At 66.2% G+C, this 57,671-nt stretch carries 47 protein-coding genes (2 of these 47 only partly in view); 22 read left to right on the forward strand and 25 right to left on the reverse strand.

The features are described 5' to 3' along the window. The 3 genes from mbfA to ACQR1D_RS22935 all read left to right on the forward strand — a co-directional run. On the forward strand, positions 1-534 hold the 3' portion of the coding sequence (gene mbfA / locus ACQR1D_RS22925; RefSeq protein WP_315805200.1) for an iron exporter MbfA. It extends 438 nt beyond the left edge of the window; only the last 534 of its 972 coding nucleotides appear in the window; its start codon lies beyond the left edge, outside the window; its stop codon occupies positions 532-534. 77 nt (positions 535-611) lie between these two features. Then, the gene (locus tag ACQR1D_RS22930; protein ID WP_315805201.1) at positions 612-1,142 is read left to right on the forward strand and encodes a cytochrome b; all 531 of its coding nucleotides are present in this window, start codon (positions 612-614) and stop codon (positions 1,140-1,142) included. A gap of 82 nt (positions 1,143-1,224) precedes the next feature. Further along, positions 1,225-2,694, forward strand: coding sequence for an amidase (locus tag ACQR1D_RS22935; protein ID WP_434838540.1), 1,470 nt, complete (start codon positions 1,225-1,227; stop codon positions 2,692-2,694). Between the two features lie 183 nt (positions 2,695-2,877). Here ACQR1D_RS22935 and ACQR1D_RS22940 read toward each other — a convergent pair whose 3' ends face one another. Together ACQR1D_RS22940 and ACQR1D_RS22945 are read right to left on the reverse strand one after the other, a co-directional pair. Beyond that, the gene (locus ACQR1D_RS22940) at positions 2,878-3,966 is read right to left on the reverse strand and encodes a Zn-dependent alcohol dehydrogenase (protein WP_434838539.1); all 1,089 of its coding nucleotides are present in this window, start codon (positions 3,964-3,966) and stop codon (positions 2,878-2,880) included. 220 nt (positions 3,967-4,186) lie between these two features. Then, complete coding sequence (locus tag ACQR1D_RS22945; protein ID WP_434838538.1) at positions 4,187-5,971, reverse strand: acyl-CoA dehydrogenase family protein; 1,785 nt, start codon at positions 5,969-5,971, stop codon at positions 4,187-4,189. A 110-nt stretch (positions 5,972-6,081) separates the two neighbouring features. Between ACQR1D_RS22945 and ACQR1D_RS22950 the strand changes: the two genes are divergently transcribed. Together ACQR1D_RS22950 and ACQR1D_RS22955 are read left to right on the forward strand one after the other, a co-directional pair. Further along, positions 6,082-7,101 (forward strand): glutathione S-transferase family protein, encoded by a 1,020-nt coding sequence (locus ACQR1D_RS22950; RefSeq protein ID WP_434838537.1) that lies wholly within the window; start codon positions 6,082-6,084, stop codon positions 7,099-7,101. Positions 7,102-7,196: 95 nt separating this feature from the next. Continuing rightward, positions 7,197-7,898 carry an SDR family NAD(P)-dependent oxidoreductase gene (locus ACQR1D_RS22955; RefSeq protein ID WP_315805206.1) on the forward strand — a complete coding sequence of 234 codons (702 nt, stop codon included), beginning with the start codon at positions 7,197-7,199 and terminating at the stop codon, positions 7,896-7,898. 260 nt (positions 7,899-8,158) lie between these two features. Here ACQR1D_RS22955 and ACQR1D_RS22960 read toward each other — a convergent pair whose 3' ends face one another. Further along, a complete protein-coding gene (locus ACQR1D_RS22960; protein ID WP_315805207.1) occupies positions 8,159-8,779 on the reverse strand; it encodes a GNAT family N-acetyltransferase in 621 nt (206 codons plus the stop codon). Positions 8,780-8,856: 77 nt separating this feature from the next. Then, the gene (locus tag ACQR1D_RS22965; RefSeq protein WP_315805208.1) at positions 8,857-9,060 is read right to left on the reverse strand and encodes a DUF1127 domain-containing protein; all 204 of its coding nucleotides are present in this window, start codon (positions 9,058-9,060) and stop codon (positions 8,857-8,859) included. A 113-nt stretch (positions 9,061-9,173) separates the two neighbouring features. Between ACQR1D_RS22965 and ACQR1D_RS22970 the strand changes: the two genes are divergently transcribed. From ACQR1D_RS22970 to ACQR1D_RS22980, 3 genes are all read left to right on the forward strand, one after another. Further along, entirely contained in the window at positions 9,174-10,094 is a 921-nt protein-coding gene (locus ACQR1D_RS22970) for a transcriptional regulator GcvA (RefSeq protein WP_315805209.1), read from the forward strand. A 120-nt stretch (positions 10,095-10,214) separates the two neighbouring features. Further along, positions 10,215-11,525 carry an MFS transporter gene (locus ACQR1D_RS22975; RefSeq protein WP_315805210.1) on the forward strand — a complete coding sequence of 437 codons (1,311 nt, stop codon included), beginning with the start codon at positions 10,215-10,217 and terminating at the stop codon, positions 11,523-11,525. Positions 11,526-11,612: 87 nt separating this feature from the next. Next, entirely contained in the window at positions 11,613-12,095 is a 483-nt protein-coding gene (locus ACQR1D_RS22980) for a CinA family protein (protein WP_434838536.1), read from the forward strand. A 211-nt stretch (positions 12,096-12,306) separates the two neighbouring features. On the opposite strand, the gene ACQR1D_RS22985 is transcribed toward ACQR1D_RS22980, so the two are convergent. The 10 genes from ACQR1D_RS22985 to ACQR1D_RS23030 all read right to left on the reverse strand — a co-directional run bounded on the left by ACQR1D_RS22985 (position 12,307) and on the right by ACQR1D_RS23030 (position 23,751). Further along, entirely contained in the window at positions 12,307-13,647 is a 1,341-nt protein-coding gene (locus tag ACQR1D_RS22985) for an HlyD family type I secretion periplasmic adaptor subunit (protein ID WP_315805212.1), read from the reverse strand. Further along, on the reverse strand, positions 13,644-15,386 hold the full coding sequence (locus ACQR1D_RS22990; RefSeq protein ID WP_434838535.1) for a type I secretion system permease/ATPase: 1,743 nt from the start codon (positions 15,384-15,386) through the stop codon (positions 13,644-13,646). The genes ACQR1D_RS22985 and ACQR1D_RS22990 overlap by 4 nt, the downstream gene beginning before the upstream one ends. A gap of 194 nt (positions 15,387-15,580) precedes the next feature. Then, complete coding sequence (locus ACQR1D_RS22995; protein WP_316182845.1) at positions 15,581-15,850, reverse strand: GlsB/YeaQ/YmgE family stress response membrane protein; 270 nt, start codon at positions 15,848-15,850, stop codon at positions 15,581-15,583. A gap of 124 nt (positions 15,851-15,974) precedes the next feature. Next, positions 15,975-16,958, reverse strand: coding sequence for an ABC transporter ATP-binding protein (locus ACQR1D_RS23000; protein ID WP_434838534.1), 984 nt, complete (start codon positions 16,956-16,958; stop codon positions 15,975-15,977). A 235-nt stretch (positions 16,959-17,193) separates the two neighbouring features. After that, positions 17,194-18,606, reverse strand: coding sequence for an amidase (locus tag ACQR1D_RS23005; protein WP_316216677.1), 1,413 nt, complete (start codon positions 18,604-18,606; stop codon positions 17,194-17,196). Continuing rightward, on the reverse strand, positions 18,603-18,800 hold the full coding sequence (locus tag ACQR1D_RS23010; protein ID WP_315805217.1) for a hypothetical protein: 198 nt from the start codon (positions 18,798-18,800) through the stop codon (positions 18,603-18,605). The genes ACQR1D_RS23005 and ACQR1D_RS23010 overlap by 4 nt, the downstream gene beginning before the upstream one ends. Positions 18,801-18,829: 29 nt before the next feature. Further along, complete coding sequence (locus ACQR1D_RS23015) at positions 18,830-19,879, reverse strand: ABC transporter ATP-binding protein (RefSeq protein ID WP_315805218.1); 1,050 nt, start codon at positions 19,877-19,879, stop codon at positions 18,830-18,832. Between the two features lie 223 nt (positions 19,880-20,102). Next, positions 20,103-21,005 carry an ABC transporter permease gene (locus ACQR1D_RS23020; RefSeq protein WP_316216678.1) on the reverse strand — a complete coding sequence of 301 codons (903 nt, stop codon included), beginning with the start codon at positions 21,003-21,005 and terminating at the stop codon, positions 20,103-20,105. Between the two features lie 2 nt (positions 21,006-21,007). Then, the gene (locus ACQR1D_RS23025; protein ID WP_315805220.1) at positions 21,008-21,961 is read right to left on the reverse strand and encodes an ABC transporter permease; all 954 of its coding nucleotides are present in this window, start codon (positions 21,959-21,961) and stop codon (positions 21,008-21,010) included. Between the two features lie 170 nt (positions 21,962-22,131). Then, positions 22,132-23,751: an ABC transporter substrate-binding protein gene (locus ACQR1D_RS23030; RefSeq protein WP_316216679.1), complete on the reverse strand. Its 1,620-nt coding sequence runs from the start codon at positions 23,749-23,751 to the stop codon at positions 22,132-22,134. A 246-nt stretch (positions 23,752-23,997) separates the two neighbouring features. Here ACQR1D_RS23030 and ACQR1D_RS23035 point away from each other — a divergent pair, with 246 nt between their 5' ends. Next, positions 23,998-25,593, forward strand: a complete 1,596-nt coding sequence (locus ACQR1D_RS23035) for an ABC transporter substrate-binding protein (protein WP_316216680.1) — start codon at positions 23,998-24,000, stop codon at positions 25,591-25,593. An 82-nt stretch (positions 25,594-25,675) separates the two neighbouring features. Here ACQR1D_RS23035 and ACQR1D_RS23040 read toward each other — a convergent pair whose 3' ends face one another. After that, entirely contained in the window at positions 25,676-26,695 is a 1,020-nt protein-coding gene (locus ACQR1D_RS23040) for a hypothetical protein (RefSeq protein WP_316216681.1), read from the reverse strand. 81 nt (positions 26,696-26,776) lie between these two features. On the opposite strand from ACQR1D_RS23040, the gene ACQR1D_RS23045 reads away from it, so the two are divergent. Then, a complete protein-coding gene (locus tag ACQR1D_RS23045) occupies positions 26,777-27,172 on the forward strand; it encodes a hypothetical protein (protein ID WP_315805224.1) in 396 nt (131 codons plus the stop codon). Between the two features lie 59 nt (positions 27,173-27,231). Here the strand turns inward: ACQR1D_RS23045 and ACQR1D_RS23050 are convergent, their stop codons facing one another. Together ACQR1D_RS23050 and ACQR1D_RS23055 are read right to left on the reverse strand one after the other, a co-directional pair. After that, a complete protein-coding gene (locus ACQR1D_RS23050) occupies positions 27,232-29,457 on the reverse strand; it encodes a CHASE2 domain-containing protein (RefSeq protein ID WP_315805225.1) in 2,226 nt (741 codons plus the stop codon). 47 nt (positions 29,458-29,504) lie between these two features. Beyond that, positions 29,505-35,816 (reverse strand): Npun_F0296 family exosortase-dependent surface protein, encoded by a 6,312-nt coding sequence (locus ACQR1D_RS23055; RefSeq protein WP_434894064.1) that lies wholly within the window; start codon positions 35,814-35,816, stop codon positions 29,505-29,507. Positions 35,817-36,422: 606 nt separating this feature from the next. On the opposite strand from ACQR1D_RS23055, the gene ACQR1D_RS23060 reads away from it, so the two are divergent. From ACQR1D_RS23060 to ACQR1D_RS23070, 3 genes are all read left to right on the forward strand, one after another. Beyond that, entirely contained in the window at positions 36,423-37,178 is a 756-nt protein-coding gene (locus ACQR1D_RS23060; protein WP_434838532.1) for a transglutaminase-like cysteine peptidase, read from the forward strand. A gap of 145 nt (positions 37,179-37,323) precedes the next feature. Then, complete coding sequence (locus ACQR1D_RS23065; protein ID WP_316182836.1) at positions 37,324-38,073, forward strand: ABC transporter ATP-binding protein; 750 nt, start codon at positions 37,324-37,326, stop codon at positions 38,071-38,073. Next, positions 38,070-39,596: a permease gene (locus ACQR1D_RS23070; RefSeq protein WP_315805228.1), complete on the forward strand. Its 1,527-nt coding sequence runs from the start codon at positions 38,070-38,072 to the stop codon at positions 39,594-39,596. Before ACQR1D_RS23065 ends, ACQR1D_RS23070 begins: the two co-directional genes overlap by 4 nt. A 5-nt stretch (positions 39,597-39,601) precedes the next feature. Here the strand turns inward: ACQR1D_RS23070 and ACQR1D_RS23075 are convergent, their stop codons facing one another. After that, on the reverse strand, positions 39,602-40,507 hold the full coding sequence (locus tag ACQR1D_RS23075; RefSeq protein ID WP_315805229.1) for an alpha/beta fold hydrolase: 906 nt from the start codon (positions 40,505-40,507) through the stop codon (positions 39,602-39,604). Between the two features lie 107 nt (positions 40,508-40,614). On the opposite strand from ACQR1D_RS23075, the gene ACQR1D_RS23080 reads away from it, so the two are divergent. Then, the gene (locus ACQR1D_RS23080) at positions 40,615-41,433 is read left to right on the forward strand and encodes an MBL fold metallo-hydrolase (protein WP_434838531.1); all 819 of its coding nucleotides are present in this window, start codon (positions 40,615-40,617) and stop codon (positions 41,431-41,433) included. Here ACQR1D_RS23080 and ACQR1D_RS23085 read toward each other — a convergent pair. Next, positions 41,430-41,882 carry a cupin domain-containing protein gene (locus ACQR1D_RS23085; RefSeq protein ID WP_434838530.1) on the reverse strand — a complete coding sequence of 151 codons (453 nt, stop codon included), beginning with the start codon at positions 41,880-41,882 and terminating at the stop codon, positions 41,430-41,432. The genes ACQR1D_RS23080 and ACQR1D_RS23085 overlap by 4 nt on opposite strands. Before the next feature lie 327 nt (positions 41,883-42,209). Here ACQR1D_RS23085 and ACQR1D_RS23090 point away from each other — a divergent pair, with 327 nt between their 5' ends. Beyond that, on the forward strand, positions 42,210-42,674 hold the full coding sequence (locus tag ACQR1D_RS23090) for a DUF4399 domain-containing protein (protein WP_315805232.1): 465 nt from the start codon (positions 42,210-42,212) through the stop codon (positions 42,672-42,674). A gap of 104 nt (positions 42,675-42,778) precedes the next feature. Here the strand turns inward: ACQR1D_RS23090 and ACQR1D_RS23095 are convergent, their stop codons facing one another. Both ACQR1D_RS23095 and ACQR1D_RS23100 read right to left on the reverse strand, forming a co-directional pair. Further along, positions 42,779-44,035 (reverse strand): aminopeptidase, encoded by a 1,257-nt coding sequence (locus ACQR1D_RS23095; protein ID WP_434838529.1) that lies wholly within the window; start codon positions 44,033-44,035, stop codon positions 42,779-42,781. 1,102 nt (positions 44,036-45,137) lie between these two features. Beyond that, on the reverse strand, positions 45,138-45,533 hold the full coding sequence (locus ACQR1D_RS23100) for a GFA family protein (RefSeq protein ID WP_316239429.1): 396 nt from the start codon (positions 45,531-45,533) through the stop codon (positions 45,138-45,140). A 342-nt stretch (positions 45,534-45,875) separates the two neighbouring features. Between ACQR1D_RS23100 and ACQR1D_RS23105 the strand changes: the two genes are divergently transcribed. Next, on the forward strand, positions 45,876-46,442 hold the full coding sequence (locus ACQR1D_RS23105; protein ID WP_434838528.1) for a hypothetical protein: 567 nt from the start codon (positions 45,876-45,878) through the stop codon (positions 46,440-46,442). 61 nt (positions 46,443-46,503) lie between these two features. Here ACQR1D_RS23105 and ACQR1D_RS23110 read toward each other — a convergent pair whose 3' ends face one another. From ACQR1D_RS23110 to ACQR1D_RS23125, 4 genes are read right to left on the reverse strand one after another with little or no spacing between them, the layout of a single operon-like run. After that, positions 46,504-49,671: an efflux RND transporter permease subunit gene (locus ACQR1D_RS23110; protein WP_434894063.1), complete on the reverse strand. Its 3,168-nt coding sequence runs from the start codon at positions 49,669-49,671 to the stop codon at positions 46,504-46,506. Then, positions 49,664-50,650, reverse strand: a complete 987-nt coding sequence (ihpB, locus tag ACQR1D_RS23115; RefSeq protein ID WP_316216688.1) for a divalent metal ion exporter adaptor subunit IhpB — start codon at positions 50,648-50,650, stop codon at positions 49,664-49,666. Before ihpB ends, ACQR1D_RS23110 begins: the two co-directional genes overlap by 8 nt. Then, complete coding sequence (gene ihpA / locus ACQR1D_RS23120; RefSeq protein WP_434894062.1) at positions 50,647-51,915, reverse strand: divalent metal ion exporter subunit IhpA; 1,269 nt, start codon at positions 51,913-51,915, stop codon at positions 50,647-50,649. Before ihpA ends, ihpB begins: the two co-directional genes overlap by 4 nt. 58 nt (positions 51,916-51,973) lie before the next feature. After that, positions 51,974-52,396: a hypothetical protein gene (locus ACQR1D_RS23125; RefSeq protein WP_434892730.1), complete on the reverse strand. Its 423-nt coding sequence runs from the start codon at positions 52,394-52,396 to the stop codon at positions 51,974-51,976. A 252-nt stretch (positions 52,397-52,648) separates the two neighbouring features. Between ACQR1D_RS23125 and ACQR1D_RS23130 the strand changes: the two genes are divergently transcribed. The 6 genes from ACQR1D_RS23130 to ACQR1D_RS23155 all read left to right on the forward strand — a co-directional run. Then, a complete protein-coding gene (locus ACQR1D_RS23130; RefSeq protein WP_316239432.1) occupies positions 52,649-54,124 on the forward strand; it encodes an amidase in 1,476 nt (491 codons plus the stop codon). 194 nt (positions 54,125-54,318) lie between these two features. Next, positions 54,319-54,498, forward strand: a complete 180-nt coding sequence (locus tag ACQR1D_RS23135; protein WP_434894061.1) for a DUF2256 domain-containing protein — start codon at positions 54,319-54,321, stop codon at positions 54,496-54,498. Between the two features lie 4 nt (positions 54,499-54,502). After that, the gene (locus ACQR1D_RS23140) at positions 54,503-54,955 is read left to right on the forward strand and encodes a DUF3429 domain-containing protein (RefSeq protein WP_434894060.1); all 453 of its coding nucleotides are present in this window, start codon (positions 54,503-54,505) and stop codon (positions 54,953-54,955) included. Positions 54,956-55,020: 65 nt separating this feature from the next. After that, positions 55,021-55,770, forward strand: coding sequence for an aspartate/glutamate racemase family protein (locus tag ACQR1D_RS23145; RefSeq protein ID WP_434847838.1), 750 nt, complete (start codon positions 55,021-55,023; stop codon positions 55,768-55,770). A 148-nt stretch (positions 55,771-55,918) separates the two neighbouring features. Further along, the gene (locus tag ACQR1D_RS23150) at positions 55,919-57,004 is read left to right on the forward strand and encodes an ABC transporter ATP-binding protein (RefSeq protein WP_316216696.1); all 1,086 of its coding nucleotides are present in this window, start codon (positions 55,919-55,921) and stop codon (positions 57,002-57,004) included. 25 nt (positions 57,005-57,029) lie between these two features. Next, positions 57,030-57,671: the 5' portion of an ABC transporter substrate-binding protein gene (locus ACQR1D_RS23155; RefSeq protein ID WP_434894059.1), read on the forward strand. Its footprint extends 405 nt past the window's final position; the window shows 642 of its 1,047 coding nt (coding positions 1-642); the start codon lies at positions 57,030-57,032; its stop codon lies beyond the right edge, outside the window.

Here is a 57,671-nt window from a genome sequence, read left to right on the forward strand (position 1 = left end):
CTGACCGACAAGATCCTCAGTCCGGACGTCCGGCACAAGGAGGATGAGACGCGGCGGCGCGTGTTCGTGCTGCAATATGTCCAGCCCGGTCTCGCCGGCCTGATGGACGGCTCGGTGTCGACCTTGGCGCCGCTGTTCGCCGCCGCCTTCGCCACGCATCAGAACTTCCAGACCTTCCTGGTCGGTCTGGCCGCCTCGATCGGCGCCGGCATCAGCATGGGCTTTGCCGAGGCGCTGTCCGACGACGGCTCACTGACGGGACGCGGCTCGCCGTGGCTGCGCGGCGCCGTCTGCGGCGCGATGACGACGCTCGGCGGACTGGGGCACACGATGCCCTATCTCGTCCCGGACTCCTGGACCAACGCGTTCTGGATCGCGACCGCGATCGCGAGCCTCGTGGTGTTCTTCGAGCTGTGGGCGATCGCCTATATCCGCGCGCGCTACATGGACACGCCGTTCCTGCAGGCGGTGTTCCAGATCGTGCTCGGCGGCATCATCGTGCTCGGCGTCGGAATTCTCATAGGAGCGGCCTAGCCTCCGCACCCCGGCGTCTTGCAAAACGTCCAGCCGCGAGGCTGATGGCGCCGGACCGATCACAACGGAAAATCGTCATGACGCCACGCTTGCATTACGGCACGCCCGCGAAGATCCTGCACTGGCTGGTGGTGGCGCTGCTCGCCATCCAGTATCCGATCGGCTGGCTGATGCCGGACCTGCATGCCAACACGCCCCCCGGCGCGCCGATGATCCTGCACATTTCGTTCGGCCTCACCATTCTGGCATTGATCGCCGTGCGCTTCGTCTGGCGGCTCACCCATCCGGTCGCGCCGGAGAGTTCGCTGCCGCCCTGGCAGCGGCTGAGCTCGGAGGTCGTGCACTGGATGCTCTATGTGATGGTGATGGCGAGCACCATCACCGGCTGGCTGTTCGCCTCCTTCCGCGGCTGGAGCGTGTCGTTCTTCTACCTGCTTCCGTTGCCGATGCTGGCGGCGCGCAACCCGGCCGGTAACCGCGCCATCGACGGGCTGCACCAGGCATCCGAATGGCTGCTGCTGATCCTGATCGTCGCTCACGTCGCCGCCGCAATCGCGCACGTCTTCATCTATCGCGACCGCGTCATGCAGCGGATGCTGCCGGGCTAGAGGATAGTCCGCAATTTTGGTCAAGTGATCGCCATCCGCATCGGTTAGACTCCCGGCAAACATCGCACCGGGAGGATCGACATTGGCCGCACCGCAATGGACGTTCGCAACCGCCGTCGACACGGCGAAGGCATTGGCAGACCGTCAGATCTCGTCGGTGGAGCTGACCAGGCTCGCCATCGATCGCATCGAACGTCATGACTCCGAGATCAACGCCGTCTGCGTGCGCGATTTCGAGCGCGCGCTCGCTGCCGCTGACGTCGCCGACGCGGCGCTGGCGCGCGGCGAACGGCGGCCTTTGCTCGGCCTTCCGCTCACGGTGAAGGAATCCTACAACGTCGCCGGCCTGCCGACGACCTGGGGTTTTCCGCAGCACAGGGATTTCATCGCGGCCGAGGATGCGCTGACGGTGACGCGCGTGAAGGATGCCGGCGGCATCGTGCTCGGCAAGACCAACGTGCCGCTCGGGCTCGGCGACTGGCAGAGCTACAACGACATCTACGGCATCACCAACAATCCCTACGATCTCGACCGCACGCCAGGCGGTTCGTCAGGCGGATCGGCCGCGGCCCTGGCCGCCGGCTACGGCTCGCTGTCGCTCGGCTCCGATATCGGCGGCTCGCTGCGGGTCCCCGCGTTTCACTGCGGCGTCACCGCGCACAAGCCGAGCTACGGCCTGGTGGCCTCGCGCGGCCACACGCCGCCGCCATTTCAGCCGCTGCCCGGCGAGGCCGACCTCGCCGTCGTCGGCCCGATGGCCCGCTCGGCCGCCGATCTGTCGCTGCTGCTCGATGTGATCGCAGGCCCCGACCCGCTCGAGGCCGGCAAGGCGTATCGCCTCGACCTGCCGCCGGCGCGTCACGGTCGCCTGCAGGATTTCCGCGTGCTGGTGGTCGCGAGCGATCCGCTGCTGCCGACCGACAGCGCCGTGCGCGGCGCGATCGAGCGGCTGACGGCCGACCTGGCACGGGCCGGCGTCAACGTCGCGACAGAGAGCCCGCTGCTGCCGGACTTCGCCGCATCGAGCCGGCTCTACATGCGCCTGCTGCTCGGCTTCATCGGCGCCACCATGCCGGCGGAGGTCCACGCCGGCGCCAGCCAGGCGGCCGCGCAATTGCCGAAGGAGGCGGCGAGCCTCGCGGCCGAGCGACTGCGCGGCATCGCGCTCAGCCATCGCGACTGGGTTCAGGCCGGCGGGGCGCGGGCGCGGCTGCGCGCGCAATGGCGAACGCTGTTCGAGCAGTTCGACGCCGTGATCTGCCCGATCATGCCGACTCCGGCCTATCCGCACGATCATTCGCCCGACCAGGAGCAGCGCCGCATCAGCATCGACGGCGTCGAGCATTGCTACGCCGATCAGCTCGCTTGGCCGGGCATCGCCACCTTGCCCGGACTGCCGGCGACCGCGATCCCGCTCGGCCTCGCCAACGGCTTGCCGGTGGGCGTGCAGATCGTCGGCCCATTCCTCGAAGACCGCACGCCGCTCAAGCTCGCCGACCTGATCGAGCGCGAGTTCGGCGGCTTCGTTCCGCCGCCGCGGTTCGCGAATTAGTTGGCGCTTCGGCTTCTTCAACAGCGCCTCACCAAATGCCGCCATCGGCCTCCATCGTCATGACCGGGCTTGACCCGGCCATCCATCTCCCAGAGAGGCTGGATGCCCGGGTCAAGCCCGGGCATGACGGGTAACGAATAGGCAGATCCGCCGGACCACCTGCCTCACACCCGACCCCTCACCTCATGCGTCGAACATGATCACGCTGCGCAAGGTCTTGCCGGCCTTCATGTTGGCAAAGCCCTCGTTGATCTCCGACAGCTTCAGCTTGGCGGAGATCCAGTCCTCCAGGTGCAGCTTGCCGCGCAAGTAGAACTCGACGAGTCGGGGCATGTCGACGCGGAAATGGTTGGAGCCCATCGACGAGCCCTGGATGCGGCGCTCGCGCAGGAAGTCGAAGCCGTGCAGCTCGATCTTCTGGCCGAACGGGATCATGCCGACGATGGTGGCGGTGCCGCCCGGCGCCAGCATCGCGAACGCCTGCTCCGCAGTTTCCTTGCGGCCCAGCACCTCGAAGGCGTGATGCACGCCCCCCTTGGTGAGCTCGCGCACCTGGGCCACGGCGTCACCCTCAGTGGGATTGATGATGTCGGTCGCGCCCAGTTTCGTCGCGAGCTGCAGCTTGGCCGGATTGGTGTCGATGGCGATGATGCGACCGGCACCCGCGATCTCGGCGCCGTTGATCGCAGCCATGCCGACGCCGCCGCAGCCGATCACGGCCACCGTCTCGCCGGCCTGCACCCGCGCCGTGTTGACGACGGCGCCATAGCCGGTGATGACGCCGCAGCCGATCAGCGCGGCGAGCTCGAGCGGCATATCGTTGCGGATCTTCACGATCGCATTCTCGTGCACCAGCATCTGTTCGGCAAAGGACGACAGGTTGAGGAACTGATGCAGCTTCTCAGCTCTCGCCCATGACAGCCGGTTGGAGGCGCCTGGCGGCATCTTCACCGTGGTGTCGGTGCACAGCACCGGACGGCCCGTCGTGCAGTTGTCGCAGGTGCCGCAGAACACCGAGAGGCAGGTGACGACGTGATCGCCCGGCTTCACATAGGTGACATCGGCGCCGACCTGCTCGACGATCCCAGCGGATTCATGGCCCAGCACCGCGGGCAGCGGATGCGGATACAGGCCCTCGATGAAATGCAGATCGGAATGGCAGAGCCCCGCCACCGCCGTGCGGATCAGCACTTCCCGCGGCCCCGGCTTGGGCACGCTGACGTCCTCGATGACGAGCGGCTTGTTGACCTCCATCAGCACGGCGGCTTTCATTGGCGTTCTCCCTGTTTCGTTTATTGTGAGTTGTTATCCGGCTATTTCGACGTAGCCGCTGCGCTCCCTCTCCCCGTTCTTCACGGGGAGAGGGTTGGGGTGAGGGGCAGCCGCACGGGTGGTGCAAATGATTAGACCTGTACCCCCAGCCTGTTCGCTCATCACTCGCACAAAGCAGAAGCCATGAGCTCGCGATCCATCTTCGTGACATTCCACAAGACTACGCCGCCGAAATCAGTTCGCCAACCTCGTCCATACCTGCGACGCGATCGCCGAGCAGCAACGTCGCCATCGCGTCGTCCGTCTCGTTTTCCGCGAGCCGGAACGGATCGGACGGCGTCAGACGATGATCGACGACGAGCTTCGCCAATAGCAACCGCCGTGCGTCGCCGCGCATCGCGTGGATGCGCGCGCTTTCCCAGGTCGTCGAGACGGCGCTCGCCACGTGATACAGCAGGCTGGTGGCGCGGCGCGCTTCCGACTCCTTGTCGGCGCGTCCCGCGACCTCGCGCGCAAAGCCCACGGCACGATCCACGAGTCGATGCAGCTGATCGCGCCAGGCCTGCGGCACGGCGGCGCTGTCGTCGAGCCGCGCATGCAGGTCGGCTGCCAGCGCGGCCTCCGCACCGTGCCGGCCCACGGCGCGCTTCAGCGCATCGAGCGCGACGATGTTGCCGGTGCCCTCCCAGATCGAGCCGAGATGGGCATCGCGCAGCAGCCGCGCGGTGACGAACTCCTCGACATAGCCGATCCCGCCGCGCATCTCCAACGCATCGCCGCAGACCTTGCGCGCGTCGCGCGTGGCACGGAATTTCAATGTCGGCGTCAGAATGCGCAGCATCGCCGCGGCATCCTGGCTGCCGGCCTCGGCACGGTCGAGCGCGTCGGCGGTAAGGAAGCTCAGCGACAGCGCCTGCTCGGTCGCGAGCAGGATCTTCAGCAGTTGTCGCCGCCCGAGCGGCAGGTCGACGACGCGTTTTCCGAACACCACGCGGTTGCGCGCGACCGTGATCGCGTCGTGCCAGGCCCGCCGCATCAGCGCCGTCGACTTGACGCCGTTGGAGAGACGCGACGAGTTGACCATCTCGGCCATCTGCACGAAGCCGCGATCGAGCCTCCCGACCGCATAGGCGACGGCACCCTCCAGCTTGATCTCGCCCGAGGCCATCGAGCGCGTTCCGAGCTTGTCCTTCAGGCGCACGATCCGATAGTGGTTCTGACTGCCGTCATCGAGGAAGCGCGGCATCAGGAACAGGCCGACGCCGCGCGTTCCCGCTTCGGCACCTTGCGGCCGCGCCAACAGCATCACCACTTTCGCATCGGCATTGGAGCAGAACCATTTCTCGCCATGCAGGCGCCAATGGTCGCCCTCCGGGACTGCGACCGTCGTCAACGTGCCGACATCGGAGCCGCCTTCCTTCTCGGTCATGAACTGGCCACCCTGGGTCAGCTTCCTCATGTCGGTCTGGGTCAGGCCATCGAGGTACTTGGCCTTGAGCCCGTCGCTGCCGAAGCTCGCCAGCAGCTTGGCGCAGCCGTCGGTGACGTTGATCGGACAGCCCAGACCGAACTCCGCCTGGTTGAACAGGAAGGTGAAGGCGTGCTTGGCCGTGACCGGATACTTGGTCGGCCAGCCGAGAATGCCCTTGCGGATCGACATCGCGTGGATGCCGAACTCGCCAAAGGCGGCGCGCTCGAGCTCGCGATAGGCCGGATGGTACTCGACCCACTGCACGTCGCGGCCGAAGCGGTCGCGCTGGTGCAGCACAGGGCCATGGCGGTCAGCCAGGCGGGCGCATTCGTCGAGATAGGAGCCGGCGAGCTCGCCGAGGCGGTCGAGATGCGGCACGAGGTGCCGAAACAGCGCCTCGGGCAGATGGATGCGCAAGAGATCGGCGAGCGCGGGGTCGGCGCGATAGAAGTTCAGCCCGGTGGTATCGGGCGCCAGCAGCTCCGGCCTCGCGCCGCCGGTCATCACGTCATCGCGCTTCAGGAACTGATGCATGATCGTTAAGCCCTCGTTCGTTTCCGCAAGTCTCTGATGGACTCTTCGACAGGTTGCGCCTGATCGGATACACAACAGGCAGCGGCGTGCGCCGAACCGGGAGCAGATCCATGACCAATCAGCCGACGGAGGTTTATCGCATCTTCGGGGCGGAGATGTCGCCCTATTCGGTCAAGGTGCGATCGTATCTGCGTTACAAGGGCATTCCGCATCACTGGATATTGCGCAACGCGGAAAGCGAGACCGAGTTCGCGCGGCACGCCAAGATGCCGATCATTCCGCTGGTGGTCGCTCCCGACGAGGTGCCGATGCAGGATTCGACGCCGATCATCGATGCGCTCGAGCTCGACTTTCCGCAGCCGACGATTCATCCAGGCGACGCGCTGACGAGCTTCATCTCGGCCCTGATCGAGGAGTTCGGCGACGAGTGGGGCAACAAGTGGATGTTCCACTATCGCTGGGCCCGCGATCTCGACCAGCGCGCCTCAGCCGGGCGCATCGCCCGCATCCGCGCCCCCAAGGCGGACGAGATCGAGGTCGGCGAACTGGCCGAGAAGATCCGCGCGCGCATGGTCGAGCGGCTGTGGTACGTCGGCTCGAACGAGATCAACGCGCCGCAGATCGAGCAGGGGTTTGCCGAAATGCTCGACCTGCTCGAACGGCATCTCTCGGTCAGGCCGTATCTGTTCGGCCGGCGTCCGGCCTATGGCGATTTCGGACTGTGGGCCCAGTTCTACGAGCTGTGGACCGATCCGACCGCAGGCGCTTTGATCGAGGGCCGCGCGCCGCACGTGCTGGCCTGGATCCACCGCATGCTGTGGCCGCGCGCCGAAGGCGAGTTCGAGCTGTGGCCGGAACTGTCGCTGACCCTGATGCCGATCCTGACCCGCCAGGTCGGCGCGCTGTTCATGCCGTGGACGCTCGCCAATGAACAGGCGCTGGCCGAGAAACGCGATGCCTTTCGCGTCCAGTTCGGCGACTTCACGTGGATGCAGAAGCCGCAGAAATATCACGCGCGCTCGCTGGCGATGCTCCGCGGCAAATATGCCTTCCTGCACGATCGCAGCCGGCTCGATGTCGTGCTGGAGGAGATCGGCTGCCTCGCCGGATTGCAGCCGCGTCCCACCTGAGGACGCGCAGCAAAAATGTGGGGACGAGCCGTAGGAAGTCGGCCGCCGGTGCACTAGCTTGATGTCTGCGGACGCTCTGGCTCAAGGACATGCCCATGGACATCCCTGCCTACAAGATCGCCCTCATCGTCGGTGCCGGCGAAGGGCTCTCGGCCTCGCTGGCGCGGCTGTTCGCGCGCGAGAAGATCCGCGTGGCGCTGGCCGCCCGCAAGATCGAGAAGCTCGGAGCGCTCTGCAACGAAACCGGCGCCCGCGCCTACCCTTGCGATGCGACCAATCCGGAGGAGGTCGAGCGGCTGTTCGGCATCGTCGAGCGCGAGATCGGCGCGCCCGATCTCGTGGTCTACAATGCCAGCGCGCGGGCGCGCGGAGCGCTCACCGATCTCGTGCCGGCCGACGTGCAGCAGTCGATTGCCATCAGCGCCTTCGGCGGCTTCCTGGTGGCGCAGCAGGCGGCACAGCGCATGCTGCCGAACAAGCACGGCGCCATCCTGTTCACCGGCGCCTCCGCCAGCGTGAAGGGCTACGCCCAGTCGGCGCCGTTCGCGATGGGCAAGTTCGCGCTGCGCGGCCTAGCCCAGAGCATGGCGCGCGAATTGTCGCCGCAGGGCATCCACGTCGCGCATTTCGTCATCGACGGCGCGATCAGGAGCGCGGAACGCCAGGAGCCGGCGGAGCGACCGAATTCGATGCTCGATCCGGATGCCATCGCCGCGAGTTATTGGAGCGTGCTGCAGCAGCCGCGCAGCGCCTGGAGCTGGGAGATGGAGCTGCGGCCATGGGTCGAGACGTTTTGAGAGCTGATGTCGCTCGGAGCTGTAGCTGTTTCGAGCACCGCTCTCTCACCTCGTCATTGCGAGCGAAGCGAAGCAATCCAGGGCCGAGCAAGGACTCTGGATTGCTTCGCTTCGCTCGCAATGACGTGGATAGGTCGGCGCCTCACAACGACTGTCATCGCCCGGCTGGATCGAGCGATTTAGCAATCGCAACTGATAGCCGATGACACTGTAACGCCGCGGCGTGCGGGATGCCCCGCCTTCGCGGGACATGACGACCGCTATTTGTTGTCGAACATCACGGCTTGCAGCCCGCGACTGATAAGTTGAAAATCTGCACTCGGTGAATCCGCCACCACGCCGCTCAGCCCCTTCTCGAACCTCACCAGCGTCCAGTCATCCGCATGCGGCTGGATCGTGAAACCGGCCTTGCGGGCGAGCGCGATCATCACGTCGTTGGTACGCAGCGCGTCGCCTGACAGCGTGGCGCCGCCGAGCGCGCGGGCGCGCCGCTCGAGATTTGCGATCAGGGCCGGGCCGATGCCGTGGCCGTGCCAGCGGTCGAGCACCGAGAGGCCGAACTCGACGCGACCAGTGGCGCGGTCCAGCGCATAGCGCGCCTCGGCCACGATGCCTTCGACGCCGTCATGGTCCATCGTCGCGATCAGGCTGTACCGGTCGTTGCGGCCGAGCGCGACGAAATCCTCGAGCACCGCCTTTGGCAGCTCGTTGAGCGCGCCGAGGAAACGCTTGTGGCGCGAGCGTTGGCTCAAGGACCGGACATAGCTCTGCAGCGCCTCGGCGTCGTCAGGTGTGACGAAGCGCAGGCGCACCTCCTCACCGCGCCGCGTGTGAATGGTGTTGGAGCCGGCAGCGAGATCGGCAATGGCGGGCGTCGGCATGCGCGGCTCCAACGGGGAAGCTTGCCGGCGCCCTCCTTTGCGGAGCGGCGCCGGCGCGGCGGGATGAGTGAGGGGGATCAACCCCGCCAGAAAGGCTTATCGATCTCGGCGGCGATATCGCTGCGGGACAGGCCGAGATCGTGCAGGTCGCGCTCCGACCACTGCGCGAGCTCGTGCCGGGTCCGGTAGCGGAAGCGCCAGGCCGCAAGCAGCTCCACGACGCCGGACCAGAACCCCGGGCCATGATGTTTCGTCATTGACGAGGAGACGTAGACGGACATGAAAGCCTCCTGAAAATTCCTTGAGGCTGCAATATCGAGCGCTTGCGCTTCATCCACAAACGACATTTACTACCGTTTCGGATGAAATAACATCATGAACCGGGAGGCCGCGAATGGCCCGGCTACCGTCGCTGAATGGATTGCGGGCGTTCGAGGCTGCGGCGCGGCATCTGAGCTTCACCCGCGCGGCCTCCGAGCTGAACGTGACGCAGACCGCCATCAGCCATCAGATCAAGCGCTTGGAAGACGAGCTCGGCATCCGCCTGTTCGTCCGCCAGAACCGCAGTCTCGCGCTGACGCCACAGGCCCGCGACTATCTTCCGCTCGTGCGCGCCGCATTCGACGATCTCCGGCTGGCAACGGAACGGCTGGTTCGCAAGGACAACGCCAAGGTGCTGACGGTCTCGACCATCGCCTCGCTGGCGGCGAAATGGCTACTGCCGCGGCTGACGGCCTTTCAGGAGGCCCATCCCGGCATCGACGTGCGCATCACGACCTCGACCGGCCTGGTCGATTTTCGCAAGGACGACGTCGACGCCGCGATCCGCTATGGCCGCGGCCACTGGCCGGGCGTGCGGGCGGAATGGCTGATGGCCGACGAGCTGTTTCCGGTCTGCAGTCCGGCGCTGCTGCAGGGCGACAAGCCGCTGCGCTGTCCGGAGGACCTCGCGCATCACACGCTGCTGCAGGCCAGCGGAGGTTATGACGACGATTGGCGGCTCTGGCTGACCGCGGCGGGTCTGCCGGTCGAGATGTCGCGGCAGGGCCGGCTGAGCTTCGACCTGTCGCTGATGACCGTCCAGGCCGCGATCGACGGGCTCGGCGTTGCGATCGGGCGGACGGCCTACGTCCAGGACGACATCGCCAAGGGCCGGCTGGTGGTGCCGTTCAAGATGACCCTGCCGAGCGATGCCGGCTTCTATCTGGTGACGCCGGAGGGCCGGACCGATCCGCCGAAGCTGAAGGCGTTCCGGCAATGGCTGAAGGGTGCAGTGCAGCAGAAGTCGGCCGCGGCCAATTCTGTTCAGGCCTAGGGCTCCTTAGGCGCAAAACTATTGGCCGCCAGGGCCTGGCGTGGCAGATTGTCGCACCTTTCCCCTCGGCCGGCGTAGAAATCCTCCGCACGAGCCTCTCGACGGTAGGAGTCTCCCCGCGTGTCCTCAACGTCAATCCCGCAGCCGGCCACGATCCATTCGCGCATCGGCGCGATCCTGCGCGCCACCAGCGGCAATTTCCTCGAGCAGTTCGACTTCTTCCTGTTCGGCTTCTACGCGCCGATCATCGCCAAGGCGTTCTTCCCATCGGAGAACGAGACTGCATCGCTGCTCAATGCCTATGGCGTGTTCTGGCTCGGCGCCCTGATGCGACCGGTCGGCGCCATCGTGCTCGGCGCCTATGTCGACAAGATCGGCCGACGCCAGGGCCTGATCGTGACGCTCGGCATCATGGCGATCGGCACGATCGTCATCGCATTCTGCCCGACCTATGCGACGATCGGCATCGCGGCCCCGATCATCGTGCTGCTCGGCCGGCTGTTGCAGGGCTTCTCGGCCGGTGTCGAGCTCGGCGGCGTGTCGGTCTATCTGTCCGAGATCTCCACGCCCGGCAATCGCGGCCTCTACACCTCGTTCCAGTCGTCCAGCCAGCAGGTCGCGATCTTCGTCGCGTCGGTCATCGGCTACGTGCTCAACCAGGCCATGCCGGCGGACATCGTGGCCGCCTGGGGCTGGCGCATTCCCTTCTTCATCGGCTGCCTGATCATTCCGCTGATCTTCTTCCTGCGCCGCACGCTGGAGGAGACGCCGGCCTTCCTCGCGATGAAGAAGCACCCGACCGCGCGCGAAGTGTTCGCCTCGGCGCTGGAGAACTGGCGCATCGTGATCCTCGGCATGATGATCGCCGTGCTGACCACGACGATGTTCTACTTCATCACCGTCTACGGTCCCGGCTTCGGCAAGCAGCTGAAGCTGTCGGCGTCGGATTCACTGCTCGTCACTTTGCTGGTCGCCGTGACCAACTTTCTCTGGAATCCGGTCGGCGGCGCGGTGTCGGATCGGATCGGACGCAAGCCGGTGCTCGTGACCATCGCGGCGCTGGCATTCCTCACCGCCTACCCGGCGTTGCACTGGCTCGCGGCGGCGCCGAGCTTCGGCAAGCTGCTCACTGTCGAAATGCTGTTCTCGTTCTATTTCGGCGTCTATAGCGGCACCATGCTGGGCTGCCTGGTCGAGATCGTGCCTGCGCATGTCCGCACCACCTGCTTCTCGATCGCCTTTGCGCTGGCCGCTGGGCTGTTCGGCACCGCGACGCCGGCGGTCTCGACCTGGCTCATCAACAAGACCGGCGACAAGGCCTCGCCCGGCTACTGGCTGATGTGCGCCGCCGTGCTCGGCATCATCGCGGCGATGACGGTCTATCGCGGCGGCCGCCAGGCGGTCGCGGCGCGCGAGCCCGTGACCGCCTGATCGGGTTGTCTGTTCACGTCGCGGGCGGCATCATCGGATGCCGCCCATTTTTTTGACGGTGCGGCGGGAGCCGGAGCGAGGTTTGCCATGGATGAACTGATTGCCATCGCCGGTCAGGTCGCGGCGCGGCTGGTCGCACGCAAGCAGACGATCGCGGTGGCGGAATCCTCCGCCGGCGGCCTGATCGCGGCGGCGCTGCTCGCGGTGCCCGGCGCCTCGGCCTATTTTCTCGGCGGCGCCGTGGTCTATACGCGAGACGCGCGTCGCGTGCTGATGGACATTCCGGACGACGCGATGAAAGGGATCCGCTCGGCGTCCGAGCCGTATGCGGAGCTGCTGGCGCGGCAGATCAGGACGCGCTTTGCCACTGATTGGGGAGTGTCGGAGACCGGCGCCGCGGGTCCTGCCGGCAATCGCTACGGGGATGCGGCGGGCCATGCGTGTTTTGCCGTGGCCGGGCCAGCGTCGGCGGTGGTGACACTGGAAAGCGGCAGCAACGACCGCTTCGCCAATATGCGTTTGTTCGCGAAGAGCGCGCTTGAGTTGTTGCTGGAGAAGCTCGGCGAATAGCCTCCGCTGTCGTCCCGGGCAAGCCCGGCGACGCGAAGCGGCGGCGGGCGCCGACCCGGGACCCATACCGCGTGATCTGTCTTGGGGCAGGCTGCGTGTTGCGCCGGTTGCGCAAACCGACTTCCCCCTGTGGCTATGGATCCACGCATTCGCGGGGATGACACCGAAATTGGGGCGCCGCCAGTGGCCACTCAGCGACCGGCCGACGATCTCACTTCTCCCGGAACGCGCGCATCAGCTGGTCGTGCAGTGGCTTCATCAGGTAGGAGATCACGGTGCGGTCGCCGGTCTGGACGAAGGCTTCCACCGGCATGCCCGGGATCAGCTTGACGTCGCCGAGCCGTGCGATCTCCTCCGGCGGCATCGACACGCGGATGGTGTAGTAGCTCTGGCCGGTGCGCTGGTCGGTGGTGACGTCGGGCGAGACGCGGCTGACGACGCCGTTCAGCTCCGGCGTGGTGCGCTGGTTGAAGGCGGACAGCCGCAGCAAGGTCTTCTGACCGACCTGCAGCTTGTCGATGTCCTGCGGGTTGACCTTGGCCTCGACCTGGAGATCGTCGCTCTGCGGCACGATCAGCATGATGGTATCGCCGGCGGTGATGACGCCGCCCACGGTATGCACGGAGGACTGCAGCACCATGCCGTCCTGCGGCGCGCGGATGTCGACGCGGCGGAGCTGATCCTCGGCGGTCACCTTGCGCTCGACGAACTCGCCGATCTTGTCGGTGGTCTCGCGCAGATCCTTGGACACCTCGCTGACCATGTCCTTATCGACCTGGATGATCTGCAGCTCGGTCTCGCTGATCTTGCCCTTGGCCTGCGCCCGCGCCGCGATGAACTGCGCACGCTCGCCGTTGAGGCGGGCGGCGTCGCGCTCCAAGGTGGTCAGGCGCGACAGCTGCACCAGATGCTGCTCATAGAGCTGGCGCACGCCGTCGAGCTCCTTCTGCACCAGCGCGATCTCCTGGTCCTTGGCACTGACCTGCGCCGAGAGCCCCTCGATCTCCTCGTTCAGCTGGGTGACCCGCTCGCGCAGCTGCGCCTTCTGGCCGATGCGGCCGTTGACGCGGACCTCGAACAGCTTGGTCTCGCTCGCCGTCAGGCTCTTGACCTCGGGATCGCTCATGCGCTGCAGCAGCTGCGGCGGAAACAGGATCTTGGCCCAGCCGCGCTGCTCGGCCTCCAGCCGCGCGGCGCGCGCCTGCAGCGCATCGAGATTCTTGGTGACGATGGCGAGAGACGCCTTGGTCACGGTGTCGTCGAGCCTGACAACGATGTCGCCGGACTTGACGACGTCGCCGTCGCGCGCCCGGAGCTCGCCGACCACGCCGCCGGTCGGATGCTGCACCTTCTTGACGTTGGATTCGACCACGATCTGGCCGGGCGCGATCAGCGCGCCGGAGATCTGCTGCGTTGCGGCCCAGCCGCCGAACCCGCCGGCGACCGCGACGACGACGCCCATGCCGATCAGCAGGTGGCGGCGGATCGACTCGCGCACACTTTCCGTCTTGCGGCCGCCAGGAAGTGGACCGGCAATGACCTGACTGCTCATGGCTTCGCCACTCCGGCTTCCGAGACGATCTTGATCGGCGACGGCGCACGCGGCTGCAGCACCTGCGCCAGCACCGTCTCCTTCGGACCGAACGCCTGGGCCCGGCCGTCCTTCATCACCAGCACCTGATCGACCGCCTCGATGCCGATCGGCCGGTGCGCGACGACGACGACGATGGCGCCGCGCGCCCGCGCCGAGCGCACGGCGCGCGACAGCGCCTCGTCGCCCTCGGTGTCGAGATTGGAGTTGGGCTCGTCGAGCACGATCAGGAACGGGTTGCCATAGAGCGCGCGCGCCAGCGCCACACGCTGCGCCTGCCCTGCGGAGAGCGCCGCGCCCTGCTCGCCGATCTCTGTATCGTAGCCCTCGCGCATCTTGATGATCATGTCATGCACGCCGGCCTCCTTGGCAGCGGCGATGATGCCCTCGGCCGAGGCATTCGGGTCGAAGCGACAGATGTTCTGCGCCACGGTGCCGGCGAACAGCTCGACGTCCTGCGGCAGATAGCCGACATGGCGGCCAAGCTCATCCGTCGACCATTGGTCGAGCGCGGCGCCGTCCAGCCGGACATGGCCGCGCACCGGACGCCAGACACCGACGAGCGCGCGGACCAGAGAGGACTTGCCCGACGCGCTCGGACCGATGATGCCGAGGCCATTGCCGGCCGACAGCGCGAAGCTCACGTCCTGCACGATCGCTTTCTGATCCCCCGGAGCGACGATCGAGATGGCCTCGACCGAGAGCTTGCCGACCGGCGGCTGCAGCAGGGTCGGCGCCGATCGCTGCGGCATCGTCTGCAACAGATGGCTGAGACGGCGCCAGCTCTGGCGCGCGGCGACGAAACTCTTCCAATGCGCGATCGCGAGATCGACCGGCGCCAGCGCCCGCGCGCTCAGGATCGAGCCGGCGATGATGATGCCGGCGGTCGCCTCCTGGTGGATCACGAGATAGGCGCCGACCGCGAGCACCGCCGACTGCAGCATCATGCGCAGCACCTTGGCGATGGCACCGAGGCCGCCGGCGACATCGCTGGCGCGCTGGTTGCCGGCGAGATATTTCTCGTTGGTCTCGCTCCAGCGCGACAGCATGCGCCCAGTCATGCCCATCGCGACCAGGACCTCGGCGTTGCGGCGGCTTGCGGTGACCAGATCGTTGCGGCGCGCGGCGAGCCCCATCGCCTCCTTGGCCGGCGAGCGGGTGAGGAATTCGGTGATCAGCGTCAAGGTGACGAGGATGATGGCGCCGGCGAGCGCGGTGACGCCGAGCATGACGTGGAAGGCGAAGCAGATCGCCAGATACAGCGGCAGCCACGGCAGGTCGAAGAACGCGCCCGGCCCCTGGCTGCCGAGGAAGCTCCTGATGTTGTCGAGGTCGCGCAGCGGCTGCAGCCCCTCGTTGCGGCCGCCCGCCGACAGCGGCAGCCGCACCACGGTGTCGAACACCCGCGCGTTCAGGCTCTCGTCGAGCGCGGTGCCGATCCGGCCGAGAATGCGGCTGCGGATCATGTCGAGTGCGCCCTGGGCGGCGTACAGCCCGGCGGCGATGATGATGAGGCCGATCAGCGTCGGCACGGACCGGCTCGGCAGCACCCGGTCGTAGACCTCGAGCATGAAGATCGAGCCGGTGAGATACAGCAGGTTGATGATGCAGCTCATCACCCCGACGCCGATGAAGGCGCTGCGGCAACCGCGCAAGGCATCGCTGAGCTCGGATTGCCTCACGTGAGGTGCGGCCGCCATCACCACCATCTCTTCAATTGATCAAATGAGCTGCATGACCGCCGATCAAAGGCACAAACTGGCGGTAAACAAGGCGAAATATACTGATTCCCGCGGTGAGCGTCCAACGATGCTCACTTTAGCGTAAATTAGTGATGTGTTCGGGTATGTCGCATAGCCCGGTGCAAACGTTCAGCCGCGCAGGATCGCGAGCCCTAGAGCCGCCCGCCGGTCCGCACCAGCCGCACCACCAGCAGGAGAATGATGGCGCCGAGCGCGGAATAGACGATTTCCGAAACGAGGCCGGTCCCGATCCGGATTCCGAGCCGCGGGAAGATCAGGCTCGCGACCAAGGCGCCGAGCACCCCGATCACGATGTCGCCGACCAGGCCGAAGCCGGTGCCGCGGACGATCTTGCCGGCCAGCCAGCCAGCGATCAGACCGACAAACAGGATGACCAAGATACCTTCGTTCGATACGTGCATGGCATGTCCTCAACCGGCGCGGCCGATCGAGGGCGCGCATTGCCGCACCTTAGCGAGGCGACCGCGACGCTTCGACACGCGATGCACAGTTCCGGCCTGGGAATGGAGCGTTTCGGGCCAACCGTTACGTTGCCGCCACACTTGCCGAAGCTTCCGCGAGGATGCAGCGCGCCAGCCGCTGCGGGCCGAGCGCGACGTTCGGCGGCGGCGCCTCCGCGCAGCGCGGCTGCGCCAGGCCGCAGCGCGGTGCGAACGAGCAGCTCCGCGGCGCCTGGTCGAGCGAGGGCGGCGTGCCCGGGATGGTCTGCAGCCGCTCGCCGCGTTTTGCGCCGTGAATGGTCGAAGCCAGCAGGCCCCGGGCATAGGGGTGCACGGGCTGACGGACGATGTCGCGCAAGTTGCCCTGCTCGACGATCTCTCCGGCATACATCACGGCAACGCGGTCGCAGATCTCGATGGCGACGCCGATGTCGTGGGTGACGAAGATGACGGACATGCCGAACTCGCGCTGCAGCTCGCGCAGCAGCAGCAGGATCTGGATCTGAACAGTGGCGTCGAGCGCGGTGGTGGGCTCGTCGGCGAGCAGCACCTTCGGCCGGCACGCCAGCGCCAGCGCGATCATCGCGCGCTGCCGCATGCCGCCGGACATCTCGTGCGGGTAGGACTCCAGCCGCCGCTTGGCCGAGGGAATGCGGACGACGTCGAGCATCTCCAGCGCCCGCGCGGAGGCTTCCGCGTAGCTCTTGCCCTCGTGGCGCATCACGGTCTCGGCGATCTGCCGGCCGATCGTATAGACCGGATCGAGCGCCAGCCCCGGCTCCTGGAAGATCATCGACACCGAGCGGCCGCGAAACTGCGACAGCTCGTCATCGCTCATCGCCAGCACGTCCCGGCCCAGCACCTTGACGTGGCCTGCGATCTGGGTGCGCTTCTTCGGCAACAACCGCATCAGCGCCCGCATCGTTACGCTCTTGCCCGAGCCGGACTCGCCGAGCAGCCCGAGCACCTCGCCATCGCCGAGCGACAGACTGACATCGTTCACCGCATGCACGGTGCGCTCGCCGGTGAAGCGGATGGTGAGGTTGTCGATCTCGACGAGGTTGGTCATGGCAATCTGATCCTGACAAACTCGGTGTCGTCCCGGGCAAGCACGGCGGCGCAACGCGCCGTCGCGCGCCGACCCGGGACCCATACTCCCGATCCACAATTGCGGCACCATCGCCACTCCGAGCCATCGCAAAACGACGGCCGGTGGCTATGGATCCCGGCTCTGCGCCTGCCGTCGCTGCGCGACGTCAGGCTTGGCCGGGACGACACCGAATGTGAGGAGCGAGCGCTACGCTTCATGGCAGCGTCGGCACCCTGGCGTGGAAATCCGTCGCGCGCTGGAACGCGGCGCCGATGGTCAGGATGGTGGCTTCATCGAAGGAGCGGCCGATCAATTGCATGCCGACCGGAAGTCCCGTCGACGTGAAGCCGGTCGGGATCGCCAGCGACGGCAGGCCGAGATAGTTCACCGGGCGCGTGAAGCGGGTGATGCGCTGGATCACGGCTTCCGCGCCGGGCGCGCCGCCGACATCGCTGTCGGCGATCGACGGCGTCACCAGCGGCGACACCGGCGCGATCACGGCATCGACGCCGGAGGTTGCCGCGACATGCGCCGCCAGGGCCGCACCGCGCCAGCGCAACGCTTCGAGATAGGCGACGCCGGAGACGGCCAGAGCGTTCTGCAGCCGCATCAGCACCTGCGGGCCATAGTCCTGCGGACGCTCGATCATCCAGCGCTTATGGAAGGCCGCCGCTTCGACCGCGAGCACGAGCTGGCAGGCTGCGGTGAGCTGGCGCTGATCCGGCAGCTCGACCTGAACCACATCGGCGCCCTCGGTCTTCAGCACCGCGATCGTCGCATCGAGACAGCGCGCCACCTCAGGATCGAGGTCGTCGACATAGAACGCCTTGGGCACGCCGATCCTGAGACCCTTGATCGAGGCCTGGGTGGCGGCGACATAGTCCGACACGGGCGCCGCGCTGGCGGTGGGATCCTCGGGATCGGGACCAGCCATCAGCCCGAGAATCAGCGCACAATCCTCCGCCGTCTGCGCCAGCGGCCCGACCGTGTCGAGCGATTGCGACAGCGGCATCGCACCGGCGCGGCTGACGCGGCCCCAGGTCACCTTCAGGCCGGTGACGCCGCAGAAATTCGCGGGCATGCGGATCGAGCCGCCGGTGTCGGAGCCGAGCGCCGCGAAGGTCAGGCGCGCGCCGACCGCCGAGCCGGAGCCGGACGACGAGCCGCCGGTGACGTAGCCGAGCTTCCAGGGATTGTGCACCGGACCGTAATGCGCGTTGTGCCCGGTCGGGCCGTAGGCGAATTCGGCCATCTGCAAGGTGCCGAGCCGGATCGAACCGGCATCCTTCAGCCGCTGCAGCGCGGTCGAGGTCGTCGTTGCGACGAAGTCGCGCCGGATCAGCGAGCCGCAGGTCGAGATGTGGCCGGCCTCGTAATACATGTCCTTGTGCGCGAGCGGAACGCCGTGCAGCGGCCCCTTGGGGCCGTCCTTGGCAAGCGCGGCATCGGCCTCGGCGGCGGCCTTCAGCGCCGGCTCGGACTCGATCGCCATGAAGGCGTTCAGCTTCGGCTGCCACTGCGCAATGCGATGCAGACAGGAGCGCGTCACCTCGACCGAAGAGAGCTTCCTGTCCGCGATCGCCTTCGCGACGTCCATCAGGGTCATCAAGGCAGGTTCGGTGCTCATCGGCCCACCTTCAGCGTCTGCGCCACGACGTAGCTCGCCGGCTCCAGGTCGAACGGCAGGGTGCCGGCAACGGCCGCGAAGTTGTCGAAGGCCGGTCCGATCGAGTCGGCGATCCGGGTCGCAACCTCCTTGTCGACGGGCAGGCCGGAGGCCTCCGCGATGGCTTGGACTTGCTGGGGCGTGGGTCTGGTCATTGACGCTTCTCGCTGCTGGTGTCCGCTCGTCAGGCGGCCGGCGCCCGGCTGTGTCCCGAGCCGGGGATCGCCATGTGGCAGGCGGCCTGATGGCCCATTGTATCCAGCTCCGTCAACCTTGGCGCGACATTCGCGCATGGCGCCTCGGCAAATGGACAGCGGGTGTGGAAGCGGCAGCCGGCGGGCGGATCGATCGGATTGGGCGGATCCCCGGACAGCGGCGGCACCTCCGTGCGCCTGTCGGGATCGGAGGACGGCATCGCCGCCAGCAGCGCCCGTGTATAGGGATGCGCCGGCTTGGCCCAGACCTGCTCGACCGGGCCGAGCTCGACGACCTCGCCGAGATACATCACCAGCACGCGGTCGGAGATGTAGTTGATGACGTTGAGGTCGTGGCTGATGAACAGATAGGTCAAGCCGAACTCGCGTTTCAAGTCCATCAGCAGGTTCAGCACCTGCGCCTCGACCGACTTGTCGAGCGCCGACACCGCCTCGTCGAGGATGACGAGCCGTGGCGAGAGAGCCAGCGCGCGCGCGATGTTGACACGCTGGCGCTGGCCGCCGGAGATCTCGTGCGGATAGCGGTTGGCGAAGGTTTCGGGCCGCAGCCCGACCTTGCCGAGCAGATCGCGGGCAAGCGCGCGCGCCGCGCCATCCGCCATGCCGTGCACCTTCGGCCCGAACGCGATCGACTCCTCGATCGTCAGTCGCGGATTGAGCGAAGCATAGGAGTCCTGGAACACCATCTGCATGCCGCGGCGCAGCTCGCGCAGGGACATCTCTTGGCCGACCTGCCGGCCGTCGAAGATGATCTCGCCGGCATCGCGGTCCATCAGATGCATCAGGAGCCGCGCCGTCGTCGACTTGCCACAGCCGGACTCGCCGACGATGCCGACCGTCTCGCCCTTGCCGATCGCGAACGAGACATCATCGACCGCGCGCACCGTCTTGCGCGCGCCGAACAGGCCACCGCGCACCGGGAAGTGTTTCGTGAGCCCATCAACGCGCAGCAATGGCTGCGCCTTGCCGCCGAGATCCTCGATCGGGGCAAGACCCATGACGGCTGTTGCTTCACTCATAGCGATAGACCCAGGTAGGTGCGGCAGATGCCGCTGCGCTCCCTCTCCCCGTTCTTACGGGGAGAGGGTTGGGGTGAGGGGCAGCCGCACGGGAGGTGTATGTGGTGAGACCTGTACCCCCTCACCCGGATCGCATCTTGCGATGCGATCCGACCTCTCCCCGCAGGCGGGGAGAGGTGCACTGCCGATGCGTTTCGACCGTTGTTTAAAATGGCCATGCCCATCAGCTCCGGATATCCATCGCACTGCGCAGGCCGTCGCTCAGCAGATTGAAGCAGATCGAGACCGCGAAGATCATCACGCCGGGCAGCGCCGCCACCCAGGGATTGACGTAGATCGCGGTGCGCAGCGTGTTCAGCATCAGGCCCCATTCCGGCTCCGGCGGCTTGGTGCCGAGACCGAGGAAGGAGAGACCGGCGGCGAGGATCATCGACACCGAGATCAGGCCGGTCGCGTAGACGAAGATCGGCCCGAGCACATTGCCGAGCATGTGCGCGCGCATGATCGTGAAGGCATTCGCGCCGGAGGCCCGCGCAGCCTCGACAAAGTCGCGGTTTCGCACGCCCGTGGTGACGCTCTCGGCGACGCGGGTGATCTGCGGCACGAACACGATGGTCAAGGAGACGATGGAGTTGGTGATGCCGGCGCCGAGCGCGCCGGAGATCGCGATCGCCAGCAGCACCGAGGGGAACGCGTAGAACACGTCGATGGTGCGCATGATCGCGGTGTTGACCCAGCCGCCGACATAGCCGGCGACGAGGCCCAGCATGGTGCCGATGCCGAACGCGAGAATGACCGGCGACATGCCGATCAGCAGCGACAGCCGGCCGCCATAGATCAGCCGCGCCAGCATGTCGCGTCCCAGCTCGTCGGTGCCGAGCAGATAGTTCGGCGTGCCGATGTGGCGCAGGCGCCGGATCATCGAGCCCTGATAGGGATCGGCGAGATGCAGATAGGGCGCTGATAGCGCCGAGAGAAAGATCAGCAGCAGGATCGCGACGCAGACCATGCTGACCTTGTCGCGGACGATCCGGCGACCGACGGTCGCCCAATAGCCGCGTGCGTTCGCGACCGGCGCGGCCTGCAGCGAGGCGTCGTCGATGGCGCCGGGGGGACTGACGCTCATCGTTAGCCTCGCTTGATGCGCGGATCGATCGCGGCCTGCGCGATGTCGACCACGAGATTGAGGATGACGAAGAACATCGCCAGCACCAGGATCGTGCCCTGCAGCAGCGGAAGGTCACGCTGGAAGATCGCCGAGTTCAACAGCAGGCCCGAGCCGGGCCAAGAGAAGACCGTCTCGATCAGGATCGAGCCGCCCAGCATGTAGCCGAGCTGCAGGCCCATGACCGCCAGCGCGGTCGGCGCGGCGTTCTTCAGCACATGGCGGAACACCTGGGTTTCGCGCAGGCCCTTCGCGCGCAACGCCTCGACGAAATCCTGGCTGAGGATGTCGCCGGTCAGCGCGCGCACGGTGCGGGTGATGATGCCCATCGGAATCACCGATGTTGTGATCGCGGGCAGGACCAGGAAGCGGATATGGGCCCAGTCCCACGACCATGCGCCCGAACCGGACGGACCGGCGCCGACCGCGGGCAGCCAGTTCAGCTCGACCGAGAAGATGATGACAAGCACCATGCCGAGCCAGTAATGCGGCACCGACACGCCGGCGATCGCGATCGAGGTCGCGACCTTGTCGATCCAGCTGTCGCGGAAATAGCCAGCGACGAGGCCGAAAAACAGGCCGAGCGAGAAGCCGATGATGGCCGCGGCGATCGCCAGGGTCACGGTGTTGGACACCGCGCGCAGCACCTCGGCGAGCACGGGCCGGCCGGTCGCGATCGAGCTGCCGAGATCGCCATTGACGGCGCGCCACAGCCACAGCCCGAACTGCACCGGCAGCGGCTTGTCGAAGCCGTAGGCGACGCGCAGCTGCTGCGCGAGCTCCTGCGACGCGTCGGCCGGCAGCACCGCGACGAGCGGGTCACCGGGCGTGATGTGAACAAGCATGAAGCAGACGAGCGCGACGCCGATGATGATCGGGATCGCATAGACCATCCGCCGGGCAGCATAAGAAAGCACGAGTCACCTTACTGAAAGTCTATCGATCGTCATGCCCGGGCTTGACCCGCCTGCGCGGCCGAAGCCGCTTCGGCGCGGCGAAGGCCCGGGCATCCACACCGCTGCCTCCGCGGGTCAAGCATGGATGGCCGGGTCAAGCCCGGCCATGACGAAGTGTAGATGGTGGATGCTTACGGCTCCACCGAGATCGGCGAGAAGTCGATGAACCAGCTCTTCGGCTGAACCACGCCTTTCACCTTCGGGCTCATCGCGCGCGGACCGACGTCATGCGCCACGTAGAGGAACGCGGCGTCATCGACCGAAGCCGCATGCAGCTCCGCCAGCGCCTTGTCGCGCTCGGCCGGATCGAAGGTCTGGCGCGCCTTCTTCACCAGCTCATCGAACTTCGGATTGTTGATGAAGCCCCAATTGTTGGAGACGGGAGGCGCCATCGACGACTGCAGGAAGCGCACCAGCGCGAAGAACGGATCCATCGCAGCATAGGTCACGTTGGTGGCGTTGGCGCCGTTGGCGGACGGATCCTTAGCGCCGCGCCGCCAGTTGGTGAACAGCGTATTCCACTCGATGACGTCGAGCTTGACGTCGAAATAGCACTCCGCCAGCGCCTGCTGCAGGTATTCGTTCATCGGCAGCGGCTGCATCTGGCCCGAGCCCGACGCCGAGGTCTGGATCTTGACCTCGAGCTTCTTGTTCGGCCCGAAGCCCGCCTCCTGCATCAGCTTCTGCGCGGCCGCCTTGTCGTATTTGATCTCGAAGGTGACGTTGCCGCGCCAGGGATGGCCCTTCTCGAACGTGCCGGTCGCCGGCACCATCAGGCCGGCAAGCAGCCCGTCGCGCAGACCCTCGCGATCGACGCAGAGATTGGCGGCTTTGCGGACGCGGATGTCGTTCCACGGCGAGCCTTCGATGCGCGAGAACTGCCACGGCCAGACATGCGGCTGCTCATTGGCGTAGAGCTTGAAGCCGCGCTGCTTGATTTCGGGCAGCGCATCAGGCGCCGGCGCCTCGACCCAGTCGACCTGGCCGGACAGCAGCGCCGCGGTGCGCGCGTTCGCCTCCGGCATCGGCAGCAGGATCATCTTGTCGGACTTGGGAATGCGTGCCTTGTCCCAGTAGGCCTCGTTCCTGACGAGCTCCAGCCGCTCGCGTGGCGTGAACTTCGCCATCTTCCACGGACCGGTGCCTGAGGCGTCCTTGGCGAAGGCGGCCCAGGCGGCTTGCGACTTCGCCTTGTCGTCGGCGCCGGTCGCGGACTCATAGAGCTTCTGCCACTTCGTCGGGCTCGCCATGAACAGATTGGTGAGGTTGATCGGCAGGAAGCTGTCCGGCTCCTTGGTCGTCAGCTCGACAGTGAGATCATCGATCTTGCGCGCCGACGCCAACGTCGGCATGCGCGAGGCGGTGACGCCGACCTGGCTCGGATCGAACTGCGGCGCGTCCTGCTTCAGCACCTTCTCGACGTTCCACACCACGGCGTCGGCATTGAACGGCGCGCCGTCATGGAAGGTGACGCCGGGACGCAGCTTGAACGTCCACTTGGTCTTGTCGGCATCGTCGACCTTCCACTCGCTGGCGAGGCCGGGGATGACGACGCTCGGCTTCTCCGCCGACGACAGGTCCCACATCGTCAGCGCGTCGTACATCGTGAGGCCGGTGAAGCGGTTGCCCTCGAAGCCCTGATCGGGCTGGCCGAGCGTGCGCGGAATGTCTGCCGCAGTCATGCCGATGCGCAGCACCGATTCCGCGCCGGCCGTTGCCGGTAGCGCGAGGACCGCTACGGTCGTCATCATCGCGGCCGCAACGGCTGCATGTTTGTCGATTGAAGTCGCAAGACGCGAGAGCACGATCTTATCTCCGATCAGCTGGCTAAATTCTGTGCAGCGTTATGCAACGGCTATGCCAGCGCTGCGCCGGACCGTCGCCCTGCGACGCGAGGTCACAACGTTTGTACTCAAATGATCCGTTTTGAGCTTTGGCACCCGGATTGCAGGATTTTGGCATTGAATTTGATCCGGGTCCCACGGAGCTTCATCCTGATGCGTACTAGATTGTCCCTGCTCGCCACGGCGCTTGCCCTCGGCCTCTCCATGGTTGCCGCGCGCGCCGAAACCGTCCTGCGTTACGGCATCTCGATGGCGGACATTCCGCTGACGACGGGCCAGCCCGATCGCGGCGCCGGCGCCTATCAGTTTACCGGCTACACGATCTATGATCCGCTAGTGGCCTGGGACATGAGCGTCGCCGACAAACCGGGCAGGCTCGTTCCGGGCCTCGCCAGCGAATGGAAGGTCGACGACGCCGACAGGACGAAGTGGCGCTTCACCCTGCGCAAGGGCGTCAAGTTCCACGACGGCAGCGACTTCAATGCCGACGCGGTGATCTGGAATCTGGACAAGGTGCTCAACGATAAGGCACTTCAGTTCGACAAGCGGCAGAGCGCGCAGGTGAAGACGCGGCTTCCGTCGGTGGCGAGCTACGCCAAGATCGACGACTCCACAGTGGAGATCACGACCAAGACGGTCGACTCGTTCTTCCCCTATCAGATGCTGTGGTTCCTGATTTCGAGCCCGGCGCAATACGAGAAGCTCGGCAAGGACTGGGACAAGTTCGCCAGCCAGCCCTCGGGCACCGGTCCATTCAAGCTGACCAAGCTGGTGCCGCGCGAGTTGGCCGAGCTCACGAAGAATTCCGAATATTGGAACAAGGATCGCATCCCGAAGACGGACAAGCTCGTGCTGGTGCCGATGCCCGAGGCGCTGACGCGCACCAACGCGCTGCTGGCCGGCCAAGTCGATCTGATCGAAACGCCGGCGCCCGACGCCGTGCCGCAGCTCAAGGCCGCCGGCATGAAGCTGGTCGACAACGTCACGCCGCACGTCTGGAACTATCATCTCAGCGTGCTGCCGGGATCGCCCTGGACCGACATCCGGCTGCGCAAGGCGCTCAACCTCGCGATCAATCGCGACGAGGTGGTCGGTCTGATGAACGGCCTGGCGAAGCCCGCCAAGGGCCAGGTCGACCCGTCGAGCCCGTGGTTCGGCAAGCCCACCTTCGACCTGAAATATGATCTCGCCGCAGCAAAGAAGCTGGTCGAGGATGCCGGCTACTCCAAGGACAAACCGCTGAAGACGACCTTCATCATCGCACAGGGCGGCACGGGCCAGATGCTGTCGCTGCCGATGAACGAATATCTGCAGCAGAGCTTCAAGGAGATCGGCATCGACATCGACTTCAAGGTCGTCGAGCTGGAGACGCTGTACACGCATTGGCGCAAGGGCGCCGCCGACGAGATGAACGCCGGCATCACCGCCAACAACATCGCCTATGTGACCTCCGATCCGCTCTACGCGATCGTGCGCTTCTTCGCCTCCGACCAGATCGCGCCCACCGGCGTCAACTGGGGCGGCTACAAGAACCCGAAGGTCGATGCGCTGATCAGCGAGGCGAAGCAGACCTTCGATCCGGCGAAGCAGGACGAGCTGATCGCACAGGCGCATGCGCTGGTCGTCGACGATGCCGCGCTGGTGTGGGTCGTCCATGACACCAACCCGCACGCGCTGTCGCCCAAAGTGAAGAAGTTCGTGCAGGCCCAGCACTGGTTCCAGGACCTGACCACGATCGGCGTGGAGTAGCGGTTCGGCGCCGGTTGCCGTCGCACTCGCAAAGAAGCCCGGCCGTCTGCCGGGCTTCTTCTTCAGCACAACAGCCAATATGTCATTTGCCGACGACGAACGCGCCCGAGTCAAATTTGTATGATGCTTGGAGAAAGCCGCCGTACCGCTCGTAGCTGAATGTCGTGGGCGATCCCGGGACGCCCGGGAATTGCGTGGTCCCGGATGTCGTCCGAGCGTACCAATAGCGCCCCCCGAGACCGACGCTGAAGTTTCTCGTCACGTCGTAAGACACGATACCTTCGAGCTGATAGCCCCAGCCGTTTCCGGACTGCGGAAGCGGATTGATGTCGGGCCGCAGCCAATGATTGTCGAACCCGCTCAGCCGGACATAGGGCAGAACGGCGCCATCGAGGGTGACGTTCCAGTTCTGACCCAGATGGAAGACGCCGTTCAACCCCAAGCGAAGCGAGTCCCAGTTCTCGGTCTTGCTGAGCACCAGCACGCCTCCGGCAACCGGAGCGAGACCACAGATGAACGGGTTGGTCGCGACCTGAGTACATCCGTACGCGTTGACGGTCTCATAGAAATGGTTGTAGCCGATGAAGGCGCCGACCTTGAACGCAGGCCCTCTCCAGAAATTGTAGCCGGCGTCGATCGTGCCGTACCACAGCCTGCCGCTGTTCACGTCGCTGACCGTGTTTGAGTATGGAATGACTGCCGGCGGATAGTCTTCGTCGTTGAGCGTGCCGCTGAAGATGTTTCCGCCGCCAGCAAAGCCCTTGGCGAAGAAGCCGACATTGTGATCGACCCTGGCGAAGCCTTCGCCGGCATGGCTGTTGAGATTCTTGTAGGTCAGCTGGGAATTGATCTGGCCTGCGACGAAAGGATCACCCAGCGTGTAACGGGTACGGCCCGAACTGTAGAAATAGCGAGCGCCGACCTCGAACTCCCACAGCGAAACCGGCGCCGGCGGCGCCTTGACCGGAAGATCCGCAGCGGACACCCCGCTGGCCCCAAGCACACACGCTGCCGCCGCGATGAGGCTGCCCCAGTGTGGCCGAGTGAAACGATATGGCGGAGCGAAACGCTTGACTGGCCCCCATGCCGGCTTCTCCTTCATTGGAGCAGCCGCACTTGTATCCTCGAAAGACTGCATCAATGCCCCCCATTTGCAGCATTTTGCCACCTTAAGTGGTTCATTATGGTATTGCACGTCTATAACGAGTACAATCCGACGCACATGCTCCCGAATCTTTCCTATCCCGCTGTTGCAGCCGCGCAACAAACGCCAAGCGCTCGACATCTGCTGGATCGCGCCGACGCCGTGCCGATCCTGCAGCGCCGGAGGCGCTTTCGTTCAGTCAAACTCGTTGTCGTCACGCTCGCGCTTGCCGGCAACATCGCGGTGGTGGACGCGCAGACATCCTCCACGAAGCCTGGCAACGTCGTCGCGCCATCGCCGCTGGCGCACGAGGGAGGCAAGCCACCGCGTATCAAACGGAGCCTTCCGCCGTCGCGTCCCGCCCGCCACGCTCCCGGCACTGAGAAACGCAGCACGCGTTGCCCGCCCTATTCGGCCTATGTGATCTGCAATTGATTACCATCGTCGCCGCGCCATGCCCGTCAGCGCGGCCGGGTCCATCCTTCGACGGATTGCTACTTCGTCAACAGCGCGTAGGCGCCGTTCCAATCCTCGGGCGGCGGATCGACCCGATAGTGGCGGATGCGCGCCTCGTAGAGATCGTAGAGCTTAGCCAGCTCCTTCGCCTCGTCCTTCCTCCGCCCTCGTTCGATTGCAGCCAGCGCCTCGTCCCAGTCGCAGTTGCGATAGGCGGCCAGCATCTCGATGGTGAGGTTGCGCAGCAGCTGGAAGCGCTCGGAATGCATCACGTCCTCGCGGCCGGTGATGGCATAGATCACCTCCGGCTCGGTCTTGCCCTTCACCATGATGAAGTCAAGCTCGAGGATGGCGAGCCTGTCCTTGACTGCCATGGCCGTCGCCGAGCCGACGATGATCGGGAAGCCGTATTCCTTGGATTGTCCTTCGAGGCGGGAGGCGAGGTTGACGCTGTCGCCGAGCGCCGAATAGTTGAACTTCAGATCGGAGCCCATGTTGCCGACCACGCCGATGCCGGTGTTGAGGCCGATGCCGACCTTGAGCGGAATGTAGACGTGGCCGCCATGCGCGGCCTCCTGCTCGCGCTCGCCGTTCACCCGATCGATCCGGTCGAGCATGTCGAGCGCGGCTTCGCAGGCGTTGATCTGATGGTCCTTGTCGGCGAGCGGCGCGTTCCAGAACGCCATGATGGCGTCACCCATATATTTGTCGACATAGCCCTTGCGGGCGATGATGGCGTCGGTGAGCGGCGTCAGGAACCGGTTCATGAGCTGGGTCAAGCCTTGCGGATCGTGCTTGTAGCTCTCCGAGATCGTGGTGAAACCGCGCACGTCCGAGAACATGACTGTGATCTCGCGCTCCTCGCCGCCGAGCTTGGGCGGCGAGTCCGCCAACTGCTCGACCAGAACGGGCGACAGATATTGCCCGAACACGGAGCGCATCTGCCGGCGCTGCTCCTGCTCGCGGACGAAATTGGCGAAGATCAGCGTCAGGTAGACCGCGGTTGTCGACAGCATCGGATAGGTGAAGTCGATCATCAGCCGGTGCTGGGTGTAGAAGTACCAGGAGAGGCCGAGCAGCGCGCTCGCGAACAGTCCCCCAACCATCACCAGGGTGATGGCGCCGAGCTGCGGCGCGAACACAATGACGAGAAAACCGAGCAGGACGGCCCCAAGGAACTCGACCACAACGCCCCAATAAGGCCGTGTCAGAATTGAGCCTGTCAGCACCGACTCCAGCACCTGGGCGTGTACCTCGACGCCCGGCATGGCCGAGTACACCGGAGTGGTCTTGATGTCGTTCAACCCGATGGCGGACGGGCCTATCAGGATCAGCTTCCGCGCAATCTTCTCCGGTGACACGCGGCCCTCGAGCACGTCGATGGCAGAGACATAGATGGATGGATCATGATTGGCGTAGTGCACCCAGATCTTGCCGTTGCCGTCGGTCGGAATCTGAAACCCACGCAGGCCAAGGCTGGTGATGCCGCCCTCCTCAGCCTTGACGAACACCGTGTCCGTGGCGGTCAGAACCCGCAGCATCTCGAAGCTCAGCGCCAGCATCGTGACGTCCTGTGCCCGCATGATCATCGGCACCCGGCGGATGATGCCGTCGCGCTCGGGCGGGATCGTAAACAGGCCACGCCCCGCCGCCGCATGCTCGATCACCGGCACGTTGCGCAGCAGCCCAGGAAACGGCTCCATGAACGGGATCGGGTCACCCAGCATCGCAAAGCCGGTCACGGGCAGTGTCTTGTCCAGATCGGTGCGCTTCTCGAGGCTGGCCGTCTCACCGAGCACGATGCGCGATCTTCGCAAGGTCTCGGCGAACACCTGATCGTTTGACGGCAACGCCTTCAGCTTCTCACGTGTCACCTCATCCAGACCGGGGAAGGTATCCGCCGCGATAGCCGGATTGAGCCGGTCGGGCTCGGCAAACACGACGTCGAAGGCGATGACAAGGGCGCCGAGCTGGGTCAGTTTCTCGATGATCTCGGCGATGCGCGTCCGCGGCCATGGCCACTGGCCGAGCTTGGGATCAGCGAGGCTCTTCTCGTCGATGTCGACAATGGTGACCGGGCGAACCGTCTTGGGCCGCGGACTGAGCGCCTGGAAATTATCGAAGGTGCGAAGACGCAACTCCTGCACCAGGGCCGGATCAGCGACGCGCAGCGCCGCGAACGCGACCAGCAGCAGCAGGCAGATCAGGCGCGCATAGCCAAACCTGCGTGCAAACCACCGGGGAACTGCTCTCAATCGCTTCATGCAGCAACCGATATCACACCGTGGCCTGCAGCCCGAACGCCGCGGACTCAGACCAGGTGAAAGCCGTCGTGATGCGCCTTGAATTGATCCAGCGTCACGCCCTTGAGCGTGAGCGTATCATGCGCCGCATCGGTGATGACGGTGTCGTGGCCGTTGTTGGCCGACTGCGCGGCGGCCACCATCGCGTCCACGCTGGCGAACAGCGAATGATCGAGCTCGACGATGTCCTTGTTGAGATCGAAATCGCCGATCGTGGCGCTGCCGAAATGCGGATTGAAGACGAAGGTGTCGTTACCGCCCTTGCCGAAGATCGTGACACCGCCGCCGACATTGACGAAATTGTCGTTCTGATCGGTGCCGTTGATCGTCGAGGCGCTGTTGCCGGCCAACGTGACGGTCAGTGCCTTGCTCGCAGTGCCGCCGTGGCCGTCGCTGACCTCCGCCTGATAGGTCACGGTCAGCGTGTCGCCGGGATTGAGGAAATCCAGGTTCACGTCGGCCGGATGATACGTCCAGTGCAGGACATCGGCACCGCCATCGGATGTCGCGCTGTCGAAGGTGATCGCGTGGGCATCGGCCAGCGCCTGGACATGGGCATTCGAGGGCAGGCTGAGAGAGCCATTGTATTTGATCACGCCATTGTCGTGCACCGAAGCGGTCAGCGTGTCGCCGACATCCTTGTCGAGCACCGTCAAGGTGCCGGACATGTCGCTCGCCGATTTCACCGGCTGATCGGCGATGGTGCCCGCCGAGACGTTGTCGAGCTCGAACGCATTCTGGCTGCTGGCGAGCACCACCTTGTTGAACGGCGACAGCCCGAGAAACTCGACATAGCCGTTCGAGGCCAGCGACGCCTGCCCGCCATTGGCGAGCAGCGGCGCGACGTCGCTGCCCGAGTAGGACGCCACCAGCTTGTTGCCGTTGTAGAACGAGATGCTGTTGTAGCTGTCGACCGACCCCCAATACAGCCCGAAGCTGTTCTTGACGCTGTCGAAGGTGATCGTCTCCTGGGCTTGGCTGCCGATGCTGAGATAGTTGGTCTTGTCCGCCCCGTCGACCATGTAGGGCGCCGCGGATACCGGCGACGAGCCGTGCACGATTCCCGCATTGCCGGAGGCCGTGAACGTCGCGTGCAGCGCCTGGCTGTAGAAGCTGCCGTGGCCGCGTCCATTGTCGGAGATCGCGCCTTCCGACACGTGATCGAACGTCTCGGTGGGCATGCCCTCCGTATTCGTTTTGGCGGAGCTCGCCAGCACCCTCGCCTGCTCTGCCAAGATGACAGTCTGGACCGGCGGGTTCGTCTCACCGGTGATGACGGGCGCATCCTCGGCACCATTGACGGTGATGGTGACGGGCACCTCGGCCACGCCGCCATGGCCGTCATCGATGGCAACCATGTAGGTCAGCGTCACATGCTGGCCGACGCCGAGGTAGTCGAACGCCTTGTCGCCAGCAGCGAAGCTCCAGGCCTGCGACCCCGCACCCTTGCCGGATTCGGTGAGCGCGCCGAGCGACAGCCAGCTCTTGAGCACGGACATGTCCGACGGCAGGCCGCCGTCGTTACCCGAGGTCGCGACGTCGCCGATCACCTTCAGGACATGCGTGTCGGTGATATCAGCGTCCGTGAAAGTGATGGTGCCGCTCGCGGTGTCGGGCAGGTCCGATCCTGACTTGGCCGTGCGCTCCGCGATGACGGCCGCCTGCGCATCGCTCGTCACGACCGGCAGATCGTTGGCGCCCGTGATGGTGACGACGATCGTCGACGTCGCGGTCCCGCCTTCATGATGATCGTCGAGCGTCACCGTGGTGGTGACCTTGATGGTCTGCCCGGCGCCAAGAAAATCGAGCTTGCCGTCGGCGATGGCATAGGTCCAGCCGACCTTGCCATTGTTGGCATTGCCGCCCTGGCTCAGTTGCAGCGCCTGCTCGAACGCGGCGATCTGCTCCGGCGTGAGCTGGCTGGACAAGTCGGTGTGCCCATCGGCCGCGACCCATGTCACGCTCTGCGCATGAGGCAGGATCGACGCTGTCGGGCGATCGGTAAGGTCAACGTCGCTGAAATGAATGGTCCCGGTGACGCTTTGCAGATCAGACGAGCCCGTCTGAGCCCCCGTTTCGGTCAACGCACCCGGCTTGCCGGGATCTGTAACCACCGGCACGTCGTCCTTGGCCGTCACCGTGATCAACGTCCCGCCATTGGCGTCTTTGCTGCCGGCGAAATGCAAGTCGCTGAAATCGCCGACGAGGGTCAGAGCGATGCTGTGCCCTTCGCCGTCGATGACGGTGAGCACGCCCGTGTCAGCATCATAGGACGCCGTCGTCGCGTCACTCCATTTGATTGTCTGCAGATCGATCTTGTCGTCTGCTCCGAGGCCGGCGAGTTTGGCGGAGAAGCTGGCGTCGTCGATGACAATCTCGCTGCTCCCTTTGCTGCTGAAGTCGATGACCTGATCGACGTGGCCATCGACGGTCAGCGTCGCGCCGGCATCGACCTTGATCAGTCCCGAGCCGGTGACATCGCCGTTGATCTCGAACGTCCCGGCCGTGATCTCGATCGTGCCGTCGTTGTAGATCGTTCCGCTGAGTCCACTCGTGCCGCTCGCCGTGATCGCCCCATAGATATAGAGCTTGCCATCACCGCTCACCGTGGTGCCGGCGAGATCGAGGATCGCGCCGAGATCGACGGTCATTTTGCCGACGTTGGCGACCTCCATGCCCGCCAAGGTCACCACGTCATGGCCGGCGATCTCCAGCGTGCCGGCGATCCGGATTTCCAACGTGCCGCCGGTGAGAGTCGTGCTCCCATCGAGCACCAGGGTCGATTCCACCGGGACCGTACCATCCTCATCGATGATGATCTGACCATTGGTGTTATCGATGGTGACATTGTCGAAGGTGGTCGCCGCCTCGGTCTCGACATGCACGATGCCGTGGTTGATGAGATCGCCGCCGGTGATCGTGCTGTGCTCGATCAGCAGCAGCGCGGCTTCGTCCACCTGGACCGTGCCGAAATTGTCGACGGTGACGCCGACCAGGTTGGCGCTCTCCTCTGCGGCGACCTCGAGCCTCGACCCGTCGCCGATCGTGACGTCGACGCCGGTCAACGACGCGCCACCCTGGACGGTGAGGATGGCCGTCATCTCCGCGAGCGGACCGGTCTCGCCGATCAATAGCGCGCCGCCCGCGACGGCGCTGCCGTCGATCGTGCTGTCGCCATCGACGGAGACCGTCCCGTCGTTGCTGATAGTGCCGCCGGCGATGCTCGTGCCGGACAGAGACAACGCGCTGCTCACCGCAATGGTGATCGCGGCGGCGCTCGCATTCGTGATCGTCTCGTCTTCGAACGTATTGCCGCTGCCGGACACGGCGACGATGCCGGAATTGTCGAGCGTGCCGCCGATCAGCGCGGCTGCGCCGGTCAGGGCGACGGTTCCACCGGACTCATTGGTCAGCGTGCCGCCGCTGATGCGCGCCTGCGAGAGGGTCAGCGTCGCGCCGTCTTCGACCGTGATCGTACCGTCGGTATTGTCGACGCTGGTGTCGTCGTCGAGCGCGAGCGCGCCATCCGGCTTGATGTCGATCACGCCGGCGTTCGTGACGATCTCGTTCGAGATGGCATTTCCGGCGCCAGACACATCGATCGTGCCGAAATTGGTCAGTTCGCCATTGCTGATCTCGGCCCCGTCTTTCAGGGCGAGCAGGCCGTTGGCTTGCGGTGGCGTCTGCCCACCTTCGTCCAGCGTGCCGATATTCTGAACGATCGGCACGCCATCGATCAGGATGGTGCCGCCGTCGATGCTGCCGCCGTCGAGTGTCAGGGTGGCGCCCAGGTCGACCCTGATCAAGCCGGAGCTGTCCTGATCGGCATTCGCGACGTTGCCATGCACGGTCAGCGTGCCAGCCGACAGCTCGACCGTCCCGGTGTTGATGATGCTGGCCGCAGCCCCGAATACGCCGCCGCCATCCAGCACCACAGCGCCGGCATTGTGCAGCTCGCTCTGGTCCAGCATCTGCGCCGAACCATTCACCGTAATCGTGGCGCCCGAGAAGTTAACGATTCGAGAGTCGGCCTTTGCCGTCAGCGCGCCGCCGATCGTCAGCAAGCCGTGATTGTCGAGTTCGGGGACGGCGCCGCCGCCAAAGTCATTCAGCGTGACCGATTTGGCGGAGGCGTAGGCGCCGTCATCGATCGTCACCGGGAAGGCCGGCGTCAGGCCGTGCAGCTGATCGGTGATGATGATGACGTCATCATCGGCGGTCGGAGCCAGACCGGTTGCCCAGTTCGCGCCGTCGCTCCACAGATGAACCTGCCCGCCGCTGCTCTCGCCAGGCTGCGTCGTGGCAATCCAGACCACCGCCGGATCGTCGGTGCCGGTGATCGTGACCGTGACCGTCTGCGTCGATGTCGCGCCTTGCGAGTCCGTCACGGTCACCGTGTAGGTGAGCGTCAGCGTCTGGCCTGCGGGGATGAAATCCGCGACATAGACCGGCAGGTTGGCGAAGCTCCAATTGATCTTGCCGGTGCCGCTCCCGGTGCTGTCGGAGGCCAGTGATGCCGTCAGCGCCTGTTCGAACAGCGCCAGTGGGGCCGGCGGAATGCTGCCGCCGCCTTCCAGAACCGCGCCGGTCAGCTTGGCCGAGACGGTATGGCTGTCGGTGAGGTCGACATCCTTGAAGGTCAGCGTGCCCGAGGTCGGATCGTCCGAGGTCAGCGGCCCGCCGGGCACGCTGGTGCCGCCCTCGAACGCGATCGTCTGCACGGTTGCGACGATCTCGGGCTTGTCATTGGTGCCCGTCACCGTGATCGTGATCGGCACCACGGTGAATTCATTGGACGGCGCGAAATTGTTGTCGACGCGTACGAGGTAGGTCAGCGTGAGCGTCTCGCCTGCCGCGAGAAAGTCGAAGTAGTTGTCGGGAACGCTATAGGTCAGCGTCGCCGTGCCATAGTTCTTGTTGTTCGGATCGGGCGTGACCGCGATCTTCACGGCCGTCGCCATGACGTCCTGCAGTTGCAGGGCGTTCAACGAGCCCGTGACATCAGTCTGCTGCGCGCTCTTGTAGGCATAGGACTTGAAGCTCACCGACACCGTCGGCCGGTCGATGCCGTTGACGTCGACGAAATTGATGCGGCTGAGAACGGTGTCGAGATCGGTGCCGTTCCCGGTCTGACCGGCACGCTCCATCAATCCGAAGGCCGTCGTCAGCCGGCCGCCAGCATCGAGAATCCTGACGTCCGGCGGACCTGGGATGTGCGACGGCTGCTCGCCGGTCTGGCCACTCCCGGTCGTCGGGCCGGAGTCGTCGACCACGCGAACCACCGGCGTTGCGCTGGTGCCGTTGGGCAAGGTCAGCGGCGTCAGCGTCTGCGGCACCCCGATATCGGTGAAGTGGGTGTTCGACTTCGGATTGGTGTTGTCGGTGAACTTGATCGAGAAGACGTCGTTGATGAGCTTCTGGATGTCCGGCGTGAGCGGGACAGCGCTCTGATTCACGATTCCGTTGCTGATCTGGATCTGCTGTCCGGCCTGATTCACCACAGCGATCGGCTGCAGCGTCGTCTTGTCGAACAGGACGTAGGAGCCGGTGTGGCCATCCGGCTCGACCAGCACCTGGAACTTGGCATCGGGCAGACTGCCCTGCCCCGGCACTGTGAAATCGATCTCGACCAGCACCGCCGTGCCGCGAATGCCCATGGTCGCCACGGGCGTGTCGACCTTCATGTCGCCGTGCTTGGCGGTCTCGCCGGCCACGAACGAGATCGTGCCGGCGACGAGGCTGATCAGCGAGGAATTGTTCGACCCGTTGGGGTCGTACACCATTTCATTCAGCACCATCCGCGCATTGGACGACAGGCCGAACACGGTGCCGTCGATGAAGGTGATGCCGAGCGTCGAATCCGATCCCGACTGGACGACGTCGCCCTTCTCGACGTTGTCGCCGTTGTGCAGGAGAATCGAAACGCCGTTGCGGATGACCGTCGCGGTGCCCTGCAGCTTGGTCACATGGCCGATGACCTTGCTCACGCTCGCAGCCGCCGCGGCCTGGCTGACCTGCACCGCGCCGGAGAGCGCATTGACGAGGTCGCCGGTCAGATGCGCACCATCGGGTGACGCCAGGGGCGCCCGTTTCTCGCCCTTGAAATAGTCCGGCAGCACCATCTCGCGCCCATCGGACGAGAGAATCAGATCGAGGCCGGACCGCTTGAAATCGGCGTTGAACAGAAAATGCGCGTCCGGAACGACGATCGCGTCCGTCGGCGCATGGGCGTGCGGCGCCTCCAGCCGCACGTGACCGTGCGAGGAGGCGCCTCGGCCGTCGGAGAAAAGCGCGGCGTCAGAATTGCCAGCGTAATTCACGGGGCCACCGACTATGGTTAATGAATACATAAGAATGAGTGTTCAAGGCGTGCATATCACTGGCAAGTGTCTGGCGGAACCACCTTCAGCTTGTGCTTCAGGTGGCCAAAAACGGCGGCTTCCGCGGGATCGCTACGATGTTGGCGAGTTTCTGCCCTCTTTACAGCTGGCTCCGGGCGGAACCGGCCAAGTCAAAATTCATGTCTCTCTAGAAAATAGAAGTAATTCCAAGTATTCATAGACCAGCCAATACCTTTGCCGACATCGACATCCGCACCGGCTTACCCCTGACAACGGATTTCAAGTGCAGGACTGTGGGTGGGAGAACAAGAATCGACGAATTGCATCAATTTGGCGGGAGCGGCGGCTGAGTTCAAAGCACAACTTCACCGCGAACCCTTCCGACCTTCGCGACCATCGCTCAGCTTTCGCTAGGATTTGTCGCATCGGAGCAACACAACGTTCAGCGTAAATCCTGCGATTTGATCGCCCGCGTGCCGGTTTTAAGCAGAGGCCAAGCCTCCACATCCATGCTGACCGCCAACAAGCATCCGGTTCCGTCAGGCGCTGCATCGCGCCGACCGAGATCCGGGCACGGGGCGTCACATGAATTTTCTCGCGCTGATGCGCGCATCGCTGGCGGCCGCGGCCGCCAGCGCCGCCATGTGGATCGGCAGTCCGGCGAGCGCCGGTCCTGCCGCGCGGCCATTGGGGCTCGCCGCCATCGAGGATGCGGAGCCTTTCGCCCTGCCGCGGGTGGTCCTCGATGCCGGCGCGTTGCGCGACAAGTGGCTGGCGCTCGCGCGCAAGCTCGAGGACGAGCGCGTGCAGCTTGCGCTGTGCGATGGCGACCGCGAGCGCTGCGTTTCCCCCGCCGCCCTCAGCCTGCTCACGATCATCGATCAGGGCCGTCTCCGCGAGGGGCGGGCACGGCTCGGCCAGATCAATCGCGCGATCAACCTGGCCATCCGCCCCGCCAGCGACCTCGCTCAATATGGCCAGATGGATGTCTGGGCCTCTCCTCTCGTGACGTTCGAGCACCGGGCCGGCGACTGTGAGGACTACGCGATCGCCAAGTTCGTCGCGCTTCAGATGGCCGGCATTGCCGCCGACGATCTGCGGATCGTGATCCTGCACGACGTCGTGCGCGGCGAAGATCACGCCGTCGCGGCCGCGCGCCTCGACGGGCGCTGGCTCATGCTCGACAATCAGCGCATGGCGATGGTCCAGGACAGCGACGCGCGGCAGGTACGGCCGCTGTTCGTGATCGACGAGACCGGCATCTCCCGTTATCAGCCGTTGCCGCTGATGGCAGAGGCCCAGGCGCTGTCGCCAGACAGCACGGGTTCCGTGAACCATTGACCATCGCCCGCAGCGGTGCAGCTCTCCAATGGCGCAGGACCACGGCGGGAGCGCGGAACCGGTCGGCACCGCGGGTCCGTTCACCACGCCGCAACGAGTTGCATCCACATTGCAGACGCCAACCGAACGAGGCGATAGTGCCGTCATGATCCCAGGCAGCCCCGCCCTCGCCGTGCGAGGACTGACGAAATGTTTCGAGCGGCCGGCGGTCGATGCGCTCGACCTCGTGGTGCGCTCGGGTGAATTCTACGCACTGGTCGGCCCGAACGGCGCCGGCAAGACGACCACGCTGCGCATGGTCGCGGGCCTGCTGCGGCCGGATGCCGGGCGGATCGAGATCTTCGGCATCGACGCGCTGCGCGACCCGATCGCGGCCAAGCAGGTGATGGCCTGGGTCTCCGACGAGCCCATGATCTACGACAAGCTCACGCCGCTCGAATATCTCGAATTCGTCGCCGGACTGTGGGGCATCGATCCCGCGAGATCAGGTGAGGCGGCAACCGAGCTTCTGGTCTCGCTCGGGCTGGAGCCGCATCTGCACGAGCGCTGCGAAGGCTTTTCCAAGGGTATGCGCCAGAAGGTGGCGCTCGCCGGCGCGCTGATCCACGACCCGCGGCTGATCATCCTGGACGAGCCGCTGACCGGCCTGGACGCGGTGTCGGCGCGGCACGTCAAGGGCCTGCTGGCCGAGCGCGTCCGCCGCGGCGGCACGGTGATCATGACCACGCACATTCTCGAAGTCGCCGAGCGCATGGCCGACCGGATCGGCGTCATCGCCGCCGGACGCGTCGTCGCCGAGGGCACGCTCGCCGAGCTCCGCCAGCAGAACGGGCGCACCGACACCAGCCTGGAGGAGCTGTTCATCGCGCTGGTCGACGTCGAGTCCGCGGCATGACGCGGGCGGCGACGCTCGCCTGGTTCGCCCGTCACGAGCTCCGGCTCGCCTGGCGGGAATGGCTCGGCATGATCACGGCCGGCCGGCGGCGCCGCACGCGGGCCGCCATCATCGGTCTCGTGCTGTTCGGCGCCCTCATGCATCTGCCGGCCTGGGTCGTGGTCGGCCGCTACGCCGATCTCGCGCCGCCGCTCGACAAGACCGCGCTGATCGTCATCACCGCGACCATCATGCTGTCCTGGGCCTTGATGCTGTCGCAGGCGATCGAATCCGTCACCCGCGTGTTCTACGCCCGAGCCGACCTCGATCTCATCATGTCGTCGCCGGTGCGGCTGGCCGAGATCTTCTCCGTCCGGATCGCGGCGATCGCGCTCTCCGTGACCAGCATGGCGCTGCTGCTCGCGACCCCCTTCGTCGACGTGCTGCTGATCGAGGGTGGCGCGCGCTGGCTCGCGGCGTTCGTCGTGGTCGCAGCCGTCGGCCTGTCGGCGGCGGCTATCGCCATCGCCATCACGATCGTCCTGTTCCGCCTGATCGGCCCGGCGCGAACGCGGCTGGTCGCCCAGATCCTGGCGGCCGTGATCGGCGCCGGCTTCGTCATCGTGCTGCAGATCGCTGCGATCGTCTCCTATGGCACGCTGTCGCGCTTCGCCGTCCTCACCTCGGATGCCGCGGCCGCCATCGCGCCCGATCCCGACAGTCTTGTCTGGCTGCCGGCCCGAGCGGCGCTCGGCGACGGCCAGGCGCTGCTGATTCTGCTGGCCACCGGACTGCTGCTGCTCGGCGTCGTCATGATCATGTTCTCGCCGCGTTTCGCCGACACCGCGATCAGCGCCGCGGCCCAGGGCGTCTCCAGCCGCGCCGGCGCACGCGTCAGGTCGTTTCGCGGCGGCTCGCGGCAGCAGGCGCTGCGGCGCAAGGAGTTCATGCTGCTGCGGCGCGATCCCTGGCTGATCTCGCAGACGCTGATGCAACTGCTCTATCTGGTGCCCCCGGCGCTGCTGCTGTGGCGCAGCTACTCGGACAGCTCGCAGGCGGTGTTCCTGATCACACCGGTCGTCGTGATGGCGGCGGGCCAGCTCGCGGGCGGCCTCGCTTGGCTCACCATCTCCGGCGAGGACGCGCCCGAACTGGTGGCGACGGCGCCGCTGCCGGGGACGCGCATCGTGCGCGCCAAGGTCGAGGTCGTGCTGATCACGATCGCGATGATCTTTGCGCCTCTCGTGCTCGCGCTCGGCTGGGTCGCGCCGGCGCAGGCGGTGGTCACAGCGGTGGCCGTGCTGGTTGCGACCGTCTCCTCCACGGCCATCCAGCTCTGGTTCCGGATCCAGGCGCGGCGCAGCCAGTTCCGGCGCCGCCAGACCTCGTCGCGGCTGGCGACCTTTGCCGAGGCCTTCTCCTCGATCGGCTGGGCGGCGACCGCGGCGCTGGCGCTCGCGCTGCCCGAGGCTGCGATCGTCTGCGGCCTGATGACCGCGGGCCTCTTGCTCGCGGCCTGGAAGCTGAGCCCGGCACGGACCTGAAGCGTTCAGCGCAGCACCTCCATCACGGCGGCGGCGAACGCCGCCGGCTCTTCCTGCGGCAAATTGTGGCCGGCCCGAGGGATCACGCGATGGCCGATCCGGTTGCTGAACTTCGCAGCATGCGCCTGGCCGTCCGTCGCCGGGATCACGCCGTCGGCGTCGCCATCGAGCGTGATCGTGGGCACCGCGATGACAGGCAGGCTCGCCAGCCGCTGCTCGATGTCCTGATAGCGCGGGTCCCCCTCGGCCAGCCCGTAGCGATGCCGATAGCTGTGGATCACGACATCGACGTGATCGGGATTGTCGAACGCCTCCGCCGCGCGCGCGAAGGTCGCATCGTCGAAGCGCCAGTGCGGTGACCATTGCTGCCACAGCAGCCGTGCAATTTCGGCGCGGTGGGCCGCGAGCCCGGCCCGTCCGCGCTCGGTCTGGAAGTACCATTGATACCAGAACGCGAACTCGCGCGGCACCGGCGCCGGCTCCAGCGCCCGCGCGATGTCCTGGATCAGATAGCCGTTCACGGAGACCAGGCCCGTGCAGCGCTCGGGCCACAGCGCCGCGCCGACGCAAGCCGCGCGGCCACCCCAATCATAGCCGGCGAACACCGCGCGCGGGATCGCCAGCGCATCCATCAGCGCGATCAGGTCGGCGCCGACCGCGGCCTGCTGGCCCGAGCGCGGCGTCGATGCGTCGCGGAAACGAGTGGGTCCATAGCCGCGCAGATAGGGCACGACGACGCGGCAGCCTTGTGCCGCGAGCCGCGGCGCGACCTCGACATAGGCGTGGATATCGTAGGGATAGCCGTGCAGCAGGATGACGACGGGACCGTCGGCCGGCCCGCCCTCGAAATAGGCAATGCGGAGCACGCCTGCGTCGATCTCGCGCAGCGGCTGCAACACCTGATCCGTCATGCCATCCTCCCGCATCGCGCCGCGCTCTCAAGCCGAGCGTTGCGCCGAGGATAGTTCTGATCGCAATTCCTCGCTACACTCGCACGCGCTGTTGAAGGGGAACTGCCATGCTGCGCTCGCTGGTCTCGCTGCTTGCCGTCCTGGTCGCATTCGCATCGCCCGCGGTGGCGCAATCGGGGCCGCGCACCAGCGAGTGCCTGGCGATGGCCGGCAACCCGCCGCGCGCCGTGCCGGTCAGCCTGCGCCGGACGGCGGCGGCCGGCAACGAGGTGACAATCACCTATGCCGGCCACTCGACCTACTTCATCGACACGCCGATGGGCATCCGCATCGCCACCGACTACAGCGGCGCCTATCAGGTCGGGCGGCTGCCCGACGTCATCACCATGAACCGGGCCCATTCGACGCACTACACGCTGGCGCCCGATCCGCGCATCCCGCACGTGCTGCATGGCTGGGGCGACGACGGCAAGCCGGCCCAGATCTACGAGCGGATCGGCGACGTGCTGATCCGCAACATCACCACCGACATCCGCCGCTATTTCGGAGATTCCATCGGCATCGACATGATCAAGGACGGCAACTCGATCTTCATCTTCGAGGTCGCCGGCCTGTGCATCGGCCATCTCGGCCATCTGCATGTCAAGCTGGACGAGACGCATTTCGCCGCGATCGGCCGGCTCGACGTGGTCATGGTGCCGATCGACGGCACCTACACGATGTCGCTCGACGGCATCTCCGAGATCACCAGGCGTCTGCGCGCCTCGGTGGTGCTGCCGATGCACCGCTTCGCGACGCCGCTCGACGAGTTCATGCGCAAGATCGGCCAGCAGTTCGAGATCGACCGGCGCGGCGAGCGGACGTTGAAGATGTCGCGCGAGCTGTTGCCGTCGATGCCGACGGTGATCATCCTCGACGGAGTCTAGGCGCCCGCGAGGCTGGTGCCGCGGCGGCCTTCGGGCGTCAGGAACATGCGCTTGAGCTTGTTGATCACGCGCACCGCGAGGCCGAGCACATAGGGCTGCGTCTTCAGGCAGAAGGCCAGCTTCTTGACGTGGCCCTCGACATGCCATTTGGCATGCGCGCCGTCGCGGAAGAAGATCACGTCGCCCGGCCCATAGCGCTTTGCCGGGAGCCCATCGCTCTCCAGCACGATCGCGCCTTCGAGGATCAGGATGGTCTCGTCGAAATTGTAGTACCAGTTGAACTTGCCCTCGGTGCAATGCCAGACGATGGTCGAGCCCAGCCCGTCGCTGCTGCGCGCGATGGTGCAGGAGGTCGCGGTCGGAGTGCCCTCGATGATCCACGACGGCTCGATCGGAGCGGGCGCCAGGTCGACGGTGAGGTTGGCGGTTTCGATCAAGGACGGCGACATCGTGGACCTCAAATGCATGGGACTGAAATGACCGGGCGAACGCCGGCATGAGCCTGCGACCGTAGCCGGTTGCACCTAATGGCTGCTTTCCGCAGTCGTTAAGATTTGAACCAATCGCCGCGACCAGCCGTCGCATCACAACCACGCCAGCGCTATAAACTTCACGCGAACGCCGCAATTTGTTCGCGGCCTCGCCAAACCTGCTGATCTACTGTTTAGCCGCACTGCAAGATGCGGACAGGCGCCCCTCCGGTCGCCCTGCCCATCCTGAGTTGTGCCGTCACCTTTAGAGATTTGCCGCCTTCGCAGAGATAAGGATTTCCCAGGATGCGCCGACTGAGCCTCGCCTTCGCCCTCACGCTGTCTGCCGCCACCCTTGCAACCACCGGCGTCGTCATGGCGGGCGAAACGCCCGCCCCCGAGAATGCCAAGGCCTACTTCATCAACCTCAAGGACGGCGACACCGTCTCCTCGCCGGTGCTGATCCGCTTCGGCCTGTCCGGCATGGGCGTCGCGCCGTCCGGCACCGAGGCTCCCAACACCGGCCACCACCATCTGCTGATCGACGCGCCCGCGCTCGAGGGCGATGCGCTCAACGAGGCGATCCCGGTCGATGCCGGCCACGTGCATTTCGGGAAGGGCCAGACCGAAGCCTCGGTCAATCTCACGCCGGGCAAGCACACCTTGCAGCTCGTGCTCGGCGACTGGAGCCACATCCCGCACAACAAGCCGGTCATGTCGGAACGGATCACGATCGACGTGCAGGCCACCACCGGCAGCGCCAAGCAGTAGGACCGTTCGACCGACGACGACTCCGCCGCGAGCATCGCTCGCGGCCCGCTTCGGGCCGGTGCACGCGTGGCGCCGGCCCGTCATGCGTCAGGCCCACTCGTCCTTCAAGCCCACTCGCCCTTGCGGAACACCGGCACGCGGCGGCCGTCTTCATGGAGGCCGTCGATGTCGGTGTCGGCCGAGCCTATCATCCAGTCGATGTGGATCAGGCTCTGGTTGCCGCCCTGGGCGGCGATCTGCTGCGGCGACAGCGACGTTCCGTTGACGAAGCACTTCGAGTAGCACTGGCCGAGCGCGATGTGCGAGGCGGCGTTCTCGTCGAACAGCGTGTTGTAGAACAACAGGCCGCTCTTGGAGATCGGCGAGGAGTGCGGCACCAGCGCGACTTCGCCGAGCCGACGCGCGCCCTCGTCGGTGTCGAGCACCTTGTTCAGCACCTCCTCGCCCTTCGAGGCCTTGGCCTCGACGATGCGGCCCTCCTCGAACTTCACCTGGATGTTGTCGATCAGCGTGCCCTGATAGGACAGCGGCTTGGAGCTGACGACGTGACCCGACACGCGACGGCAATGCGGCGTCGTGAACACTTCCTCGGTCGGGATGTTGGCATTGCAGGTGATGCCGTTCTTGGCGGTCGAGGCGCCGCCCTCCCATTCATGGCCGTCGGCGAGACCGATCGTCAGGTCCATGCCGGGTCCGGTGTAATGCAGCGCACTGAAGCGCTGGCCGTTGAGCCATTCGGTGCGCTCGCGCAGCACCGCGTTGTGGCGCTCCCAGGCCGACACCGCATCCTCGCGATCGACGCGCGACGCCGCGAAGATCGCGTCCGCGAGCTTCGCCACCGCGACCTCTTCCGGGACATCCGGGAAGACCAGCTTGGCCCAGGAGAGGCTCGGATAGGCGATGATGTTCCAGTTGGTCTCGAAATTCGTGATCTTCTCCAGCGCCGGCTGATAGGCCTTGGAGTTGGCCTTGCTGGCGCGCGCCACCTTGGCCGGATCCTGGCCGGACAGCAGCATCGGATTGTCGCCGACGATGGCGAGCCGCGCGGTGTTCTCCGAGAACGCCTTGGCCATGCCCTGATAGAGCCAGTCGGCGGCACGATCGAAGCTGTTGTCATGGCCGAAACGATAGCGCGCCAAGGTCAGCTCCTCGTCGGAGAAGAACGACGTCACGATCCCCGCGCCGGCCTTGTAGGCGTGCTCGGCGACCTTGCGCACCAGCGGCAGCGCCACCGACGGCGCGGTCAGCAGCAGATCCTGACCGGGCCGAAGCTGCAAGCCGACCTTCACCGCGACCTCGGCCAGGCGGTCGAGCTTCACGGGATCGATGGCGGCATCGAAGTTGCTGAAATGTGCGGTCATCAGGAGGGTCCAGTTCCGTTTCTTTGCAGTGTTGAAGAGATAGGCCAAACGGTCGGGCGGTCAATGGCGAACGGGGGCGACTCCGGCATCGCCTCTCCGCCCTTGTCGCCGCCGAGCATGGCGCTGACAACTGCCGTGAAGGCGTTCGGAGACATGGCTGACACCTCAAAACGGCCCTGTGGGTCCGCACCCGTCGCTTTCCAAAGCTGAGCCGCGAGCTCGGTGCCGCTCTCCCTCGGAGGGCAGGGCTATCACATATGGCGATCGAGGTTTTGCGCTTACCTCTCTCCGCGTCATCATGCTGAGAACGACATGGATGCCCGGGCAAGGCGGGCATGACGGAGTAACTAACCTGCAGAATCGTTCATCGCGATGGCCCTGTATCTCCATATGCGATAGCCCTGCCCTGGAGGGGGAGGGTCGGCACTGAGCCAGTGGCGCGTCGTGATCAACAATTTTGAGCGGCATATGGGGATGTGCGTCCATGGCCTCGCGGCGCCCCAGGCGTCCGAGTGATACAGTGGTCTCACCCTCTTCAAACGAAAGGGTGCAGGGAAGGCCGGACCTCGACTGAGGCCCGTGGCCCGCCTGCTCAAAAAATGCAGGCGGCAGGTACCACAGGTCCAGCCGGATGATCCGACCCTCCCTGCGCGATGGCTTTACGGCTGCTTCGCGTTCTCCCCGGTGCGCCGGGCTTTTTGGTCACCGTCACCCACGCGGCGCCATTGGCGCCAACGCAGGCTTGATACTGGCATCGGAGTATCAGGACCACGCGACTTGACCGTGCGAGCCGATGTTGTTCGTCCGCGCGAATGACCACGCTGCAAACCGGCCCGCCCATCACATCCCGCCTCCACGTGTCGTGACGACCGCGATACGCCCCTCGTCGATGAGGCGGGACAGCGACAAACAATCATGATTTTCCGAAAACGCCAAGCAGGATATTTTTTCTGCCGGGACTGGACAGCCCAAATCAGCCTGAACCTGCTCGTGAAATCAGTCTCCAGACGCAGCAGCGATCGAACGGATCAGGGGCTGGAACGAGCTTGTTCATCTCAGCGCGAGGGCATGAGTCGCCCGACGGGCGGCGTTCTCGATCGCGTCAGTCGTCGACGCGCAGCCCACCACCATCAACGTACCAGTCGGCGCGTGACGCCCAGTGCGCGTGGCGATCGGGAACGGTGCCGAGCGGCTCATCGAAGCCGCCGGCAGGAATGATCGCTTCTCGGCCGCTGCGCGTCAGATGCGGCACCGGACTGCCGCACGTGCTGCAGAAGGCCGTGGCGAAGCTGCGCGCCTGCGGCAGGTCGAACCGCGTGACGTTCGTCTCGCCGCCCAGCCAGCGCAGCGCCGCCGCCTTGACGACGACCTCACAGGAGTGCGCCGCGCCGCTGGCCTTGCGACAGCGCGAGCAATGGCAATTGAGGAATTTGTCGAACGGCCCATCGACCTCGAAGCCGACCCGGCCGCAGAGGCAACTGCCGCGGAACGTGGTCATGACGATCTCCTATGAGTGCGCTGGAATGTCCAAGAGCGCCGCACGCGTGGAGGATGTTACTTATACCGACTGCATCCTTGCAGCTATCAGGACGACTGAAGGCCCGCCTCGGTCGCCGCATTGTTAGTAGGTAGCATGGTCTTCCCACGCGGAACACTCGACTGTTTGTGAGTCATCCGCGACCTCGAGAGTCAACCACTCCTGATGAATTGGAACCGGAATGACCGGACAGCGCTGTCGCGCAAATGCATGGCTCACAGGGGATTCGGTCACTTTGAGGACATGTTTAGAGGTTGATTGGCGCGCGGCAGGGGGATTTCACAGTGTACAGGAGTCCTCCAAATGTACCGCGTTATTATTGTCGTCGCCGCATTGCTGGCTCTCTCCGTTCAAGCCGAGGCGCGTCCTCGTCACCATCATCATCACTACTCGTACCATCATCATCACTCCGTCATGAACGCCATGGCCTCGATCCCCGGCGAGGGCCGCGTTGTCGGTGGCCGGCCGTCGGGATGCCCGCATGCCTTCTGCGGCTGCGAGGCGTCGCTCTACACGTTCGGCCGGGTCATTCCCGAACTGAATCTCGCATCCAATTGGCGCCGCTTCCCGCGCGCCATGCCCGCACCGGGAATGGCTGCGGTCCGTTCAGGCCATGTCATGATCCTGCAGCAGCAGGTCGCCGGCAACGTCTGGTACGTTCACGACGGCAACTCCGGCGGTCACGTCACCCGCGAGCATCCGCGCTCGATCGCCGGCTACACGATCGTGAATCCGAACGGCGGTTCGGCGGTGTACGGCGCGGCGGCGCGGGTCACGCCGGAAGCCCGTGCGCCGCGCTATCAGCGGCTCGCCCGCAATGCGCGGTCCGACGGCTGGATGGCCAGCGCGGCGCCGATGGCCTTCAATTAGGTCCCGACGCCGTCGCGCGCGGCATGCAGCTATCAAGTCGCGAGCTGCATGCCGCTTCCGCCTACACGCTCCGCGTCTCCCGCCTGAACAGCACGTAGAGCGCCGGCAGCACCAGCAGGGTCAGCACCGTCGACGAGATGATGCCGCCGATCACGACGGTGGCGAGCGGGCGCTGGACCTCGGCGCCGGCCCCGGTCGCGATCGCCATCGGTACGAAGCCGAGCGAGGCGACCAGCGCCGTCATCAGCACCGGCCGCAATCGCGCCAGCGCGCCCTCCTCCACCGCAGCCCGCACCGAGCGTCCCTCCTGGCGCAGCCGTTCGATGAAGGCGATGATGACGAGGCCGTTGAGCACGGCGACGCCTGACAGCGCGATGAAGCCGACGCCGGCCGGGATCGACAGCGGCAGGCCGCGCAGCAGCAGCGCGGCGATGCCGCCGGTCAGCGCCAACGGAACGCCGGAGAACACCAGCGCGGCGTCGGCGAGCGAGCCCATGCTCATGAACAGCAGCAGGAACACCAGCGCCAGCGCGATCGGCACCACGATCGTGAGACGCTTGGTCGCCGACACCAGCTGCTCGAACTGGCCGCCCCAGCCGATCCAATAGCCCGGCGGCAGCTTGACCTTCTCCACGACGGCGGCCTGCGCCTCGGTCACGAACGAGCCGAGGTCGCGGGCGCGAACATTGGCTGACACGACGATGCGCCGCTTGCCGTTCTCGCGGCTGACCTGGTTCGGTCCCGGCGCCGAGGCCACCGCGGCCACCGACGATAGCGGCACGTAGCGCGGCTGTGCGGCCGTGGAGAAGGCGGTGCGCAGCGGCGCGGCATTCGCCTCCTCACCCGCCGGCAGCGGAATCGGGATCGCGCGGATCGCATCGAGATTGCCGCGCAGACGCTCGGGCAGCCGGACGACGATGTCGAAGCGACGGTCGCCGTCGAACAGCTTCCCGGCCGCCTTGCCGCCGATCGCGATCTCCACCACGCTCTGCACCTCGGCAACGCTGAGGCCGTAGCGCGACAACGCCTGGCGATCGATCCTGACCGTCAGGATCGGCAGTCCCGCGACCTGCTCGGTCTTGACGTCGGTGGCGCCATTGACGCCGCGGATCGCGGCTTCGACCTGGCGCGCGGCACCCTGCAGGATGTCGAGGTCGTCGCCGAAGATCTTGATTCCGACGTCGCTGCGCACGCCGGAGATCAGCTCGTTGAAGCGCAACTGGATCGGCTGCGAAATCTCGTAGTTGCTGCCGGGGATCTCGTCGGCCGCCGCCTCGATCTCGGCGACGAGCTGCGCCTTCGGCTTCGCCGGGTCGGGCCACTCCGGGCGCGGCTTCAGCATGATGTAGCCGTCGCCCTGCGACGGCGCCATCGGATCGGTCGCTACCTCCGCCGTGCCGATGCGGGTGAAGACGTCCTTCACTTCGGGTATCAGCCGCAGCCGCGCCTCCAGCGCCTTCTGCAGGTCGACCGAGAGGGTCAGGCTCGTTCCCGGGATGCGCAACGCCGCGAGCGCGACATCGCCCTCGTCGAGGCTCGGGATGAACTCGCCGCCCATGCGCGTCGCGGCAAAGCCGCTCGCCGCGACGATCACCACGGCTATGGCCGCGACCATCAGGCGGTGCGCGATCACGCCGCGCAGCAGCGGCGCGTAGATCCGCCGCGCGCCGCGCATGACGAGATTCTCCTGTTCGGAGACTTTGCCGGTGACGAAGATCGCGATCGCAGCCGGCACGAAGGTGATGGAAAACAGCACGGCGGCGGCGAGCGCCATCAGCACCGTCAGCGCCATCGGCGTGAACATCTTGCCCTCGACGCCGGTCAGGGTCAGCACTGGCAGATAGACCACGGCGATGATGCCGGTGCCGAACAGGCTCGGGCCGATCACCTCGCGCGCGCCGCTGACGATGGTCTGCAACCGCTCGGCGGTCGTGAGCAGTCCGCCCTTGCGATGCTGCGCCTGGGCCAGCAGCCGCAGGCAGTTCTCGACGATGATGACGGCGCCATCGACGATGATGCCGAAATCGATCGCGCCAAGACTCATCAGGTTGGCGCTGACCTTGCTCTCGACCATGCCGGTGATGGTCATCGCCATCGACAGCGGGATGATGCAGGCGGTGACCAGCGCGGCCCGGATGTTGCCGAGCAGCAGGAACAGCACCACGACGACCAGCGCGGCGCCTTCGAGCAGGTTCTTCTCCACGGTGCGGATCGTCGCTTCGACCAGATGGGTGCGGTCGTAGAGCGTGCGCGTGACCACGCCCTCGGGCAGCGATTTGGCGATGTCGTCAAGCCGGGCCGCGACGCGACGCGCCACGGCGCGGCTGTTCTCGCCGATCAGGAGCATCGCCGTACCCAGGATCGTCTCCTCGCCGTTGAGCGTCGCGGCGCCCGTGCGCAGGTCGCGCCCTTCGCTGACCTCGGCGACGTCGCCGATGCGCACCGGCGTGCCGCCGCGGGCGCCGATCACGATGTCCTTGAGCTCGGCGGCGCTGCCGACCTGGCCCGGCGCACGCACCAGATATTGCTCGCCATTGCGCTCGATATAGCCGGCGCCGACATTGGCGTTGTTGGACGCCAGCGCGGCGATGACGTCGCGGAAGCTGATCTTGTAGGCCATCAGGCGGCCGGGATCGGGCAGCACGTGGAACTGGCGCTCGAAGCCGCCGATGGTGTTGACCTCGATCACGCCCGGCACGCCGCGCAGCTGTGGCCGGATGATCCAGTCCTGAATGGTGCGCAGATCGGTCGGCGAGTAGTCCGCGCCGTCGGGCGTCTTGGCGCCGGGCCTGGCTTCGACCGCATACATGAAGATCTCGCCGAGCCCGGTCGAGAGCGGTCCCATCGCCACCTCGACGCCCGGCGGCAGCTGGTCCTTGATCTGCTGGATGCGCTCGTTGACGAGTTGGCGGGCGAAATAGATGTCGGTGCCGTCCTGGAACACGACGGTGACCTGGCTCAGCCCATAGCGCGACAGCGAGCGGGTGTAGTCCAGCTTCGGCAGGCCGCCCATCGCGGTCTCGACCGGGAAGGTGATGCGCTGCTCGGTCTCGAGCGGCGAGTAGCCGGGCGCCTTGGTGTTGATCTGCACCTGCACGTTGGTGATATCTGGCACGGCGTCGATCGGCAGCCGGGTGAAATTCCAGGCGCCGAAGCCGGCCGCCGCGAGCGCGACGAGCAGCACCAGCCAGCGCTGGCGCACGGCGAAGGCGAGGAGCGCGTCAATCATGCTCGGCCTCCCCCTTGCCCATCTCCGCTTTCACCACAAAACTGTTCTCGGCGACGTAGTGTTCACCGGCGGCGAGGCCGTCGCGGATCTCGACATGGGTCGGGTCGGATTCGCCGGTGACCACCGGGCGCGCCTCGATCTTGTCGCCCTCCTCGCGCACGAACACGACGGTCTTGTTCTCCAAGGTCTGGATCGCGCTGGCGCGGACCGCCACGGCGACGCTGCGCTTGGCGAGAACCAGCTGCGCGGTGACGAACAGGCCCGGACGCAGCCGGCCGTCGGGATTGGCCAGCACGACGCGGGCGAGCGCGGTCTGCGTTTCGCTGGCGCCGACCGGCGCGATGTAGGAGACGTGGCCGCGGATCGCGCCGCGGCCGTCATCGGGGTCGATCAGCACCTCGTCGTCGAGCCGGACGCGCCGGAGATCCTGGCGGTAGATCGACAGGTCGACCCAGATCGTGGAGAGATCGGCGACCACGAAGGCCGGCTTCTGCTCGGAGGCGTATTCGCCGAGCGAGATCTGGCGGTCGATGATGGTGCCGCCGATCGGCGCCTTGAGATCATACGCCGTCAGGCTCTGATTGCTCTCGATCGCGGCGAGCAGCTCGTCCTTGGCGACGGTGTCGCCGATGCGCTTCCTGATGGCACGGACGATGCCGGGAAAGCGCGGCGTCACCTGCACCAATGCTTCCTGGTTGGCGCGCAGCACGCCGTTGAACGATAGCGTATCCGACAAGGTCGCGGGTCCGGCTTCGGCGAGCGCGACGCCGGCCGCGGCGAGCTTCACGTCGCTGATGCGGATGCGGTCGGCGCCATGTTCGTCCTGCTCGACATGATCCTTCGGTGCCGCCTTCTCGGCATGATCGGCATGGCCGACCGTTGCGTCGGCATGCGGCTCCGCCTCGCCCAGCAGGCGCGATGCGCCGGCGCCGGCCGCGGCGGCGAGGACGGCAATCAGGATGACGGTGAATGGTCTCATCGCGCGGTCTCCCGTGCCAGGGTGAAGGGACGGCCGACCAGGCCTTCGATCGTCGCCACGGCGACATGGATGTTCTGCAGCGCCTCCTGCTCGCGCAGCCGCGCCTGCGCCACGCTCGCCTGCGCGTCCAGCACTTCGAGCAAAGAGAAGCGGCCGGCGCTGTAGCCCTGCGCGATCTCGTCGGCGGCCTCCTGCGCCTTCGGGATCGCGATCTCGCGCAACACCGACAATTCCCGCAGCGAGCCTTGCAGCGAGTCGTAGGCGCGGCCGGCGATCACCAGCAGCGCGTTGCGGTTGGCCTTGCGCTCGGCTTCGGTCTTGGCGAGGCTTTCCTGCGCCGAGAGGATGTTGCCCTGGTTCTGGTCGAACACCGGGATCGGCACGGAGATGCTGAGCCTGACGGCATCATCCTGGGTGTCGTTGAAGTGCCGCCACCCGGCGCCGATGCGGACGTCGGGATAGGGCTTGAGCCGGGCCAGCAGCAGCTCGGCATTGCGCTGGGCGTAGACCGCGGTCCAGCGGACGAGCTGCGGATTGGCATCGATGGCGGAGATCACGGTCTGGAACGCCGGCGGCTGGCCGGTCGCATCGAACCGGCCGGTGACGGCCGGGAGCTTCGCCGAGCTGTCGCCGATCAGCACGGCGAGCTCGCGGCGCGCGCTCGCCAGCGTCGCCTTGACGCGCTCGCGATCGGCCCGCACCAGCGCCGAGGCGACCTCGGCGCGGCCGGTCTCCGCCGGCGACGACGCGCCGGCCTCGACGCGACGGCGCAGCAGCGGCGTCAGGCGATCGAGCGCTGCGACCTGATCGTCGAGGATCTGGATGCGCCGCTGCGTGGCGAGCACCGTCACGAAGGCGATCGCCGTCTCCGACAGCACTTCCAGCCGCACCGCCTGGCGCTGGATCTCGGCGACCCGTACGCCGGCCTGGCCGGCGGCGATGCGCGCGTCGCGCTTGCCGAACCATTCGAACGCCTGGCTGATCTGCAAGGTGGTCTCGGCCGACCGCGTGCCGCGATATTGACCCGAGCCGAATGAATTGTCCTGCTCGTAGGACAGCTCGGGATTGAGCAGCGCGCCCGCCTGCAGCCGCTGGCCGGAGGCGATGCCGATGTCGCGGTCGGCGGCGGACAGCCGTGGATTGGCGGCGAGCGCGCGCGACAGCGCCGCGCGGAGGGTCAGCGTCTGCGCCGCTGACGCGTGCACGGACAGAGCGAGCAGGACTGCGGCGCCGATGGCGCGCGCAGCCATCCCGGGGAATGGCATGAGATCAACCTGTCTGGACGGGCAAGGATGGACGGCGTCGGCCGTCCGGCACGTTGCGTCAGCTCAGGTGTCTTGGCGGCGGAGACTCGGACTCGGGAAGGATGCCTGCACTGAGCAGGGGAACGGCCCAGCCGGTCGCGGCCACGACCTCGGCCGGGACGGCGGCAAACTGCGGCTGCGGCACGGCCACCGAGAAGCAGCCATGGCAATGATGGTCGGCGACGCCGCGCTGATCGGTGTGGCCCGCCCGGTCGAGCAGCGACGCGATCTCCGGCTTGCCGGCGAAGGGATGGGCGACGTCGATGTCACAGGCGCCGTGCAGCGCGCCGGCGAGAACATAGGCGAGCATCAGGCAGGCAGCCACGATCCGGCGCAGCATGCGCGGACGGCTCGTGATGTCTCGTTTGCCAATGCTGCGCACCGCGCCCCCTGTTCGGCCAGCGGATAGCACGCGGCCGGCGCGGTTGTCGATCAGCAACAATGTAACAACCGGAACCGCTCACAGCGCGCATGGCGCTGTGAGCGGCCGAAGCAGCGCCCGAGTGTCGATTTCCGGAACGGGCTTGGCTCCACGCGATCACCGGTAAGCCGTGGCGCATGAGCGCGCCGTATTGGCGGCATGCAGCGTGCTTGATTGACTCGCCGCCTTCGCAAACTAAGGTTCGCGTCGCGGAACATGCAAGGCGCGAACTCATCGAACACGCGATGCGCCGCGCGAAAGATCGGAAGACAGATGACGTTGGCGATGAGCTGGGACGAGTGGGCCCGGCATGATGGCATGGCGCTGGCGGCGCGCGTTCGCAATGGCGAACTGACGGCGGCGGAGCTGGCGCGGCAGGCCGCTGAAGGCATTGCCAAGGTCGATCCCGCGCTGTCGGGCGTGGTCGAGGTCTTTGCCGACGCCGTCGAAGATCCCATCAAGGCGGGCGCCAATGCCGACGGCGCCTTCGCCGGCCTGCCGTTCCTGATGAAGGATCTCGGACCGACCATGGCCGGGCGGCTGCAGGAGCAGGGCTCGCTCTACATGCGCGGCAACCGCCCCGCCGCCGATACGCATCTCACGGGGAAGATGCGCAAGGCCGGCCTCAACCTGATGGGGCGCACCACGACGCCGGAGTTCGGCGTCTGCAGCTCGGCGGAGAACCCGGCCGTCTATGTCACGCGCAATCCCTGGAACACGGACTACACGACCTGCGGCTCCTCGGCCGGCAGCGCGGCGATGGTCGCCGCCGGCGTCGTGCCGATCGCGCATGCGACCGATGGCGGCGGCTCGATCCGGATTCCCGCCGGCGTCAACGGCAATATCGGCCTGAAGGTCTCGCGCGGCGTGTTCTCGATCGCGCCGCATCTGTCGGATCTCTCCGGGCTTGTCTCGATCCAGGGCTGCCAGTCGCGCAGCGTGCGCGACACCGCGGCGTTCGTCGACCATTGCCGCGGCGGCGCGCCGGGCGAGTTCATGCCGTACTGGACCACGCCGGAGCCGTATGTCGAGCTGATCAAGCGCGATCCCGGCAAGCTGAAAATCGCGCTGTCGCATCAATGGGGCGACTACCGCGCCACGCCGCACATCGCGGCCGAGCTGGCGCGCGTCGGCAAGTTCCTGGAAGGCCTCGGCCATCACGTCGGCTACGCGCTGCCGGACGTCGATTATCGCGCCGCGTTCGCCGCGCAGACGACCTGCTACATCTCCAACTTCGCGATCGTCATCAACAACCTGCTGGCGCAGCGCAAGCTCGAGCGGCCGCCGGCCGAGCTGATCGAGCCGATCAACATCCGCATCTGGGAAGCGGGTCGCGATACGAGCTTCGCCGAGCGCGCGGCGATGCAGGCGGTGTTCAACACGACGTCGCGCGCCTTCGGTGCCTTCTTCGAGGACTGGGACATCATCCTGACCCCGATCACCGCGCTGCCGACGCCGAAGATCGGCACCACCGAATATCTGACCATCAGCGACAATCCGTCCGTGCTCGACTGGTTCGAGAACCTGTGGCGCAACTTCGCGTTCACGCCGCTCGCCAATCTCTGCGGCATCCCCGCGATCTCGCTGCCGCTCGCGACCAACGAGCACGGCCTGCCGCTCGGCATCCAGGCGATCGGCAAGCAGGCCGACGACGGCCTGCTGCTGCAGCTCGCGGCCCAGATCGAGCGCGCGATCGACGGCAAGTGGAACGGCGGTGCGACACCCGCCGTGCATGTGACCAAAGCCTGAGCCGCGACCACGGGCCACTGATCCGTCGTTGCCCGTCGATCGTTGCCCAGCGTGGATGGTGCCGGCCGGAGCCGGCGCCGCGCACTGGTCGGCGAGGACGAACATGATGGGCGAACGGATCGCGACGCGCTCCGGCAAGGCAGCAGCGGATGCGGCCCTGCCCCGGCGCGGCACGCCGGTCCCGTGGTGACGCCATGCCGAAGATGCGGCGCAAGGCCGACTTGCCCACCACGATATGCGCTGCGTGCGGCCGCCCGTTCGCGTGGCGGCGCAAATGGGCACGCGACTGGGACGAGGTGAAATACTGTTCGGACCGCTGCCGATCCGACCGCGGCCGGACCTCCACTGCGGTCGCCAAGTGCCGAGAAGGCTAGCATCATGATGTCCGGCGTCCCCGCTCCGATACGCATTCTCGGCCTCGCCGGGCTGATTCCGTTCGCGGGCCTCGCGGTGTTGGCGATCGCAGGTGACGATCCGATCCGGCAGGCCGCGCTGCGCGCGCAGATCGGCTATGGCGCGGTCATCGTGAGCTTTCTCGGCGCGATCCATTGGGGCATCGCCGTGCAGACGCCGGTCCTGGCAGGCTGGCCGCGCATGAGCTGGGGGGTGACGCCCTCTTTACTCGGCTGGGTCGCGCTGCTGCTGCCGCCGCTGCCCGCTTTGGTGCTGCTCGCAGTCGCGCTGCTGACGGCGCAGGTCTCCGATGAGTACAGCTTCGGCGGCGACCACCCGCGCGCCTGGTTCCTGAAGCTGCGGCGCCTGCTCAGCATCGGTGCGATCCTCTCTCTGCTTGCCACGCTGATAGGCATCGTGGTCGAAGGCGCGCCCTGACGGCCACCGTTCTGGACAACGCAGCAATCCCTCGGGCAAGCTCGCATATCCACTCGCGAGGCGCCATGAACATCCTGCTGCTCAATCCCAACATCCGCACCGACATCACCGAGCTGATGCTGCAGGTCGGCCGCGACGCCGCCGCGCCGGGCACGACGCTGATCCCCTGCACCGCGCCGCGCGGCGTGCCCTATATCGCCACCCGCGCCGAGGCGCAGATCGGCGGCGCCGTCGCACTGGAGATGCTGGCGGAGCGCAACGGCACGTTCGACGCCGCGATCGTCGCCGCGTTCGGCGATCCCGGCCTGTTCGCGGCGCGCGAGCTGTTCGACGTACCCGTGATCGGGCTGGCGGAGGCCGCGATGCTGACGGCCTGCATGGCCGGCCGGCGCTTCGCGATCGTCACCTTCGCGCAGGCGCTCGGCCCCTGGTACGAGGAGTGCGTGCGCATGCACGGGCTGATGGAGCGCTGCGCCGGCATCCGCATGCTCGACGGCAGCTTCAAGCAGATCTCCGACGTGCAGCACGAGAAGGAAGAGCTGCTGGTCGAGTTGGCGCTGCGCGCGGTCGAGGAGAACGACGCCGACGTGCTGATCTTTGCCGGCGCGCCGCTGTCGGGCCTTGCCGCGCGCGTCGCGCACCGCATTCCCGTGCCCGTGGTCGACCAGGTGATCGCGGCGGTGAAGCAGGCCGAGGCACTGCTGGCGCTGAGGATGCGCAAGGCCACCGCCGGCACCTTCCGCCGCCCGGCCGCGAAGCCGACGACGGGGCTGCCGGAGGCCTTGGCCGCGCGACTGGAGCATCGCGACGGATAGTTGGGCCGAGCCAATCTTGTTAGCTGGCGCTCGGGGCGAAACTCGTCCTACTCCCGTACCCCACTTCCACTTCTGTACACAAACCGCCTTCGCTGCCTGAAAAGGCGGCACGCTTCTTGCTTTTTCAAACGAGTTGAGCAGGAAGCCCATGGCCAGCGTATCGGACGCCAAGTCGCTCGTTCTGGATCGGATCACGCACCGCTTCGCCAGCGGAACGATCGCCGTCTCCGACATCAATCTCGACGTGAAAGGCGGCGAGATCATTGCCCTGCTCGGGCCCTCGGGCTGTGGCAAGACCACGCTTTTGCGCATCATCGCCGGCTTCATCGGCCAGAGCGAGGGACGTGTCATCATTGGCAACGACGTCGTCGACGCGCTGCCGCCCAATCGCCGCGCGGTCGGCATCGTGTTCCAGAACTACGCGCTGTTTCCGCATCTCTCGATCACCGAGAATGTCGGCTACGGCCTCGCCGCGCGCGGCGTCGACAAGGCGACGCGCAACAAGGAGGCGCAGCGGCTGCTCGACATGGTGCAGCTCGGCCCGTTCGGCGAGCGGCTGCCGCGACAATTGTCCGGCGGCCAGCAGCAGCGCGTGGCGCTGGCGCGCGCGCTCGCGATCAAGCCGTCGATCCTGCTGCTCGATGAGCCGTTCGCCGCGCTCGACAAGAATCTGCGGCTGGACATGCAGATCGAGGTCAAGCGGCTGCAGCGCATGGCCGGCACGACCACGCTGATCGTGACCCACGACCAGGAGGAGGCGCTGTCGATGGCCGATCGCGTCGCGGTGCTCAGCCATGGCCATCTCGAACAGTTCGGCACACCGTCCGAGATCTACGACCAGCCGCAGACGCTGTTCGTGAACAGCTTCGTCGGCACCGCGAACAAGATGAAGGGCGTGGTCGTGACGGCCGATGCTAACGGCGTCAAGGTCGCGCTGGAGGCCGGCGGCGAGATCATCGCCCGCGCGCCGCAGCCGGTCCGTGCCTCCGACAAGGTCACCGTCTGCCTGCGTCCCGAGCATCTCACCTTCGTCGGCGATGACTCCGGCTTTGCCGGCGAGATCGGCATGGCGCTGCCGCTCGGCGCCACGGTGGTCCATGAGATCAAGGCGCGCGACGGATCGAGCATCAAGATTTCGCAGGCCCGCACCGGCGGCACGCCTTTGCGCGAGGCCGGCACGCCGGTGCGCGTCGCGCCGCTCGCGCCGGGCCTCGCCACCGTCTTCCCCCAATGAACCAACCGACACATCGGAGTGAAACATGATGCTTGACCGCCGCCGGCTCCTGACCAGCGCGTTGACGCTGGGAGCCATGCACGCCTTCCCCGGTCTCAGCCTCGCGCAGGCGCGACCGCTGGTGTTCGCGACCTTCACCGGAAGCTGGGAAGAAGCACATAAAGCCGTGCTCGTCCCTGCCTTCCGCAAGGCCAACGCTGATGCCGCGATCGTGCTCGATCCGATGCTGTCGGTCGACCAGATCGCCAAGGTCAACGCCGCCAAGGCCAATCCGCCGATCGACGTCATGCTGCACGATCCCGGTCCGGCGCTGGTCGCGATCGGACAGGATCTCGTCGAGCCCTACCCGGCCGACAAGAGCGCCTATTTCAAGGACCTGATTCCCGAAGCGCAGGACGCCATGGGCCCGGCGCCGTTCTTCCAGGTCGTCGGCCTCACCTACAATCCCGAGACGGTGAAGACGCCGCCGACGTCGTGGGCCGATCTGTGGAAGCCCGAATTCAAGGGCAAGGTCGGCATCACCAATCTGAACTCCACGCTCGGCACCGGCTGGCTGGTCGAGATCGCGCGCATGCGCGGCGGCTCGGAGGCCAATGTCGATGAGGGCTTCAAGGCGCTGGAGGAGCTGAAGCCGAACCTCGCCGCCGTCGCCGCCAATCCGGGCGCG

Source organism: Bradyrhizobium sp. HKCCYLRH2047 (assembly GCF_051168175.1).
Lineage (GTDB): Bacteria > Pseudomonadota > Alphaproteobacteria > Rhizobiales > Xanthobacteraceae > Bradyrhizobium.

What these genes read in the sequence shown, in the direction of transcription:
- ACQR1D_RS22930 (WP_315805201.1), top strand. Translation starts at nt 612, where the DNA reads ATGACGCCACGCTTGCATTACGGCACGCCCGCGAAGATCCTGCACTGG.
- ACQR1D_RS22940 (WP_434838539.1), bottom strand. Translation starts at nt 3,966, where the DNA reads ATGAAAGCCGCCGTGCTGATGGAGGTCAACAAGCCGCTCGTCATCGAG.
- ACQR1D_RS22945 (WP_434838538.1), bottom strand. Translation starts at nt 5,971, where the DNA reads ATGCATCAGTTCCTGAAGCGCGATGACGTGATGACCGGCGGCGCGAGG.
- ACQR1D_RS22950 (WP_434838537.1), top strand. Translation starts at nt 6,082, where the DNA reads ATGACCAATCAGCCGACGGAGGTTTATCGCATCTTCGGGGCGGAGATG.
- ACQR1D_RS22955 (WP_315805206.1), top strand. Translation starts at nt 7,197, where the DNA reads ATGGACATCCCTGCCTACAAGATCGCCCTCATCGTCGGTGCCGGCGAA.
- ACQR1D_RS22960 (WP_315805207.1), bottom strand. Translation starts at nt 8,779, where the DNA reads ATGCCGACGCCCGCCATTGCCGATCTCGCTGCCGGCTCCAACACCATT.
- ACQR1D_RS22965 (WP_315805208.1), bottom strand. Translation starts at nt 9,060, where the DNA reads ATGTCCGTCTACGTCTCCTCGTCAATGACGAAACATCATGGCCCGGGG.
- ACQR1D_RS22970 (WP_315805209.1), top strand. Translation starts at nt 9,174, where the DNA reads ATGGCCCGGCTACCGTCGCTGAATGGATTGCGGGCGTTCGAGGCTGCG.
- ACQR1D_RS22980 (WP_434838536.1), top strand. Translation starts at nt 11,613, where the DNA reads ATGGATGAACTGATTGCCATCGCCGGTCAGGTCGCGGCGCGGCTGGTC.
- ACQR1D_RS22985 (WP_315805212.1), bottom strand. Translation starts at nt 13,647, where the DNA reads ATGAGCAGTCAGGTCATTGCCGGTCCACTTCCTGGCGGCCGCAAGACG.
- ACQR1D_RS22990 (WP_434838535.1), bottom strand. Translation starts at nt 15,386, where the DNA reads ATGGCGGCCGCACCTCACGTGAGGCAATCCGAGCTCAGCGATGCCTTG.
- ACQR1D_RS22995 (WP_316182845.1), bottom strand. Translation starts at nt 15,850, where the DNA reads ATGCACGTATCGAACGAAGGTATCTTGGTCATCCTGTTTGTCGGTCTG.
- ACQR1D_RS23000 (WP_434838534.1), bottom strand. Translation starts at nt 16,958, where the DNA reads ATGACCAACCTCGTCGAGATCGACAACCTCACCATCCGCTTCACCGGC.
- ACQR1D_RS23005 (WP_316216677.1), bottom strand. Translation starts at nt 18,606, where the DNA reads ATGAGCACCGAACCTGCCTTGATGACCCTGATGGACGTCGCGAAGGCG.
- ACQR1D_RS23010 (WP_315805217.1), bottom strand. Translation starts at nt 18,800, where the DNA reads ATGACCAGACCCACGCCCCAGCAAGTCCAAGCCATCGCGGAGGCCTCC.
- ACQR1D_RS23015 (WP_315805218.1), bottom strand. Translation starts at nt 19,879, where the DNA reads ATGAGTGAAGCAACAGCCGTCATGGGTCTTGCCCCGATCGAGGATCTC.
- ACQR1D_RS23020 (WP_316216678.1), bottom strand. Translation starts at nt 21,005, where the DNA reads ATGAGCGTCAGTCCCCCCGGCGCCATCGACGACGCCTCGCTGCAGGCC.
- ACQR1D_RS23030 (WP_316216679.1), bottom strand. Translation starts at nt 23,751, where the DNA reads ATGATGACGACCGTAGCGGTCCTCGCGCTACCGGCAACGGCCGGCGCG.
- ACQR1D_RS23035 (WP_316216680.1), top strand. Translation starts at nt 23,998, where the DNA reads ATGCGTACTAGATTGTCCCTGCTCGCCACGGCGCTTGCCCTCGGCCTC.
- ACQR1D_RS23040 (WP_316216681.1), bottom strand. Translation starts at nt 26,695, where the DNA reads ATGAAGGAGAAGCCGGCATGGGGGCCAGTCAAGCGTTTCGCTCCGCCA.
- ACQR1D_RS23045 (WP_315805224.1), top strand. Translation starts at nt 26,777, where the DNA reads ATGGTATTGCACGTCTATAACGAGTACAATCCGACGCACATGCTCCCG.
- ACQR1D_RS23050 (WP_315805225.1), bottom strand. Translation starts at nt 29,457, where the DNA reads ATGAAGCGATTGAGAGCAGTTCCCCGGTGGTTTGCACGCAGGTTTGGC.
- ACQR1D_RS23060 (WP_434838532.1), top strand. Translation starts at nt 36,423, where the DNA reads ATGAATTTTCTCGCGCTGATGCGCGCATCGCTGGCGGCCGCGGCCGCC.
- ACQR1D_RS23065 (WP_316182836.1), top strand. Translation starts at nt 37,324, where the DNA reads ATGATCCCAGGCAGCCCCGCCCTCGCCGTGCGAGGACTGACGAAATGT.
- ACQR1D_RS23070 (WP_315805228.1), top strand. Translation starts at nt 38,070, where the DNA reads ATGACGCGGGCGGCGACGCTCGCCTGGTTCGCCCGTCACGAGCTCCGG.
- ACQR1D_RS23075 (WP_315805229.1), bottom strand. Translation starts at nt 40,507, where the DNA reads ATGACGGATCAGGTGTTGCAGCCGCTGCGCGAGATCGACGCAGGCGTG.
- ACQR1D_RS23080 (WP_434838531.1), top strand. Translation starts at nt 40,615, where the DNA reads ATGCTGCGCTCGCTGGTCTCGCTGCTTGCCGTCCTGGTCGCATTCGCA.
- ACQR1D_RS23085 (WP_434838530.1), bottom strand. Translation starts at nt 41,882, where the DNA reads ATGTCGCCGTCCTTGATCGAAACCGCCAACCTCACCGTCGACCTGGCG.
- ACQR1D_RS23090 (WP_315805232.1), top strand. Translation starts at nt 42,210, where the DNA reads ATGCGCCGACTGAGCCTCGCCTTCGCCCTCACGCTGTCTGCCGCCACC.
- ACQR1D_RS23095 (WP_434838529.1), bottom strand. Translation starts at nt 44,035, where the DNA reads ATGACCGCACATTTCAGCAACTTCGATGCCGCCATCGATCCCGTGAAG.
- ACQR1D_RS23100 (WP_316239429.1), bottom strand. Translation starts at nt 45,533, where the DNA reads ATGACCACGTTCCGCGGCAGTTGCCTCTGCGGCCGGGTCGGCTTCGAG.
- ACQR1D_RS23105 (WP_434838528.1), top strand. Translation starts at nt 45,876, where the DNA reads ATGTACCGCGTTATTATTGTCGTCGCCGCATTGCTGGCTCTCTCCGTT.
- ACQR1D_RS23110 (WP_434894063.1), bottom strand. Translation starts at nt 49,671, where the DNA reads ATGATTGACGCGCTCCTCGCCTTCGCCGTGCGCCAGCGCTGGCTGGTG.
- ihpB (WP_316216688.1), bottom strand. Translation starts at nt 50,650, where the DNA reads ATGAGACCATTCACCGTCATCCTGATTGCCGTCCTCGCCGCCGCGGCC.
- ihpA (WP_434894062.1), bottom strand. Translation starts at nt 51,915, where the DNA reads ATGCCATTCCCCGGGATGGCTGCGCGCGCCATCGGCGCCGCAGTCCTG.
- ACQR1D_RS23130 (WP_316239432.1), top strand. Translation starts at nt 52,649, where the DNA reads ATGACGTTGGCGATGAGCTGGGACGAGTGGGCCCGGCATGATGGCATG.
- ACQR1D_RS23135 (WP_434894061.1), top strand. Translation starts at nt 54,319, where the DNA reads ATGCCGAAGATGCGGCGCAAGGCCGACTTGCCCACCACGATATGCGCT.
- ACQR1D_RS23140 (WP_434894060.1), top strand. Translation starts at nt 54,503, where the DNA reads ATGATGTCCGGCGTCCCCGCTCCGATACGCATTCTCGGCCTCGCCGGG.
- ACQR1D_RS23145 (WP_434847838.1), top strand. Translation starts at nt 55,021, where the DNA reads ATGAACATCCTGCTGCTCAATCCCAACATCCGCACCGACATCACCGAG.
- ACQR1D_RS23150 (WP_316216696.1), top strand. Translation starts at nt 55,919, where the DNA reads ATGGCCAGCGTATCGGACGCCAAGTCGCTCGTTCTGGATCGGATCACG.